46 protein-coding genes and 1 pseudogene (1 of these 47 running past the window's edge) are annotated in these 57671 nt (G+C 63.8%); 24 read left to right on the plus strand and 23 right to left on the minus strand.

The annotated features are described in order from the left end of the window. Window positions 1–183: hypothetical protein (locus tag OS914_RS12285; RefSeq protein WP_267546352.1), on the plus strand; the 183-nt coding region annotated here is incomplete at its 5' end. Window positions 184–550: 367 nt separating this feature from the next. On the opposite strand, the gene OS914_RS12290 is transcribed toward OS914_RS12285, so the two are convergent. Genes OS914_RS12290 through OS914_RS12300 form a run of 3 tightly spaced genes read right to left on the minus strand, consistent with a single transcriptional unit; the run spans window position 551 to window position 3382 of the window. Next, on the minus strand, window positions 551–1765 hold the full coding sequence (locus OS914_RS12290; RefSeq protein WP_267546353.1) for an adenylate/guanylate cyclase domain-containing protein: 1215 nt from the start codon (window positions 1763–1765) through the stop codon (window positions 551–553). Between the two features lie 26 nt (window positions 1766–1791). Then, window positions 1792–2349: a PH domain-containing protein gene (locus tag OS914_RS12295; protein WP_267546354.1), complete on the minus strand. Its 558-nt coding sequence runs from the start codon at window positions 2347–2349 to the stop codon at window positions 1792–1794. Then, complete coding sequence (locus OS914_RS12300) at window positions 2342–3382, minus strand: biotin--[acetyl-CoA-carboxylase] ligase (protein WP_267546355.1); 1041 nt, start codon at window positions 3380–3382, stop codon at window positions 2342–2344. The genes OS914_RS12295 and OS914_RS12300 overlap by 8 nt, the downstream gene beginning before the upstream one ends. Window positions 3383–3510: 128 nt before the next feature. Between OS914_RS12300 and OS914_RS12305 the strand changes: the two genes are divergently transcribed. Further along, window positions 3511–6024 (plus strand): excinuclease ABC subunit UvrA, encoded by a 2514-nt coding sequence (locus tag OS914_RS12305; protein ID WP_267546356.1) that lies wholly within the window; start codon window positions 3511–3513, stop codon window positions 6022–6024. A 2-nt stretch (window positions 6025–6026) separates the two neighbouring features. Here the strand turns inward: OS914_RS12305 and OS914_RS18250 are convergent, their stop codons facing one another. Beyond that, window positions 6027–6686 (minus strand): S-layer homology domain-containing protein, encoded by a 660-nt coding sequence (locus tag OS914_RS18250; protein ID WP_420713950.1) that lies wholly within the window; start codon window positions 6684–6686, stop codon window positions 6027–6029. Between the two features lie 6 nt (window positions 6687–6692). Further along, window positions 6693–7262: pseudogene (locus OS914_RS18255) on the minus strand (CAP domain-containing protein); the annotation flags it as partial. Window positions 7263–7761: 499 nt separating this feature from the next. On the opposite strand from OS914_RS18255, the gene OS914_RS12320 reads away from it, so the two are divergent. The 13 genes from OS914_RS12320 (at window position 7762) to OS914_RS12380 (ending at window position 25504) form a co-directional block, all read left to right on the plus strand. Beyond that, window positions 7762–9345 (plus strand): acyl-CoA carboxylase subunit beta, encoded by a 1584-nt coding sequence (locus tag OS914_RS12320; protein ID WP_267546357.1) that lies wholly within the window; start codon window positions 7762–7764, stop codon window positions 9343–9345. Continuing rightward, window positions 9342–9602 (plus strand): acyl-CoA carboxylase epsilon subunit, encoded by a 261-nt coding sequence (locus OS914_RS12325; RefSeq protein WP_324290656.1) that lies wholly within the window; start codon window positions 9342–9344, stop codon window positions 9600–9602. The genes OS914_RS12320 and OS914_RS12325 overlap by 4 nt, the downstream gene beginning before the upstream one ends. A gap of 80 nt (window positions 9603–9682) precedes the next feature. Continuing rightward, window positions 9683–11395, plus strand: coding sequence for a DUF885 domain-containing protein (locus OS914_RS12330; protein ID WP_267546358.1), 1713 nt, complete (start codon window positions 9683–9685; stop codon window positions 11393–11395). Window positions 11396–11495: 100 nt separating this feature from the next. Next, window positions 11496–12941 carry a dicarboxylate/amino acid:cation symporter gene (locus tag OS914_RS12335; RefSeq protein WP_267546359.1) on the plus strand — a complete coding sequence of 482 codons (1446 nt, stop codon included), beginning with the start codon at window positions 11496–11498 and terminating at the stop codon, window positions 12939–12941. Window positions 12942–13158: 217 nt separating this feature from the next. Further along, a complete protein-coding gene (locus tag OS914_RS12340; protein ID WP_267546360.1) occupies window positions 13159–13812 on the plus strand; it encodes a TetR/AcrR family transcriptional regulator in 654 nt (217 codons plus the stop codon). Window positions 13813–13877: 65 nt separating this feature from the next. Beyond that, window positions 13878–16589, plus strand: a complete 2712-nt coding sequence (locus OS914_RS12345; protein ID WP_267546361.1) for an MMPL family transporter — start codon at window positions 13878–13880, stop codon at window positions 16587–16589. Between the two features lie 71 nt (window positions 16590–16660). Then, entirely contained in the window at window positions 16661–17104 is a 444-nt protein-coding gene (locus tag OS914_RS12350; protein ID WP_267546362.1) for a VOC family protein, read from the plus strand. Window positions 17105–17112: 8 nt separating this feature from the next. Next, a complete protein-coding gene (locus OS914_RS12355; protein ID WP_267546363.1) occupies window positions 17113–18513 on the plus strand; it encodes a helix-turn-helix domain-containing protein in 1401 nt (466 codons plus the stop codon). Between the two features lie 159 nt (window positions 18514–18672). Beyond that, window positions 18673–20196: an acetaldehyde dehydrogenase ExaC gene (gene exaC, locus OS914_RS12360; RefSeq protein ID WP_267546364.1), complete on the plus strand. Its 1524-nt coding sequence runs from the start codon at window positions 18673–18675 to the stop codon at window positions 20194–20196. Between the two features lie 56 nt (window positions 20197–20252). Continuing rightward, the gene (locus OS914_RS12365; protein WP_267546365.1) at window positions 20253–20651 is read left to right on the plus strand and encodes a DUF779 domain-containing protein; all 399 of its coding nucleotides are present in this window, start codon (window positions 20253–20255) and stop codon (window positions 20649–20651) included. A 190-nt stretch (window positions 20652–20841) separates the two neighbouring features. Continuing rightward, entirely contained in the window at window positions 20842–22590 is a 1749-nt protein-coding gene (locus OS914_RS12370; RefSeq protein ID WP_267546366.1) for a PKD domain-containing protein, read from the plus strand. Between the two features lie 37 nt (window positions 22591–22627). Further along, on the plus strand, window positions 22628–23272 hold the full coding sequence (locus OS914_RS12375) for a Maf family protein (RefSeq protein ID WP_267546367.1): 645 nt from the start codon (window positions 22628–22630) through the stop codon (window positions 23270–23272). 429 nt (window positions 23273–23701) lie between these two features. Next, the gene (locus tag OS914_RS12380) at window positions 23702–25504 is read left to right on the plus strand and encodes an acetyl/propionyl/methylcrotonyl-CoA carboxylase subunit alpha (RefSeq protein ID WP_267546368.1); all 1803 of its coding nucleotides are present in this window, start codon (window positions 23702–23704) and stop codon (window positions 25502–25504) included. 78 nt (window positions 25505–25582) lie between these two features. On the opposite strand, the gene OS914_RS12385 is transcribed toward OS914_RS12380, so the two are convergent. From OS914_RS12385 to OS914_RS12395, 3 genes are all read right to left on the minus strand, one after another. Beyond that, complete coding sequence (locus OS914_RS12385; protein ID WP_267546369.1) at window positions 25583–26992, minus strand: MFS transporter; 1410 nt, start codon at window positions 26990–26992, stop codon at window positions 25583–25585. A gap of 166 nt (window positions 26993–27158) precedes the next feature. Next, entirely contained in the window at window positions 27159–27353 is a 195-nt protein-coding gene (locus tag OS914_RS12390) for a hypothetical protein (RefSeq protein ID WP_267546370.1), read from the minus strand. Window positions 27354–27550: 197 nt separating this feature from the next. Next, window positions 27551–28999, minus strand: coding sequence for an NAD(P)H-quinone dehydrogenase (locus tag OS914_RS12395; protein WP_267546371.1), 1449 nt, complete (start codon window positions 28997–28999; stop codon window positions 27551–27553). A gap of 50 nt (window positions 29000–29049) precedes the next feature. On the opposite strand from OS914_RS12395, the gene OS914_RS12400 reads away from it, so the two are divergent. The 4 genes from OS914_RS12400 to OS914_RS12415 all read left to right on the plus strand — a co-directional run bounded on the left by OS914_RS12400 (window position 29050) and on the right by OS914_RS12415 (window position 33331). Then, complete coding sequence (locus OS914_RS12400) at window positions 29050–29907, plus strand: purine-nucleoside phosphorylase (RefSeq protein ID WP_267546372.1); 858 nt, start codon at window positions 29050–29052, stop codon at window positions 29905–29907. 203 nt (window positions 29908–30110) lie between these two features. Then, a complete protein-coding gene (locus tag OS914_RS12405) occupies window positions 30111–32108 on the plus strand; it encodes a phospho-sugar mutase (RefSeq protein ID WP_267546373.1) in 1998 nt (665 codons plus the stop codon). 187 nt (window positions 32109–32295) lie between these two features. Continuing rightward, window positions 32296–33045, plus strand: a complete 750-nt coding sequence (gene deoC, locus OS914_RS12410) for a deoxyribose-phosphate aldolase (RefSeq protein ID WP_267546374.1) — start codon at window positions 32296–32298, stop codon at window positions 33043–33045. 73 nt (window positions 33046–33118) lie between these two features. Continuing rightward, a complete protein-coding gene (locus OS914_RS12415; RefSeq protein ID WP_267546375.1) occupies window positions 33119–33331 on the plus strand; it encodes a hypothetical protein in 213 nt (70 codons plus the stop codon). An 85-nt stretch (window positions 33332–33416) separates the two neighbouring features. On the opposite strand, the gene mfd is transcribed toward OS914_RS12415, so the two are convergent. Then, window positions 33417–37025, minus strand: coding sequence for a transcription-repair coupling factor (gene mfd / locus OS914_RS12420; RefSeq protein WP_267546376.1), 3609 nt, complete (start codon window positions 37023–37025; stop codon window positions 33417–33419). 225 nt (window positions 37026–37250) lie between these two features. Here mfd and OS914_RS12425 point away from each other — a divergent pair, with 225 nt between their 5' ends. Beyond that, on the plus strand, window positions 37251–37766 hold the full coding sequence (locus OS914_RS12425) for a DUF2505 domain-containing protein (protein ID WP_267546377.1): 516 nt from the start codon (window positions 37251–37253) through the stop codon (window positions 37764–37766). 48 nt (window positions 37767–37814) lie between these two features. Continuing rightward, window positions 37815–38045 (plus strand): SCO4848 family membrane protein, encoded by a 231-nt coding sequence (locus OS914_RS12430; RefSeq protein ID WP_267546378.1) that lies wholly within the window; start codon window positions 37815–37817, stop codon window positions 38043–38045. Between the two features lie 40 nt (window positions 38046–38085). On the opposite strand, the gene OS914_RS12435 is transcribed toward OS914_RS12430, so the two are convergent. After that, the gene (locus OS914_RS12435) at window positions 38086–39813 is read right to left on the minus strand and encodes an ATP-binding protein (RefSeq protein ID WP_267546379.1); all 1728 of its coding nucleotides are present in this window, start codon (window positions 39811–39813) and stop codon (window positions 38086–38088) included. Between the two features lie 184 nt (window positions 39814–39997). Here OS914_RS12435 and nhaA point away from each other — a divergent pair, with 184 nt between their 5' ends. Together nhaA and OS914_RS12445 are read left to right on the plus strand one after the other, a co-directional pair. After that, window positions 39998–41329 carry a Na+/H+ antiporter NhaA gene (gene nhaA, locus OS914_RS12440; protein ID WP_267546380.1) on the plus strand — a complete coding sequence of 444 codons (1332 nt, stop codon included), beginning with the start codon at window positions 39998–40000 and terminating at the stop codon, window positions 41327–41329. A 135-nt stretch (window positions 41330–41464) separates the two neighbouring features. Next, the gene (locus OS914_RS12445; protein ID WP_267546381.1) at window positions 41465–43165 is read left to right on the plus strand and encodes a sensor histidine kinase; all 1701 of its coding nucleotides are present in this window, start codon (window positions 41465–41467) and stop codon (window positions 43163–43165) included. 64 nt (window positions 43166–43229) lie between these two features. On the opposite strand, the gene OS914_RS12450 is transcribed toward OS914_RS12445, so the two are convergent. After that, entirely contained in the window at window positions 43230–43601 is a 372-nt protein-coding gene (locus OS914_RS12450; RefSeq protein ID WP_267546382.1) for a response regulator transcription factor, read from the minus strand. A 38-nt stretch (window positions 43602–43639) separates the two neighbouring features. Further along, a complete protein-coding gene (locus tag OS914_RS12455; protein ID WP_267546383.1) occupies window positions 43640–44035 on the minus strand; it encodes a hypothetical protein in 396 nt (131 codons plus the stop codon). Between the two features lie 383 nt (window positions 44036–44418). On the opposite strand from OS914_RS12455, the gene OS914_RS12460 reads away from it, so the two are divergent. After that, entirely contained in the window at window positions 44419–46128 is a 1710-nt protein-coding gene (locus OS914_RS12460) for a sensor histidine kinase (protein ID WP_267546384.1), read from the plus strand. Between the two features lie 65 nt (window positions 46129–46193). Here OS914_RS12460 and OS914_RS12465 read toward each other — a convergent pair whose 3' ends face one another. The 11 genes from OS914_RS12465 to OS914_RS12515 all read right to left on the minus strand — a co-directional run. Then, complete coding sequence (locus OS914_RS12465; RefSeq protein WP_267546385.1) at window positions 46194–47066, minus strand: response regulator transcription factor; 873 nt, start codon at window positions 47064–47066, stop codon at window positions 46194–46196. 207 nt (window positions 47067–47273) lie between these two features. After that, entirely contained in the window at window positions 47274–47846 is a 573-nt protein-coding gene (locus OS914_RS12470; RefSeq protein ID WP_267546386.1) for an alternate-type signal peptide domain-containing protein, read from the minus strand. Window positions 47847–48582: 736 nt separating this feature from the next. Beyond that, the gene (locus tag OS914_RS12475; protein WP_267546387.1) at window positions 48583–49506 is read right to left on the minus strand and encodes a hypothetical protein; all 924 of its coding nucleotides are present in this window, start codon (window positions 49504–49506) and stop codon (window positions 48583–48585) included. Continuing rightward, a complete protein-coding gene (locus OS914_RS12480) occupies window positions 49503–50153 on the minus strand; it encodes a signal peptidase I (RefSeq protein WP_267546388.1) in 651 nt (216 codons plus the stop codon). The genes OS914_RS12475 and OS914_RS12480 overlap by 4 nt, the downstream gene beginning before the upstream one ends. 11 nt (window positions 50154–50164) lie before the next feature. Next, window positions 50165–50749, minus strand: a complete 585-nt coding sequence (locus OS914_RS12485) for a SipW-dependent-type signal peptide-containing protein (RefSeq protein ID WP_267546389.1) — start codon at window positions 50747–50749, stop codon at window positions 50165–50167. Window positions 50750–50848: 99 nt separating this feature from the next. Then, a complete protein-coding gene (locus OS914_RS12490) occupies window positions 50849–51406 on the minus strand; it encodes an alternate-type signal peptide domain-containing protein (protein ID WP_267546390.1) in 558 nt (185 codons plus the stop codon). Window positions 51407–51877: 471 nt separating this feature from the next. After that, complete coding sequence (gene sufU / locus OS914_RS12495) at window positions 51878–52348, minus strand: Fe-S cluster assembly sulfur transfer protein SufU (protein WP_267546391.1); 471 nt, start codon at window positions 52346–52348, stop codon at window positions 51878–51880. Further along, window positions 52345–53736 carry a cysteine desulfurase gene (locus tag OS914_RS12500; RefSeq protein ID WP_267546392.1) on the minus strand — a complete coding sequence of 464 codons (1392 nt, stop codon included), beginning with the start codon at window positions 53734–53736 and terminating at the stop codon, window positions 52345–52347. The genes sufU and OS914_RS12500 overlap by 4 nt, the downstream gene beginning before the upstream one ends. A 70-nt stretch (window positions 53737–53806) precedes the next feature. Next, complete coding sequence (locus OS914_RS12505) at window positions 53807–55192, minus strand: fibronectin type III domain-containing protein (RefSeq protein ID WP_267546393.1); 1386 nt, start codon at window positions 55190–55192, stop codon at window positions 53807–53809. Window positions 55193–55222: 30 nt separating this feature from the next. Next, a complete protein-coding gene (locus OS914_RS12510) occupies window positions 55223–56002 on the minus strand; it encodes a hypothetical protein (protein ID WP_267546394.1) in 780 nt (259 codons plus the stop codon). A gap of 35 nt (window positions 56003–56037) precedes the next feature. Then, window positions 56038–57671, minus strand: the end of a protein-coding gene (locus OS914_RS12515; RefSeq protein WP_267546395.1) for a PKD domain-containing protein. It continues 5350 nt past the right edge of the window; only the last 1634 of its 6984 coding nucleotides appear in the window; its start codon lies off the right edge, out of view; it ends in the stop codon at window positions 56038–56040.

Below are 57671 nucleotides of genomic sequence, written 5' to 3' on the forward strand. Positions count from 1 at the left end.
GAAACAGCGCCCGCCAGATACGGGACCAACGCCGTCGACGGTGCCGGTACAGCGGAGGGTAACGGTACGAGGGTAGAGATCCCGGCCGCGATGGGGACCGAGACGCCAGAGGGTGCGAGGACAGCAGACCTAGCGGGCGAAGCGTCGGTCGTTTCGCTGGTTCCGGTACCCGTCCTCCCGTGATCGAACATATGTCCATTCTAGACCTGTCAACTAGAACAAACAATAGTATACTGGTCTGTGGACAAAGAATTTCCCCGAGTCTAAGGGGCGGGTTAGGGGCGGGTCCCTGGACCGGGTCGCGGGGCCCTCAACCCGGCCGCGACCCGCCGCGACAGGCCGTCCCCGACCACCGAACATGCGAAGACCGGCTTCGGTCAGCCACCGAAACTAATCGGCTGGCCTCAGTCGACATTCAAACTCGCGTGACCTCTTCCGGAGGTCTCCATCGAAACGGCGCTAAGTTCCGCCGATGTCCCGAGAAACAGCAGCCCGAAATTACGGCACTTGGCGACGTTTCGCTAACACTTCCCGCCGTCCACACACCAAATCAGTCGACGACAAGTCCCATTCCCTGACCTCGGGCCAGGATTACCGGGTGGATGGCTCCGAAACCGCGGACCTCCTGAACTTCCTGAGGTATCAGGACAAAGCGCTCATCGGAGTTCAGCGCAGCAGCGGTAGTGGAATCGATCAGCACGGTGCCGGGCTCCGCCAGAGCCGTCAGCCGGGCAGCCAGATTCACCGTGGGTCCGTAGATGTCCCCCAGCCGGGAAAGGACACGGCCCCAGACCATGGACACACGGGCCTCCGGCAGGAAGTCATCCGCTGCCATGGCTTCCGCCAGAGCCAAGGAAATCTCCGCTCCGGCCACCGGCGTTTCGCAGTTGAAAAGGACTTCGTCGCCGATGGTCTTGACCAATCGCCCGCCCCCTACGGAAATGATTTCCGCACACTTGTTTTCGAAGCGCTGAACCAGTTTGGCGAGCGTCTTTTCGTTCATCCGGCGCGACAGGCTCGTATAACTGACCAGATCGGCGAAACCGACGGCACGGGCCAGCGGCAGCGGCGCGTCGTCCTCAGCCCCATGCCGGCCCTCCGCACTCGAATCCAGACCGGCTTGGGCCCGGACTGCAAGGCGCTGCACGCCCGCATTTAGTTGACGGCGCCAAGAATAGAGGAGCATTTTTTCCATTGGGTCAATCAAGTCCGGCAGCTCGGATACCAGCACCCGCCGCGCCTGGGCGTCGCTGACCCCGCGCTCCTCCGCGATGTCCTCCACCAGAGCCTCGATCTGCCACACCACCATTCGGTCCGTCATCTGGCCAATGGCCCGGGTGACTGAAATGGCCGCATCTTCGGTCAGGAGCCCGGCGCGCACCACATCGATGACAGTGGTCAGTGCGTCCTGATCGCGCTCACTGAACGCGACGTCGTCGTCGCCTATGTTCGGAAAGCCCATGGCACGCCACAGTTTTCGCGCAGAAAGCAGCGACACCCCCGCGCCATGGGCCACCTCCCGACGACGGAATTTGCGCTCTCCGCCGAGCAATCGCGCCTCCAGCGCCTGCAGTGCACCGCGTTCCGGGCCGGGGTCCGTTGTCTCGGCTGTATCCGGGGTCTGAACAGGATCCTCAGTCTCAACAAGCCCATCCAAATCCACGGCGGCAGCACGCGCGTCGGCCAGCGTCGAAGTCCCGGGAGCTGCAGGAAGTACTGGCGCCAGTGGCCCATCAACGTCCGGCATTGCGCTTGCGTCCTCCATGGTCCAGTTCCTCCCGTCCGTCTCTATCAAGCATCCTGCGCATAGTTCCAGTCATCCTCTGGTCCCATCAGCGCCGTGTGCGGCAATTCATTAATAGCGTCCAGCACCAAATCCCGGAATCGCGCCACTTCGGGTATATCCGAGATAGCGGCGGACCCGTCGAACCCCATGTCCAAGGTTATATTCCCGGAGCGCAGTATCCGTTGCAGTGCCGATTGCCGCGTGCCCAGATTACGGACAGAGGCAAGCGCAATGTCCTGCCGTTCCCGGTGCAACCAGCCGCGCCGCACCACCATTCGACGGCTGGTCAGCGTGTACCGTGTTCCGGCCCACCGTAGAAACCTGCGCAGCGGATACAAGACAAGCGCGGCGATACCGAGGACGACGACGGCAATCGCCAGCGGTTCTTGCCAGGCCGCCGTCTGGCTGGGCAACCGCGCCAATCCGCCATGGCTCAGCCAGGCCAGAGCGAACCCGCCGGCCGCGGGGATAAGGATGAAAGCCACGGCCGGCCCCGTCAGCGCACGGGCCTGCGGCCTGCTCTGCACAATGACCTGCTCCCCTGGCGCCAGCCAGCTACGCATAACGGCTGGAAATACCGGAACAGTGCAACTTGGCGGAATTTCCTGGGCCGCTGGCGTCGCGTGCACCGTCGGCATCACCAGCGCCGCTGGCGTCGCGTGCACCGTCGGCGTCATGGCGGCGCAGATGCACCACATCGCCGGCCGAAACCGTGTGCGTGGTTCCCAAAGCATCGGTCAGCAGCAGCGAGCCCGTGGCATCCAGCCCGGCGGCCAGCCCAAAAATGCTCCTATTCCCGGGGAGGTCGGCGCGCACCTGCGTGCCCAAGGTGACCATCTGCGCCGTCGCCCGCTCTATGAGACTATCCCCGCCGTCCAAGGGGCGGCGAGCGTCTCCGTCCACAGCGCAAAAAGCCCGGTAAAGCGCAGCAAAACGGGATAGATAGGCCGGCAGCAATACATTCCTGTCCAGCGTGCGCGAACCCTCCATGGCCAGTGAAGTAGCGGTCGTCACCGGAAGTTCAGCCGGGGTCTGCGAGACGTTGACGCCCGTACCCACGATGACAACTGGACCTGCAGCGACAACTGGACCTGCCGTCGACGAAACGGACGCCGACGCGGCGGTCATGGACGGCAGCGGCGCGAGCTGCGCCAGAATTCCGGCCAGCTTACGACCGTTGACCAGAACGTCGTTGGGCCACTTCAGCTCAGCTCTGACACCGGCCTCATCCGCCACCGCCTCGATCAGCGCAATCGCGGCCAGCAACGACAGCCATGAATAGGCCGTCATCGGCAACGGCTTCCCGGCATTTTCCGGTCGGAGCAGCACGCTGACAATCATTGACCGGCCGGCTTGGGAAACCCACGTTCGATCCAACCGACCCCTCCCGGCACACTGCTCCTCAGCGGTCAGCGCACTGAGGTCAGGCCATTGCGTTGCTTCCAGGAAGCCGCTCCCCACGCCTGCGGCCGCCAGCAGATCGGCATTCGTGGAACCGGTTGAAGCGCTCAGATCCACCCGGCCGTAACGCCCTGCAGGGGGCATCAGCGCACGGCGCAGCCGTTGCAGGTTGAGGGGAACTGGCTCCGGAGTCATACCTGAGATCCTATCCGGCGTCTCTGACATCGCTCTGCAGGGAGCGAGGTGGAAGCCATCATCCCGCAGGCGCAAGCGCGGGTCTGCTGGCTGGGTGGCTGTCGGTGACGGTTGTTACGGTGGAATGCATGGCACCAATTGATGAAACAGATACCCCAGCCGCCCTCCCCGCAGGTTCCTCCGGCTGGGTACGGGTTCGCGGCGCCAGCGAACACAACCTGCGCAGCGTGGACGTGGACATCCCGCGCGACTCCTTCGTCGTCTTCACCGGCGTCTCCGGGTCAGGCAAATCCTCGCTGGCCTTTGGCACTATTTTCGCCGAGGCGCAGCGGCGCTATTTCGAATCAGTCGCCCCCTACGCGCGCCGCCTGATCGATCAGGCTGGGGCACCGGAGGTGGGGTTGCTGGACGGGTTGCCGCCCGCCGTCGCACTGAAGCAGGCCCGCGGGGCCACGAGTTCGCGTTCTTCCCTGGGTACCATCAGCTCGACGTCGGACGTACTCCGGCTATTGTTCAGCCGCGCCGGGACGTACCCCGATGGCGCCGGGCACCTGCCGGCAGCCGCCTTTTCCCCCAACACCGTTGCCGGCGCCTGCCCCACCTGCCATGGCGGTGGCGTTGCCAGAAGCACCACGGAGCAGCTGTTGGTTCCGGACCCGTCACTGTCAATTGACGACGGCGCCATCGCGGCTTGGGCGAACAGAGGCTGGCAGGGCGTGAACTACCGCAGAATCGCCGACGAACTCGGCTACAACATCCACGTTCCGTGGCGCGAACTTCCCGCCAGGGACCGCCGGGAGATCCTATTCGGCGACGATGAGCCAACGGTCGTGGTCCATGCCCGGGAAGGCGGGAATAAGCGGCCCTACAACGGAACGTGGCAGTCCGCGGAAAAGTACCTGCTGCGCACATACGCCAAGACCGAAGCCGCATCCCAGCGCGCCCGGCTGGAGCCGTACATGCTCACCGGCCCGTGCCCCACTTGCCACGGCAAGCGGCTGCATCCGCAGGCTTTGGCAGTGAACTTTGGCGGCTTCGACATTTCGGAGCTGGCAGCGATGCCGCTGTCCAGCCTGAGCGAGGTGCTCAATGTCGGCTTAACGGCCCAGGCCCTCGGCTCGGACAGGCACGGCGCGCCCGCCGCGTCCGCTGCCCGGTCGCTGGTCAAAGATCTCGGCAGCCGGGTCGAGGCCATCATCCGGCTCGGTTTGGGCTACCTGTCGATGAACCGCTCCAGCGTGGACCTTTCACCGGGGGAACTGCAGCGGGTCCGGCTCGCCGGCGCGCTGCGTTCAGGACTTTTCGGAGTTCTCTATGTACTCGACGAACCGTCTTCGGGCCTGCACCCGGCAGATGCCGCTGCCCTCTATGCCTCGCTGCGCGAACTCATCGGCGCAGGAAATTCATTGTTCGCCGTCGAGCACGACCTTCGGATCGCGCGGCGCGCGGACTGGATTGTCGACGTCGGACCGGCCGCCGGAAGCGCGGGCGGGACGGTCCTCTACAGCGGGCCACCTGCCGGTCTCGAGCAGGTAGAAGGATCGGCGACGGCGGCATTCATGTTTCCGTCCGGCGGCACCCCCGCTCACACAGTGCGGACGCCCTCGTCGTGGCGGACATTCGGGCCCTTGACCCGCAATAATCTGCAGGACGTCACAGTCCGGATACCTATGGGCGTCATGACGGCCATTACGGGCGTCTCCGGCTCCGGCAAGACATCCCTGCTGAACGAGCTAATCAACTCTGTTGAGTCCGGCACTATAGGATCCGGCTCTGTTGAATCCGGCTCTGTTGAATCCGGAGACGGGGAGACCCGTGTCATTTCCATCGACCAGAAGCCGATCGGCCGTTCGCCGCGTTCCAACCCCGCCACCTACACCGGACTGTTCGATGGCGTCCGGCACCTCTTCGCCCAGACGCCGGAAGCGGCAGCCAGGGGCTTCACGGCCAGCCGATTCTCCTTCAATGTTGACGCCGGACGCTGCCCCACCTGCCGCGGCGAAGGATTCATCAGCGTGGAACTGATCTTCATGCCCGACGACTATTCGCCCTGCCCCACCTGCTCCGGCTCGCGGTACAACCCGCCAACCCTGGAAGTTACATACCGTGGCGCGAACATCGCTGAGGTGCTGGACATGACCATCACACAGGCCCAGGAATTTTTCTCCGATTCGCCCTCAGTGGCCCGATCGCTGAAGGCTCTGGCCGACGTCGGGCTGTCCTACCTGCGCCTTGGACAGCCCGCGACCGAACTTTCCGGCGGCGAAGCCCAACGCGTCAAACTGGCCACTGAGCTTCAGCGGCCGGGGAAGACCGGCACCATTTTTGTCCTCGATGAACCGACCGGCGGCCTGCACCCGGCAAATGTCCGTGACCTCATCGCCGTGTTCGGCAGACTCACGGCCGCGGGCAATACGGTGATCACCGTAGAACACAATATGGACGTTGTCGCGGCGTCCGATTGGGTCATCGAGCTCGGTCCTGGCGGTGGTGACAAGGGCGGCCGGGTCATTGCGGCAACCACTCCGCCGGAACTGCTCGCCCGCAAAGAAAGCATCACGGCACCCTACCTGTCCGCTGTCATGGCGGCACCGGCCGGAGCGCTGGCGCGAGGCGGAGCTGAACGTGGAATCCGTCCTTGAGGCTAGTTGGCCCAGCGGTACATAAAGGCTGCCATCGCGTCCCGATTGACCTGCTGCAGGGAGCGAAAGGATTTAGTCCCGCGCCCTTCCTCCCAGCCGGTTGAAATGCCTTTAGCAGCAAGCCAGGAAATTTCCTTGTAGTACTGCTGGGTGTTCTTAACGTCGGCGAACGGCGAGGCCTTCGGCGGCGTGTAAGAAGGAGAACCTGCCAGCCGGTACATGAAGGCGGCCATCGCGTCACGGTTGACGGGTTCGAGGGGGCGATACGTTGCCGTTCCGCCAGGGCCGGGATAGCCGGTGGAAATATTTCTGCTGGCCAGCCAGCAGATTTCTTTGTAGAACTGCTGCCCCGCATTGACGTCCTTGAAGGGGGAAGTCTTTGGTGGCGTGTAAGAGGGCGAACCCGCCAACCGGTACATGAAGGCGGCCATCGCATCACGATTCACCTGTTCCAGCGGACGGTAGGTTTTGGTCCCGTTCGCCGCAACGTAACCGGTCGAGATTTTCCGGCTGTCCATCCAGTTCATTTCTTTGAGAAACGCCTGATTGGCCACCAAATCATTGAACGGCGACACCGGGGCAGGCTTGGCTGGTGGCGCAGGCTTGGCTGGCGGCGCAGGCTTCGCGGCGGCCGGATAGGCGGCGAGGTTGGCGACAACCAAGTGCCAGCCTGTGTAAGGTCCACTGGTGGGAACCACCACCCCAACGCCGGTGTCGGTCTCTCTCCAGTCCAGCATGGCAGCCTTGTGGGGCGGTGAGCCCATCCACCAATTTACGATGTTAGCCGCGGTGAAGTTGAACGCGATGATCTCCCCGTACCAGCTGGCTCCGGCCGGAATCAAGGAAAATCCGCCGTCGGCTCTGTGGATCCTCCCCCAATCGAAGCTAGCGCTCTTGGTGGCTTCGCCAAGATGGCTGGCCCAGCCCTGTGCCACGTTGGCGATGCCCGGATTCCACCGCAGCAATGGCACGCCGGCATTGCGCCGTTGTACGTTCATCAGGTCGAAGACCTGGCCTGCGTACGTGGCGTCCGATGATGCGTTCACTGAGGCAGGCGAGGGGTCCATAGGGACGTTGTCCGTCGGCGAAGTCGTTCCGCCAGGCAGCGTGAGGCCAGGCAGCGTGAGGCCAGGTGAGGGCTTGGGCGTGAGAGGTAACACCGGCGCGGTCTCGGCCCCGGAAACGGGAGGCAGTTCGTCAGCGGCTCCGGCTCCGGCGGAAAAGGAGACCAGTGCCATCGCGAGGGCAACAGTGGCAGACAGGCTGGAAGCCCTGAGGGCAAGTTTTTTCAAGAGACCACCAAACCAAATCGTTTCGGGGATGCCGCGCGGTTCGCAGCGCTGGTGAAGGCTTTCATACGGCAATCGAGCAAGGCACGTCCCGTGGAGGTCATCGACGGATGGCCCAACGTCGCAGGAGCACGCAACTGTTCCTATCGGCAGAAACGCCGGCCCGGTCAGTCTTTGCGGCTAAAATTCTTAGCCGCGGCTTTCCGAAGTGCTTCGCCTGAGAGTTATGTGTGGGGAGATCCCGGCGGCAGCGTCGGTCACGAGCGCGACACGCCATGAGGGCCTTAGCCCAGGACCGTTGGACCTGCACGGCTAGGCCATCGCCTCGAAATTGTAGGATTGCTACACAGATACCTGCCCGCCCCCTGATTAGACTGGAGAGGACGTCCCCTGTTTTGTGCGTTTCCTACTTAACGCCAACCCACCAGCGAAGCGAGCCGGAGAGCATATGAGCCACGATCTGACCACAACCGCGGGTAAGATCGCGGATTTCCGTGACCGGCTAACTGCCGCCGAGCAGCCTTCGGGCCCTGCCGCCGTCGAAAAGCAGCACGCCCGGGGTAAGCACACCGCCCGCGAGCGCATCGCTATGTTGGTCGATCCAGGCTCCTTCACCGAGTTCGACGCGTTGGCCACGCACCGGTCCACGGCATTTGGCATGGAGAAGAAGAAACCCCTGGGTGACGGCTTGGTATCCGGTTACGGCACGGTGGACGGGCGTCCGGTTGCGGTCTATAGCCAGGACTTCACCGTGTATGGCGGTTCGCTCAGCCAGGTTAACGGAGAAAAAATCGTCAAGGTGCAGGAGTTCGCGCTGCGCAATGGTTGCCCAGTCGTCGGCATCCTGGATGGCGGCGGAGCCCGGATCCAGGAGGGTGTCGCCTCGCTGGCCATGTTCGCGGACATCTTCCGCAACAACGTCCATGCCTCCGGCGTGGTCCCGCAGATTTCCCTGATCATGGGACCGTCCGCGGGCGGTGCCGCCTACTCGCCCGCGCTGACCGATTACGTGATCATGGTGGACAAGACCAGCCACATGTTCATCACCGGTCCCGATGTGATCAAAACCGTGACCGGCGAGGACGTGGACATGGAGACCCTGGGAGGCGCCCGCCAGCACAACACCACCACAGGCACCTCCACTTACCTGGCCACGGATGAGACCGACGCTATTGAATTCGTCCGCGAGCTGCTGGATTTACTGCCCTCCAACAACCTGGCGGAGGGACCAGTCACGGAACACGAGCAGGAGCTGGAGGTCGACGACGGCGATCTGAGCCTGGATGCGCTGGTCCCGGACTCCGCGAACCAACCCTACGACATGCGTGCGGTGATCGAACAGATCGTCGACGACGGCCATTTCCTGGAAATGCAGGCTCTGTACGCACCGAACATCATCATCGGTTATGGCCGGGCGGAGGGGCACACCGTCGGCATTGTGGCAAACCAGCCGATGCAGTTCGCCGGGACGCTGGACATCAATGCCTCAGAGAAGGGCGCGCGCTTTGTCCGGCATTGCGACGCGTTCAATATCCCGATCATCACCCTCGTGGATGTGCCGGGCTTCCTGCCCGGCAAAGACCAGGAGTTCCAAGGCATCATCCGCCGCGGGGCCAAACTGCTGTACGCCTATGCCGAGGCCACCGTGCCCAAGCTGACGGTCATCACCCGCAAGGCCTACGGCGGAGCCTATATTGTGATGGGCTCCAAAAAGCTCGGCGCGGACCTGAACCTCGCGTGGCCAACTGCGCAGATCGGCGTAATGGGGGCCCAGGGTGCGGTCAACATTCTGTACCGCCGCGAACTTGCCGCCGTTGCCGCCGAGGGCGGAGACGTGGAGCAAAAGCGCCAGGATGTGGTCCGCCAGTATGAGGAGGAGCTGCTCAATCCTTATCAGGCGGCTCAATTGGGATACGTCGACGCGGTAATTGCCCCGTCCGACACTCGAATTGCCCTGCTCCGCGGGCTCCGTGCCCTGCGCGACAAACGCTCGAGCCTGCCCGCGAAAAAACACGGAAACATCCCGCTGTGAGCACCGAAACCACACCGGTGGTGGAGCAGGTCTGCATGCAGCCGCCGGGAGACATCCCAACGGACGCGGCGCCTTTCCTGCAAATCGTCAAGGGCAGTCCCACAGCCGAGGAGCTTGCTGCCCTGGCCGCCGTTGTGCTCTGTCTGCAGCCGGCCAGCGACGGTATTCCAGCTCGACCGTCGCAGCGGCCTTGGGCGCGCCGCGCCGCCCTCAAGCTTGCCCCGAAGCCTGGACCAGGAGCCTGGCGCCGCGGCTGAGTAACCGCAGTCGACTCGGCGGCAGCGCAGTAAGTCCTGTCTATCACCGATGTTCCTTCCCCGGTAGGCTCGGTTGGGTGATGACCAACGCACCTACTCCCTCCCGCAAATCCACCGCCATCGACGCCGTGGCGGACGCCTACACGGAGCGCCTGCTGGAGCTGGACCCCGGCTTCGCCACCGAACTGGGGCTTCCCGGCCATGAGAGAGAGTATCGGGACTACTCCCCTGACGGCCTGGATGCTTTCGCCGCTGCTGCTGCGCAGGCGCTGGAACAACTGCGGGAGCTGGAGCCCGAAGACGCTGTGGACAACATCACCCTGCACGCGATGCGCGAGCGGCTCGGCCTGGATCTTGAGCTGCATGCCACCGGCTGGGACCTCGCGGACTTAAACAATATTGCCTGTCCGGCGCAGGACATCCGGGCCATTTTCGATCTGATGCCTACCGCGACGGTGGAGCATTGGGAGCACATTGCCGGCCGGATGAGCAATGTTCCCGCCGCAATCGACGGTTATATCGGATCCCTGCGGGCCGGCCGGCAGCGCGGCCTTATTGCCGCCCGTCGCCAGGTGAACAACGTGATCGAGCAGGCCGAACGGCACGCGGCGGAGGACGGTTTTTTCGTTACCATGGCATCCGGTGCCCGTCTTGAGAAGCAGGGCACCCAGAGCGACGACGGCGCTGTGTTGCCGCCGTCGGCACTGGCAAGCCTGCAGGAAGCAGCACAGGCAGCCCGCGGAGCGTACGGCGTCCTGACCCGTTTCCTGCGCGAGGAGCTGCTGCCGGCGGCGCCGGATAAGGACGCTGTCGGCCGCACCCGCTACGCGCTGGCCTCCCGCGCGTTCCTCGGCTCCGCCGTCGACCTGGACGAAACTTATGCCTGGGGGGTCCAGGAGCTGGACCGGATCATTGCCGAGCAGGAGCAGGTGGCCGATCAGATCAAACCCGGTGCCGGCATCGCGGAGGCCAAGAAACTGCTCAACGAGGACCCGGCCCGTAAGCTGCAGGGCACCGCGGCGCTGCAGAGTTGGATGCAGGACCTTGCTGACAAGGCCGTCACGGAGCTTGCCGGCGTGCACTTCGACATCCCGGACGTCATGCGCACCCTCGAATGCCGCATCGCACCAACCCAGGAAGGCGGCATCTACTACACCGGCCCCAGTGAGGATTTCTCCCGCCCGGGACGGATGTGGTGGTCCGTGCCGGCCGGTGAGGATTCGTTCACCACATGGTCGGAGACCACAACGGTCTACCACGAGGGCGTGCCCGGACACCATCTGCAGGTAGCAACGGCCACGTATCAGAGCGGCCTACTGAATAAGTGGCGGCGCAACGCCTGCTGGGTCTCCGGACACGGCGAAGGCTGGGCGCTTTACGCCGAACGACTGATGGACCAGCTTGGATACCTTGCTGATCCTGGCGACAAGTTGGGCATGCTCGATGGACAGCGGATGCGGGCCGCCCGGGTCGTCTTCGATATTGGAGTCCATCTGGAGCTTCAGATTCCAGCCCGTTGGGGCACCGGAACGTGGACGCCGGAATCGGGCTATGACTTTCTGCAGAAGAACCTGGATATCAGCACCGGACAGCTGGACTTCGAGTTCAATCGGTATCTGGGCTGGCCCGGTCAGGCGCCGTCCTACAAAATCGGTCAGCGGCTGTGGGAGCAGATCCGCGATGAGCGCCGACTGCTGGACGGGGCGGACTTCGATCTGAAAGCCTTCCACACCCAAGCCCTCAACGTCGGCTCCGTCGGCCTGGACACGCTCAAAGCCGCACTCCTGGGCTGAGAGTTTCCGGCGGAATGGAGAACTTGGGGAATAAATTGGACGCGTCATAATTCGCAACCTGGACTGGAATATGGTACTGGGCTGCTATTAGCGTGTGGGAGTGACTTCAACCGCCCAGAATTCCACCGTCCGCAAGCCCGTCCGTAAACTTCCCAAGTGGGCTACGTCCTTCGGCGTCCAGATCATTGCCGCGCTCATCGTCGGCCTGATCCTGGGCTTGATCGCCAAATCGATCGGCACCGGTCCTAAGGCCGCTCCCAATGGCCTGGACACGACGCTGACCACCATCGGCAGCAGCTACGTCTCGCTGCTGCAGGCTGCCGTGGTCCCGCTCATTTTTACCGCCGTCGTCAGCTCCATCGCGAATCTCAGCCAAGTCGCCAATGCGGCCAGACTCGCCTGGAACACGCTGCTCTGGTTCGCCATCACCGCGCTGATTGCCGTGAGCATCGGCATCGGGCTGGGTCTGCTGTTCAAGCCCGGCGCCGGCACAGACAAGACCGCCCCGGCCAGCTATACCGGCAAGACCGGCGACTGGTGGTCCTTTTTGACCGGGCTCTTCCCCAAAAACTTCCTCGGCTTGGGTGCCAACTCAACCGTGGCCCAAGGGGCGGTCACCACCTCCATCAGCTTCAACGTGCTGCAGATCCTGGTGATCGCCATCGTCGTCGGCGTTGCGGCCTTAAAGGTCGGCAAGGCAGCCGAGCCGTTCCTGAAGCTCAACGCTTCCGCCCTCGCCGTCATCCAGAAGTTGCTCTGGTGGGTCATCCGCGTCGCCCCGATCGGTACCGTCGGTCTGATCGGCCACGCCGTCTCCACCTATGGCTGGGACACCATCGGTTCACTGGGTAAATTCACCGTCGCCATCTACGCCGGGCTCGTCCTGGTGCTGTTCGTGGTCTATCCGATCCTGATCCGCAGCCACGGCTTGTCCATCAGGGCCTACTTCTCCGGTGTCTGGCCCGCCGTTCAGCTCGGATTCGTCTCCCGGTCTTCGATCGGCACGCTTCCCCTCACCCAGCGCGTCACGGAGCGCAATCTCGGCGTACCCCGCGGTTACGCATCCTTCGCTGTCCCGCTCGGTGCCACCACCAAGATGGACGGGTGTGCGGCCATCTACCCGGCCGTCGCCGCCATCTTCGTGGCCCAGTTCTTCGGAATCCATCTCGATCTGACGCAGTACCTGTTGATCGTTCTGGTCTCCGTCCTGGGATCCGCCGCAACGGCCGGAACCACCGGTGCCGTCGTCATGCTCACGCTGACGCTCTCCACCCTGGGCCTGCCGCTGGCCGGCGTGGGCCTGCTCCTGGCGATCGATCCGATCATGGACATGGGTCGCACCGCTGTCAACGTTGCCGGCCAGGCACTGGTTCCGACCATCGTGGCCAAGCGCCAGGGCATCCTGGACCTGGCCCTCTACAACGCTCCGCGGAACGGCGATCCGTTCGCCGATGACACTCCGGCAGAAGACGCCGCAGCTGTGGCCGGCGCAGCGGACGCCGCCGACGCGACGAGTGCCCGCGACGGGGAACTTACCCGAGTTTAGAAGAGCCGGCGGAGGCGAAGCCGGTGCCGCCGCCGGTCCCCTGAATCCCGTGCCGCCTCCTGTCCCGTGAAATCCGTCCCGCCGGTCCCCGACCGGCGGGATTTTTCGCGCTGAACCGGTGGCATCAGCCACACTGGCTGCCCGCGCTGCACTCACCGCAGAAAATGCACTGTCTGCACAAGTTGCACCGAGTGCAACGGCCGCCTATCGTTGGATCATGACAACGACGGCCGCGGAACCTATCGCCCTATCGCGGCGCGAGCTGAACAAGGTCGCCACGCGTGAAGCCATAGCAACAGCGGCGCTGGAGCTGCTGCGGACCAACGGCATGAACGGTTTCACCGCCGACGACATCGCCGTGGCGGCGGGCGTTTCGCGCCGGACGTTCTTCAATTACTTCTCCAGCCCGGAAGCAGCCGTTGCCAGTTTCACGCAGAAATACCTGGACAAGGTCATCGAGCAACTCCTCCTGCGCCCGCAGGACGAGCCGTTACTGGAATCCACACAGCACGCGCTGACCGCCGTCGCCCCCACGGACCTGGCCACCCTGGCGGAAACCTTCGCACTCACCCAGGGCGACGCCCAGCTCTCTCGCTTCCAGCTCGAGGCATGGGATAACTGCAGCAGCAAGATCATCGCCGCCATTGGACGCCGCCTGGCCTTACCCGAAGGGGAGGCCGCCGGCGGCTCGGATGCCAATGGAGAGCTCTACCTGCATGCCCTCGTCCAGTCGGTGATTGCCTGCGGACGCGCGGCCGTCGAGGTTTGGTTCCGCCGCCACGGTGCGGACATCAGCGCCGCATCGCTCGCACAGCTTCGGGAGCTTCTCATCAGCGCCATCGGCCACCTGCGGACCGGCTTCCACAGCTGACTTCTGCTTTACTGCAGCCACTATCCATCGCAGCTAAAAATCACCCCTCAAGAAACGGACCCATCATGGCCTTGCTGCTCTACCGCCTCGGCAAATTCTCGGCCCGACGCCACTGGTGGGTGATATCCGCATGGGCGCTGATTGTGGTGCTGGTGGGCGGTTCCGCACTGCTTTTCCACGGCCAGACGTCCAACAGCTTCAAGATCCCCGGCACCGAAACCCAGCAGGTGGCCGACAAGCTTAAGGCCGATCTGCCCCGGTCCTCCGGGGGAAGCGGCAGCGTTGTCTTCGCCAGTGCCGACGGAACTCCCTTCACGCCGGCCCAGAAGGACGCCATCAGCGCCGCGCTGAAAAAGGCTGCGACGGTCCAGGACATCCGCGGCGTCACGGATCCCTTCAACACGCAGGCCACCCTCGACGGCGCCGCTGGCCAGATTGCCGACGGCGAAGCGAAGCTCACCGCTGCCCAAGCCAAGCTCGATGCCGGCAAACCGCAGCTGGACGCCGCCGCGGCCCAGCTGACGTCAGCGGCGCAGAACCTGGACGCGAGCCAGCGGCAGTTGGACCAGCAGAAGGCTGCCGCAGCAGCAGCGGGCAGCGCCAGCACTGCCACCCAGCAGTTCCAACTGGCCGCTGCGCAGGCCCGGATTGACGTGGGCCGGCAGCAGCTGGCGGCGGGGCAGTCCAGCTACGACCAGAACAAAAAAACGTACGACGACGGCGTGGCCGAAGTTGCGCGCCAGCGCTCCACCCTCGATCTGAGCAAGCAGCAGGCCACGGCCTCGCAGGCCATTCGTTTCGTCTCCGCCAACGGCCAGGCCGCGATCGCCCAGATCCAGTTCACCGGTTCGATCGACGGCATCAGCCCCGAGGTCCGCACCCAAGTCCAGGCAGCCGTACAGCAGGCCGCGGCATCCGGCGTGCGGGTTTATCCGAGCAAGGAAATCACCCAGGACGTCTCGGAAATCTTCGGCACCGCCGAAGTCCTTGGCATCGCCGTGGCCGCCGCGGTGCTGATCCTCATGCTGGGCACCATGGTCGCCGCCGGGCTGCCGCTGATCATGGCCATCATCGGTGTCGCCGTCGGGGTGGGCGGCGGCTTTGCCCTCAGCGGCGTGGTCGAGATGTCCTCAATCTCGCCCATCCTCGCGCTGATGCTCGGCTTGGCCGTCGGAATCGATTATTCGCTGTTTATCGTCAACCGGCACCGGCAACAACTGCTGGCCGGAATGGCTCTTGAGGAATCGGTGGCCACGGCCACCGGCACCTCGGGTAACGCCGTGCTGTTTGCCGGACTAACAGTGGTCATTGCCCTCTCCGCCCTGACTGTCTCCGGGCTGCCGTTCCTGGGCGTAATGGGCGTCGCAGCCGCGGCCACCGTCGCCGTCGCGGTCATCGTCGCCTTGACCCTTACCCCGGCGCTGTTGGGCCTGATCGGGACCAAACTGATCTCCAAAAGCGCCTGGGCCAAAGCCACGCCAAGGCATGGAAAACACGTCGCGGTGGAGGACCCCTCTGCGGAGACGGCCAAGAGCGGCAAGGGCTGGGGCGGGTTCGTTACCCGGCACCCCGTGCTCACCCTCGTCACGGCCGTCGTCGGGCTCGGCATTGTCGCCCTCCCGGCAGCGGGCCTGCGGCTGGCCCTGCCGGATGGCGGCTCTGAGCCGGTAAATTCCAGCGCCTATCAGGCCTACCAGCTGATCGGAAAGAACTTCGGCGAGGGCGTCAACGGGCCCATCATCGCCGTCGGCTCCCTGCCGGCCGGGTTAAGCGCCACCGACGCCCAGGCCTTGGAGCTGAAGGTGGCCAGTGAACTGCGGACGGTCCCGAATGTCGTCGCGGCGGTACCGGCTGCCCTGAGCGAGAACCGCCGGACCGCGGTATTCCAGGTCGTCCCGACCGAGGGCCCGGCCAGCGCCAGCACCGTCCAGGTCATCGCTGATCTGCGGGCCAAGGGCGCTCAGATCACAAAAGATACGTCCGTCACGCTCGGCCTGACCGGACAAACCGCTGCCAACGTGGACGTCTCCAACAAGCTCGGTGCCGCCCTGCCGCTGTACCTGGTCGTCGTCGTCGGGCTCTCGCTGGTGCTGCTGCTCCTGGTCTTCCGCTCCCTCCTGGTGCCGATCCTGGCCACCGCAGGCTTCCTGCTGTCCCTTGCGGCGGCGTTCGGAGGCGTGGTGGCGGTCTATCAGTGGGGCTGGCTCAGCGCCATTTTCGACGTTCCGAACCCGGGGGCGGTGCTCAGCTTCCTGCCGATCATTTTGATCGGGGTGCTCTTCGGCCTGGCGATGGATTACCAAGTGTTCATTGTCTCCGGCATGCGTGAGGCCCACGTGCACGGCCAGAGCGCCAAGCAGGCGGTGCGGACCGGTTTCAGCCACGCCGCCCGGGTGGTGGTGGCGGCGGCCATCATCATGACGAGTGTCTTTGCCGGCTTCATCTTCAGCCATCTGACCATGGTCCGGCCGCTGGGCTTCGCGATGGCCTTCGGGGTACTGCTGGACGCCTTCGTCGTCCGGATGACCATCATCCCGGCGGCCATGCACCTGCTTGGCAGCAGTGCCTGGTGGCTCCCGCGCTGGTTGGACAGGATTCTGCCGGATGTGGATGTTGAGGGCGCCAAGCTGGAGAAATCCGCGCTGGGAAGCAACCTCGCCTCCTCCCCTGCGGACACGGGCCCGGGCGCGACCCGGGGCCGGACCACGATCCGGACCACGGGCGGGGCTACGGGCGATGCCTCAGCCGATTTGGTGGACGTGGACGGGCATTCCTGACGCCCTCGGCTGCGCAACGGGTGCCGCACGCGGCCCTAGCCAACCGGGTGGCCGCGGCGGATACTGGGGACATGTCTGAAACCCAGATGGGTGGGGATCCGTCCGTGGCTGTCCCTGCCCCGACCGTATGGCCGGCGCTGCAGGCGCGCGACGCCGTCGCCCTGATTGACTATTTGGTGGACTGTTTTGGGTTCCTCAAGACGGCCGTTTACATGGACGGCGAGGAGGTGGCCCATGCGCAATTGGATTGGCCCGAGGGTGGCGGCATCATGCTCGGCAGTCATAAGCCGGAAGGCCCTTTCACCTTGAAACCGGGTACCTTCGCTGCCTACGTGGTCTCTTCGGATGTCCCAGCGCTGCACCGGCGGGTCCTGGAGAAGGGCGGCCTGACGGTGACGGAGCTGGTTCAGACGGACTACGGCAGCATGGATTTCTCGGCCAGCGACACCGAAGGAAACAACTGGACCTTTGGAACGTACCGCGGAGAACCCCGAACACCGCCGCAGGGCTCATGAAGCCGTAGATGGAACCACACCGCCGCCCATTGAGCCCGGCCGCCATCCAACACGGAGCGTTCGCCGCGCATGAAAATCTTCGCCAGTCTGCCTCCGGAGTTCTTTCCGGCAGCAGTTTGCGGCCGGAAGTGCGCGAATCGTGGGAACGGTCATTGCGTTACCTCGCCCGCCCCGCTGCCGTCCGACCAGCGCTGCTATGGGGAGAAGACGAGCTCGATGACTACCGGCGAGGTCACCCGCTGGCCGCTATCCTCCCCGTCATTGCCCAGCTTCTGGTCCAGCCAAGCCGCGATACCGGTCTGCTGGTTGCCGTGGGCGATCAGTACGGCAGGTTGCTGTGGGTCCAGGGGGACGCCACTGCCCGGGTCAAGGCTTCCCGGATCAACTTCGTCGCTGGGGCCGACTGGTCCGAGGCTGCGGTCGGGACCAACGCTCCCGGCGCCGCCGTGGCAACGAACCGGAGTATCCAGATCGCCGGCGCCGAGCACTTTAATCCGGGCGTGCATCCTTGGAGCTGCACCGCCGTCCCCTTACGCGACCCGGACACGGGCTCTATTCTGGGGATCCTGGACATCACCGGCGGCGCCGAGGCCGTGGCATGGCACACGCTCGCACTGATGAACGCAACGGTGGCAGCCGCACAGGCACAGCTGCAGGTCCTGCGGCTGGAACAACGCATGACTGCGCCGCAAGCCACCGAACCGCAAGCCACCGAACCGCAAGCCACCGAACCGCGGGCCAACACGGCACGGGCCGCCGCGGCGCGGACCCCCGTGGCGCGGGCCGCCGCACCCGCGACCACTGCCGAAGCGCCGCAGTTGACCAGTCTGCAGATCCTTGGCCGCGATCACGGGCTGCTGCACGTGGCCGGCCGCACCCTCACGCTGAGCGAACGCCATACCGAAATCCTTACCCTGCTGGCCCTACATCCGCGCGGCCTCTCCGCTGAGGAACTCGCCTCCATGGTCTATCCGGAGCGTGCCGCGGTACCCACCGTCCGTGCTGAAATGGTCCGGCTGCGGCGCTTACTGCGGGGATATTGCCAGGCCCTGATCCCGACGTCACGCCCGTACCGGCTGCCCGCCGAGGTGGCCGTCGATGCCCAGCAGGTGCTGACCCATCTGGGCCGGGGAGCGCACCGCCTGGCCTTGAGCAGTTACCGCGGGGAGGTCCTGCCGCGCTCCGAGGCGCCGGCCATTGTCGATCTGCGCCGCTCCGTAGGCGCCCTGCTCCGGGAGGCGATCCTCACCGATGCCGGCCCGGACGTGCTCCTGCAGTACCTTCAGCTGCCCGAAGCCAAGGACGACGGCGATGCGTGGCACATTGCGCTGCGCCTCCTGCCGCTCCGCTCACCCAGGAGGGCCGCCGTCGTCGCCCATTTGGAACGGCTGCGCGCCGATTCCGACTGAGTGCCACGCTCCGCAACCGCACCGCAACCTTAGTGCAACCTGTGCTGGCCTACGCTGTGCAGCAAGGACGACGCCGTCCGCGTGACTGCACCATTATGACTGCACAGCATGACCACACCAACATGACTGCACCAACATGACCGCACAAGGGAGCACACCATGACCGTTTACGCCCAGCCCGGACAGCCCGATGCGAAGGTCACCTTTAAGGACCGGTACGAGAATTGGATCGGCGGCGAATGGGTTGCCCCGGTGAAGGGCCAGTACTTCGAAAACATCTCCCCCGTCACCGGCAAGGCATTCTGCGAGGTGGCCCGCGGCACCGCCGAAGACATCGAGCTGGCTCTGGATGCCGCACACAAGATCGCCCCGTCCTGGGGAAAAACGCCGGTGGCGGAACGGGCCGCGGTGCTGAACAAAATCGCGGACCGGATTGACGAAAATTTGGAATCCCTCGCGGTCGCGGAGACCTGGGACAACGGCAAACCGATCCGCGAATGCCTCGCCGCGGACATTCCGCTGGCCGCGGACCACTTCCGCTATTTTGCCAGCGCCGTCCGAGCGCAGGAAGGCCGGCTTTCCCAGCTCGACGACGACACGACCGCCTACCACTATCACGAACCCCTCGGCGTGGTCGGGCAAATCATTCCCTGGAACTTCCCGATTCTAATGGCTGTCTGGAAGCTGGCCCCCGCGCTGGCGGCGGGTAACGCCGTCGTGCTTAAACCGGCCGAACAGACGCCGACGTCGATTCTGCTGCTGATGGAACTGATCGGCGATCTGCTGCCCGCCGGGGTGCTGAACGTTGTCAACGGCTTCGGCGTGGAAGCCGGGAAACCTCTGGCCTCCAGCCCGCGGGTCCGCAAGATCGCGTTCACCGGCGAGACCACCACCGGCCGGCTGATCAGCCAGTACGCCAGCCAGAATCTGATTCCGGTCACGCTGGAGCTTGGCGGCAAGAGCCCAAATATTTTCTTCGCCGATGTCGCTGCGGCCCATGATGCGTTTTACGATAAGGCGCTGGAAGGCTTCACCCTCTTTGCCTTCAACCAGGGGGAAGTCTGCACCTGCCCTTCCCGTGCCTTGGTCCAAGGGTCCATCTACGATTCCTTCATGGCGGATGCGGTCGCCCGGACGGAGAAAATCATCCAGGGCAATCCCCTGGACACAAACACGCAGCTCGGCGCTCAGGCTTCCAACGATCAATTGGAGAAAATTCTTTCCTATCTGGACATCGGCAGGCAGGAGGGCGCCAAACTGCTCACCGGCGGTGCACGGGCGGAGCTCGACGGCGACCTGGCCGGCGGTTACTACGTCCAGCCCACAATCTTCGAGGGCACCAATGATATGCGCATCTTCCAGGAGGAGATCTTCGGTCCGGTGGTCTCTGTGGCGCGGTTCACCGACTACGCCGATGCCCTGCACATGGCCAATGACACCCTCTACGGGCTCGGCGCCGGTGTCTGGTCCCGCAATGGCAACGTGGCGTACCGGGCGGGTCGGGAGATCCAGGCCGGACGGGTCTGGGTGAACAACTACCACGCTTACCCGGCCGGTGCGGCCTTCGGCGGATACAAGTCCTCCGGCATCGGACGCGAAAACCACGCCATGATGCTCGATCACTACCAGCAGACCAAGAACCTGCTGGTGAGCTACTCGGAGGACAAGCTCGGCTTCTTCTAGGCCGTTCTTCCCGCCAGATCTGATTCGCTGCAGTTCCAGAAGGAAGGACGACGACGATGGCCGCTGCGCTGCTCGACGCCAGTATTACGGTCCCCGAGGAGACCCAATCCCGCGTGGCGCTGACGGCCGCCGCCGTCGACCTTCTGCTGCTTTTATGGCAACGGCACGGGCCGCTGATGTTCCATCAGTCGGGTGGTTGCTGCGACGGCTCCTCGCCGATGTGCTTCCCTGCCGGCGAATTCCTGACCGGGGATCAGGACGTGCTGCTGGGCCGCTTTGAGCTGGCGGATCCCGCAGGCAGCAAACCCCTGGAGTTCTGGATGTCCGGCGAGCAGTTCACGCACTGGCGCCACACCCATCTGACCGTGGACGTGGTGCCGGGGCGAGGCAGCGGCTTCTCGGTCGAGGCACCCGAGGGGGTCCGCTTCCTGATCAGGTCCCGCCTGATCGACTAACCCCGACGATCAGCAGCACCGCCGCCTCAAAGGAGAAATGCTCTGGACGCTGGGCTGCGGCGGAGATATCATCCCACTAAGGTGTGCTGGGGACCCGCTGCGGCGCTGAGATGGCTTGGGCAACGCAGAGGACATATATTCGTTGCTTTCTTTGTGAAGCCGGGTTCTAGCGAGGTACACCGTGGCCTACTTGGGTGCAGTAAAACGACTTCTGGCAGTCCTCGCGACCGTTTCGGCCGTCGTCGGCCTGGGCCTTGCCACAGCCATCACCGCAACCGCAGGAAGCTTTTCTTTACTGTATTCGTACACCTTCGGGGACTCGTTGACGACGGTTGCGAATGCGGCACCCGTGAACGCCAGCGCGACACTATCCTTGAAGGGCTCTGTTTCCGTCCCGGCCGGCGGAGCCGCCGTCCATTTCGACGGCGATACCGTAGCCAAGGCGTCAGTCGGCATCGCCCGACCAACATCCGGACCGACGATGAGCGCTACCGCCCGGGAGGCCTATGGCGCGGTCGTTAAGTTCACTCACCAGCTCGTCGGCACGCAGAAGTGTTTTCTGGACTCGCATAACTACACGCAGATCGGTCGCTTTGGGACTCAGTTATCCCAGATGAAGATCCAGGCAAGCAAGTGCAGCACGAATTCCGGCGCGGTCTTTCCGGAATGCCGGGTCGCAGGGTCACTGAGCGCTACAACGATTCCCGTAGTCCGCGGGACCCAAGCCCTCCTCAATGGGATGACGTACCTCGTCAGCTGCATCAAGGATCCGGACGGTCTTACCGGCAAATCGACGATAACCCTGGAAACGAGCAGACTGGAGCCTGGTGGCCCTGTAACCACTAGAAACGTTGTTACCGTGGCATCAACTGGAGCCTTCACCTCCTACGAATGGCTCAGCGTTGCCAATAAGTACCCGCTTCCGGTGGCCAGCGAAAATACCGATCAGGTTGTCGGCGACGTCTATCGAGTTGCATTCTGCAAAGCGGGCTCCACTCCGGACGTCCAAAGCTGTCTTGCGCAACCGGCACCGGCGAATCGGGCCCCAGTCGCAGCGTTTACGTCTCGCACTACCGGCCTCTCAGTGGCTGTTGATGCCAGCAGCTCTACTGACAGCGATGGTACGGTCGTTTCGTCCAGCTGGACCTTCGGAGATGGAAGCAGTGCGGGCGGATCCACGGCCGCGCACGCCTACGCGGCGGCGGGCACGTATACGATCACGCTGACCGTGACAGACGATCAGGGGGCCACCGGAACGGCGACAAAAACCGTTTCCGTTACCACCGGTGTACCCGCGCAGGGTGCAGTGACGTTCCGGGGCGCCAGCCAGACGAACGTCAACAGCACCGCGCCAAGCCTAACCGCCCCCACGCAGATCAAGTCCGGCGATGGTCTGCTGCTGTTCGCCACGGTGAACAGCACGGCTCCGGCGGCCGGGCCGCCCTCCGGCAGTAGCTGGCGGCTGATCGGTTCCCGGGCCGACGGTAGCGTACAGACGTTTCTTTGGGCGAAAACCGCCAACGCCAGCGATGCCGGATCCACGATCACCGTCCCGCTTGGTCTAATGGCCAAGGCCGCGGTGCAGCTGGTCGCTTACTCAGGAGTCACTGGCCCCAACTGGATCGACTCAGCAGTATCAGATATCCGTCTGACCAGCGAAAATACGCGGACGACCCCGAAGGTGGCCGTCAGCAGCCCCGGCAGCACGCTGGTCTCCTACTGGGCGAATAAGTCCAGCGTGGACAACGGTTGGGCCGCGGACCCCACAGTGATCCCCCGATCCCAGACCACCGGCATCGGCGGCGGCCGGATCACGTCCCTGCTCGGGGACAGCGCCGTTCTGGCCCCCGGGGACAGCGGTCAAATTGTCGCGACACCACTGGCCTCACCAGATACTAAATGTGCAATGTGGTCGGTGGTTCTTCGAGCCGGGGCGTAGACCAAGTGGGCTTCGCACACGGGCTAGGCTTGGACCCGTGACTGATTTGCGACTCATTCTGGCCTCCGCCTCCCCCGCCCGCACCAAACTGTTGACCGATGCCGGCATCGCCCATGACGTGCTGGTCTCTGACGTGGACGAAGACGCGACCACGGCCCGCTACGGGATCACCGATCCGCACGATACTGCCCTCCTGTTGGCGCGGGCAAAGGCCGAAGCGGTGGCTTCTGAATACTCCGCGGATGGCGCCCTGGTGCTTGGCTGCGATTCCGTCTTCGAATTCGATGGCCGGTCCTTCGGGAAACCGTACGAGGCGGACGTCGCGCGCGAGCGGCTGCTCCGGATGAACGGGCGCTGCGGCATATTGCACACCGGGCATTGGCTGGTGGACAACCGCGCAATGGGCCACGATGAAGCCGACGGCACCGGTTCCGGCGCCACGGTTGGCGCCGTTGCCTCGGCAGAGGTCCATTTCGCCACCATGAGCAGTGCGGAGATCGATGCCTATATCGCCACCGGCGAACCGCTTCAGGTGGCGGGCTCATTCACCATCGACTCCCTGGGCGGCGCATTCATCGAACGCGTCGACGGTGACCCGCATGCCGTCGTCGGCCTCTCCATTTCCACGCTTCGGACACTACTGGCGCAGGCGAACGTGAACATAACCGACCTATGGAAGTGACGTGTAGCAACACCTGATAATTTGACGCCGGCCCGGTACTGGCCTTTTCCGCCATGGTCTGGGCAATATTCACCACCTCCGTATGGCCGATGTTTCAACGGTCAACAAAGAACGGCTACAGCTAGCGCTTCCTGACCTCCCTCTTTGGCTACTTCGCCGCGTACACCGCAGCACTGATCGTCGGGGCGGTCTATTTTCGCGACGGTAACTTCTGGTTCTACATCCCGGCCGCCAGCCGGCAACCCTCGGTCAGCAACGCACCCGGCAGTGATCGGCGTACGCCCTGGACCGCAACGGCAGAATCCGGAGCCGGGGCGATTTTGTAGGATCCCTACAAAGAATGCAGTCCAGTCCCACAGAAACGGCATGGTGCGTGGGGTAAAACCTCAAAACCGCGCTAGGCTCCCAAGGGAATAGAAGGAGTCCCGTGTGAGAATTTCACCACCAGCCGCGGTCATCACCAAGGTGCTTATTGCTAACCGCGGGGAGATTGCCGTCCGCATCATCCGCGCTGCCCGCGATGAAGGGATCGTTTCGGTCGCTGTCTATGCGGAGCCGGACCGCGACGCACTGCACGTACGGCTGGCCGACGAGGCCTATGCCTTGGGCGGCAGCAGCGCCGCGGAGTCTTACCTGGTCATGGAAAAGATTCTTGACGCCGCAGCCTCCTCCGGCGCCGACGCGATCCACCCAGGCTACGGTTTCCTGTCCGAAAACGCCGATTTTGCCCGGCAGGTGATCGATGCAGGACTCATCTGGATCGGTCCGTCCCCGGAGGCCATTGCTTCTCTAGGCGATAAGGTACGGGCCAGACATATCGCTGAAAAGGTCGGCGCCCCGCTGGCCCCCGGCACAAAAAACCCCGTCGGCTCGGCCCAGGAAGTGCTGGATTTCGCGGACGAGGTCGGTCTACCGCTGGCCATCAAGGCGGCCTACGGCGGCGGCGGGCGCGGCATAAAGGTTGTCCGCGACCGCAACGAAATTCCCGATGCCTACGAATCCGCCGTCCGCGAGGCCGTTTCCGCATTCGGCCGCGGCGAGTGCTTCGTGGAGCGTTATCTTGACTCTCCCCGTCACGTTGAGACACAGTGCCTCGCCGATGCCGCGGGCAACGTCGTCGTCATTTCAACCCGCGACTGCTCACTACAGCGCCGGAACCAGAAGCTGGTCGAAGAGGCGCCCGCGCCGTTCCTGAGCGCCGAGCAGAACGCGCGCCTGTACGAGGCCTCCAAGGCGATCCTGAAGGAGGTCCACTATCAGGGTGCCGGAACATGTGAGTTCCTGGTTGGCATGGACGGCACCATTTCCTTTCTGGAAGTCAACACCCGCCTGCAGGTGGAGCATCCGGTGTCCGAGGAAGTATCCGGCCTGGACCTGGTCCGCGAGCAGTTCCGATTGGCCCGCGGCGAGGATCTGGGCTACTCGGATCCTCAAATCCGCGGCCACGCCTTCGAATTCCGGATCAATGGCGAGGACCCGGGCAGGAATTTCATGCCTGCGCCGGGCACGGTCGAAACTCTGAAGCTGCCCAGCGGCCCCGGCGTGCGCGTCGATTCGGGCATCGAGGCGGGCGAGGTGATCGGCGGGAACTTCGATTCCCTGCTGGCCAAGTTGATCGTCACGGGCGCCACCCGCGCGCAGGCCCTGCAGCGCGCCGCCCGAGCCCTGGCCGAGATGGAAATAACGGGCATGCCCACCGCCCTGCCGTTCCACCGGGCCGTCGTCGCTGACCCGGCCTTTGCGCCGTCGGACGGCTTGCCGTTCACCGTGCACACGCGGTGGATCGAAACCGAATTCAACAACACCATCCCGGCATTTGTCCCGGCCGGGACCGGTTCGGGAACCGGCGACGACGACGGCACCCGGCAGCGCGTCACCGTTGAGGTGGGTGGGAAGCGCCTGGAGGTGGTCCTCCCCGCATTCCTGGCGTCCCGGCCATCTGCGGGGTCCAAGGATGCCAACGGCAAGTCGAAGAAGAAGTCCGCGCGGCGCAGCTCAACCCCGGCGGCCGCCAACGGTAATTCGTTGACCTCACCGATGCAGGGAACCATTGTCAAGGTGGCCGTAGCGGACGGTGATGTTGTTGCCGAGGGAGACCTAATGGTAGTGCTGGAGGCCATGAAGATGGAGCAGCCCCTCACCGCGCACCGCTCCGGCACTGTCACCGGTCTCGCTGCTCTCCCGGGCGACACGGTCTCCGCCGGGGCCGTCCTGGCCACCATCGAGGACTGACCGACCACTGACAGGTGCGCGTGCTGGGCTGAATCGACCTTCAGCCCAACACGCGCACCTGTTGGTTCCTAAGCGACGCTAGCTGACGTTGGCGGTGTAATCCAGGTCCTTGGTTTCCTTCATCAGGACTAACGCGACCAAGGTCAGAGCCGCCATCGCGCTGAGGTAAAGGCCTACCAGGAAGGTGCTGCCGTGCGCCGCCTGCCAGAGGGCGACGGCGATGAACGGCGCCACCGCCGCGCCCAGGACGCTGGAGAGGTTGTAACTAACAGCGGAACCCGTGTAGCGGACGTTGGTCGGGAATAGTTCCGGCAGCAGCGCTCCCATCGGACCGAAGGTCAGTCCCATCAGGATGAATCCGATGATCAACAGGGCTTGGGCACCGGCAAACCCGGCGCTGAACAGCGGCACAAAAGTGAACCCGAAGACCAGGATCGCCGATGTGATCACGATCAACGACTTCCGGCGTCCGTACTTTTCCGCCAGCGGTCCCGCCACAAGTGTGAAGATGCCGAAGAAGACGACACCCACAATCAGCATCAGCAGGAAATCATTACGCGTGTAGCCAAGGCCCGGAACCCAGGCATTGACAGCAGTCTGCGTCATCGGTTTCCCGGCCTTGACAGCCGCGCCCTTGGCGGAATCCAGCGTCGCAGCGGCAGTGCCATAAGTCAGCGTGAACGTCGTCATCAGGTAGAACAGCACGTAGGTGGCCAGCATGACGAAGGTGCCAAGGACCAGCGGGCGCCAGCTGGTGCGGAAGACTCGGCCCACCGGCAGCTTGGACACCTCGCCCTCGTCCAACACCTTTTGGAATGCCGGAGTTTCCACCAGTTTAAGCCGGACGTACAGCCCGATGATCACCATGATGGCGCTGAGCAGGAACGGAATCCGCCAGCCCCAGGCCGCAAACTGTGCGGTGGTCAGCGTCAGGTTAAGGATCAGGAACAGACCGTTGGCAATGATGAAGCCGACGGGCGCACCCATCTGCGGGAACGTGCCCCAGATGGCGCGTTTTCCGGCCGGCGCGTTCTCAGTCGCCAGTAGGGCCGCACCGCTCCACTCCCCGCCCAGGGCCAGGCCCTGCGCGAAGCGCAGCAGCACCAGCAGCGCCGGTGCCAGGAATGTCCAGCCGGGGACCAGCGCGGTCGGGAGGCAGCCGATGAGGAACGTTGCGATTCCCATCGTCAGCAGGGACGCCACCAAGGTGCCTTTTCGCCCGAATTTGTCTCCGAAATGCCCGAACAGTACAGAGCCGACAGGGCGCGCCACGAAGGCCACCCCGAAGATGGCGAAGGAACTCAGCAGCTGTGTGGTGCTGTCCGCATTGGGGAAGAACAGTTTCGGGAAGACGAGGACAGCAGCCGTGGCATAGACGTAAAAGTCGTAAAATTCGATGGTCGTGCCCACCAGGCTGGCGAGGATTACCCGTCCGCGGGTATTTACTGTGGGAATAACGGGTTCGGAAACCGTTTTGGTGCTGCTCATGGAACCGACTTTCATACGGCCGGTCACGCCAGTCGGCAGACCGGCGTTGGCGAGGATCAGAAGATCATATTAGATCCCCAAGTCCGCCCCGTGGATAAACGATCTCATTATTTGGACGCTGCAAAGCTGTGCCCGGTCCGGGCAGCTGCCTCGGTCCGCCCCGCCGTCAACTTTCCGGCGCGTCCGCTGCTGGTTCTCCGCCGTCGTCGGCCCCGTTGTCTTCGCCCTCCGCGGCCAGCTGCGCATGCCGGCGGTCGTCCCCTTCCGCGGTATTGCCGTCCTGCGCCTCCGGGTCCGCTCCCTCTGCCGGCGCCTCCCCGTGGGCTCTGTCCGCGTCTTTTCCTGCCTCGTGCCGGTCCATCTCATATCCTCTTTTTTGTGTGCCACTGGTCCCGCAAATTATCCAGCCGTCAACCCTCTCACAAGCATACTTAGTGCCAGCGTTGAAGGAGCGTTTCCGCCCGTAAATTTCAGCTCGACGGACCCTCTTAAGGAGGAGCGGATTTTCACGGCACCCGTCCATTTCCACGGCAATCGCGGCCGGGAAGGCGCGCAATCCTACATGTGCACGTGCAGGCGCCGCGCGGCCTCCGAAATGGAACCGCTGAGCGAGGGGTAAACCGTGAAGGTGCTGGCCACATCGTCCACGTGCAGCTTTTGCGTGACCGCCAGGGCGATCGGAAAGATCAGTTCGGACGCTCCCTGGGCCACCACCACACCGCCGATGACCGTCCCGGATCCCTTGCGCGCAATTATCTTCACGAAGCCGTCCTTGAAATTACGCATCTTGGCCCGGGCGTTGGTGCGCAGGGACAGCGTGAACACATCTCCCTGGAACTTGCCGGAGGCCAGATCCGCCTCGGACACGCCCACGGAGGCGATTTCCGGTGAGGTGAAGATATTGGAGGAAACCTGCAGCAGCTTCAGCGGCCGCACCCCATCGCCCAGCAAATGCGCCACGGCGATCCGGCCCTGCATGGCCGCGACTGATGCCAGCGCGAAAACTCCGGTGCAGTCGCCCGCCGCGTAGACGTTTGACGCCGTCGTCCGGGAGACGCCGTCGACCTTGATGTGCCCGCTCTCGGTGAGCGCGACGCCGGCCTGCTCAAGACCGATTCCCTCTGTGTTCGGGATGGAGCCCACGCACACCAGGCAGTGGCTGCCGGTGATTTCGCGGCCGTCGCTGAGCGTCACGACGACGCCGTCCTCGGTGCGGTCGACGGCGGCAGCCCGGGAACGCGACAGCACTGTCATGCCGCGGCGGGCGAAGACATCCTCCAGGACTTGCGCGGCATCCGAATCCTCCCCCGGGAGCACCTGGTCGCGGCTGGAAATCAGCGTCACCTTGGAGCCCAGTCCGTTGTAGGCGGAGGCGAATTCGGCGCCCGTCACCCCAGATCCCACGACGATCAGCTCCGGCGGCACCTCCTGAAGGTTGTACAGCTGAGTCCAGTTCAGGATCCGCTCGCCGTCCGGTTTGGCCGTCGGCAATTCGCGCGGATGAGCACCGACGGAGACCAGTATCGCGTCCGCCTCGACGATTTCAGTGCTGGCCTCGGCCCCCTCACCGACGGTTGCTTCGATTGTCTTGTTGTCCAGCAGCCGGCCCGTGCCCAGAATAATCCGCACACCCACACGTTCCAGGCCGGCACGAATATCGGCCGATTGGTCGCCGGCCAGGCGCATGACGCGCTCGTTAACCGCCTTGAGGTCGGCGCTCATCAGCGGAACGCAGTCACCCTCGCCCCCACCCAAATCGAACCGCACCCCAAGTGCGGCGGCGTCGGTCATGCGCGTCATCGCGTCGGCCGTCGCGATGAGTGTTTTGGACGGGACGACGTCGGTCAGCACCGCAGAGCCGCCAAGTCCGGCCCGCTCCACCACAGTTACCTGCGCGCCCAAGGAGGCGGCGACGATCGCGGCCTCGTACCCGCCCGGCCCGCCGCCCAGGATCGCGATGCTCGGAGCGGACTGAGTGGAAAAGAGATTATGGCTGGTCACAGTCATTCATTCTCGCCCATCGCGTCCATCGGCATCAAGTTCGGTAAGTTATTCCAATGTGTACATCTGATTCTTCCTTCACAGGCGAATCCGCCGCCGTTTCCACCGCCTCCCCCGGCACCGACCCGACGGAATTGGCGGCTGCGGCCGCTGCCTACATCGCAGAGCACACCGGCGTGGCCTGCCACGATATCGCCCTGGTGCTCGGCTCCGGTTGGGGCGAAGCGGCGGAACTGATCGGCAAAACCACGGCCACGCTCAACGCTGCGGACATTCCCGGCTTCTGGGCGCCTGCTGTCCAAGGCCACGTCGGAACCGTCCGCTCCGTGCTGACCACCGCGGGGAGACGCGCCCTGGTGCTCGGAGCCCGAACCCATTTCTACGAAGGAAAAGGCGTGCGTGCCGTGGTCCATGGTGTGCGGACTGCTGCCGCGTGCGGCGCGAAGACGTTGGTGCTGACCAACGGCTGCGGCGGCTTGAATGAGGCATGGACACCCGGCACACCGGTGCTGATCCGCGACCACATCAACCTCACGGCGGCTTCTCCTCTGGAGGGTGCCACGTTCGTGGACCTCACCGATCTGTATTCCGCCCGGCTGCGCGCCGTGGCCCATAAGGTTGATCCGGGGCTGGACGAGGGCGTCTACGCGCAATTCACCGGCCCACATTATGAGACCCCCGCCGAGGTGCAGTACGCCAAGCGGATCGGCGCGGATCTGGTGGGAATGTCCACCGCGCTAGAGGCGATCGCGGCCCGCCACGCAGGCATGGAGGTCTTCGGGATTTCACTGGTCACCAACCTGGCCGCCGGAATCAGCCCCGATCCGTTGAGCCACGCGGAAGTGCTCGCTGCAGGCCAGGCGGCCGGGCCGAGGATCTCCCGGCTGCTGGCGGACATCATCGCCCTGCTCTAGACGCGGTTCGTTCGGCGGTGTGGACCGTTCGGCGGCGCGGACCGTTCGGCGGCGCGGACCGTTTGGCGGGCGGACTGTTCTTCGGGTACGAAGCTTGCGCGGCGTGCACTCCTGCGAAAGCTTGGCACCCATACCTGCGCAGCTTCCGCCGGGTCACCTCAGGGTGCTCTGAGCCGTTCTCCGCGTCACGATAGGTTGGAGCCATGACGCTTTCGGACACCGAGCTCCAGCCCCTGCTGCACTCCGCCCGGAGCTGGGCGGATCAGGACCCGGACCCGGTGACCGCCACGCAATTGAGGGCCCTGATAGTTCGTGCCGGCGGCCCCGGGTCAGGCGGCGCCGTTCCGGAAGCCGGCGGCGCCGTTCCGGAAGCGGGCAGCGGCGGACCGGCTGGTGCGGCGATGACTGCGGACGCTGCCCAGCAGGAGCTCGCCGACAGCTTCAGCGGCAGCCTGCAGTTCGGCACGGCTGGCCTGCGCGCTGCCATGGGTCCGGGCCCGAACCGGATGAACCGGGTCGTCGTCCGCCGGGCTGCCGCAGGGCTCGCCGCATACCTGCTGAAGGCGAGCGCGAAGCACCCTACCGCCGTGCCCGCGGAGGAGACTTCCGGACAGGCCGCGCGCCGCACCGAACGCGGGCCCCACTACCGGCCGCGCGCCGTCGTCGGCTTCGACGCCCGCCACAATTCGCAGATTTTTGCCACCGAGAGCGCCGCAATCCTTACCGCCGCCGGCATCGAGACCTTTCTGCTGCCTGCCGCGCTGCCCACGCCCGTCCTCGCTTACGCCGTCCGGGAGCTCAATTGCGACGCCGGGGTCATGGTGACGGCCAGCCATAATCCTGCCCTGGACAATGGCTACAAGGTGTACCTTGGCGGCCGGACCGTGCCGGGCGCCGGGCAAGGCGCACAGATTGTCGCTCCGTTCGATGCCCTGATTGCCGCGGAAATTGCCGCCGTCGGTGCGCCGGCCAGCATAAAACTGGCCACTGCGGGCTGGACCGTGGTCGGGCCGGATTTCACCGCCGGGTACCAGGACGCAGTGCTCTCCCTCGCTGATCCGCTGGCTTTCCCTTCCCGCGATCTGTTGATTGTCTACACACCGATGCATGGCGTGGGTGCGGAAACTGCCGTCGGTGTGCTGCGCGGCGCGGGCTTCGAGAATATTGCCGTCGTGGCTGAGCAGGCGCGGCCGGATCCGGACTTCCCCACGGTCGCGTTCCCCAATCCGGAGGAGCCCGGCGCCCTGGAACTGGCCCTGGCGCTGGCCCGGGACAGGGGAGCTGACATCGTTCTGGCCAACGACCCCGATGCGGACCGGGCCGCCGTTGCCGCACTGGACCCATCCACCGGCAGTTGGCGGATGTTGCGCGGCGACGAGGTAGGAGCGCTGCTCGGCGACCACCTTGCGCGGCGGTTCTCCGGCCGGTCTGCCGGCAAGCCTGGGTCGTCCGGCGCAGTTCAGGCGGACGACGGCGGCGGCCCCGGTGCCGCCGTCGAACCCGGTGCCGCCGTCGAACCCGGTGCCGCCGTCGAACCCGGTGCCGTTCAGGACAGCCAACCCGCCGTGTTCGCCAACTCCATTGTCTCCTCGCGGCTGCTTGCGCGCATCGCGGCCTCGCACGGCCTCGAGCACACCGACACGCTGACCGGCTTCAAATGGATTTCCCGCGTGCCGGGGCTGAGCTACGGCTACGAAGAGGCCTTGGGCTACTGCATTGCACCGGAGCTGGTTCGGGACAAGGACGGCATCTCCGCGGCGCTCCTGATCGCCGAGCTGGCAGCCGAGGCGAAGGCCCGGGGCAGGACCATTTTCGACACTCTCGATGACCTTGCCCTGGACCACGGTCTGCACGCCGGTGACCAGCTCAGTCTTCGCGTTGCGGATCTGTCCCGGCTCACCACTATGATGACGTCCCTTCGGCAGGAGCCGCCAAGCAGCCTGGGCGGGTCCTGCGTCGAAACGTTCACTGATCTGGCTCAAGGCTCCGCCACCTTACCGCCCACGGACGGTCTACTGTTCCGCACCGCGGATAACAGCCGCGTGATCATCCGGCCCAGCGGAACCGAGCCCAAGCTCAAGTGCTACCTGGAAGTTATTGTTCCCGTCAGCGTAGCGGCGGATCTTCCGGACGCCCGGCTCCGTGCCCGTGCGGCCTTGGACGCTACGCTAGCCGATGTCCGTGTGGCCCTGGATCTGTGATCCCCTGAGATGACCGAAGCTCCACTGTGCTGGTGGCGGGCACGTCCCGGATCGGGATCCTGCTGGTTGGTTGACGGCGGCCGGAAATGGCAGTAACCGGTTGTCATCGGACAACGGCCGTGTCGGTGCGCTATGGGAGCATTGAGCTAACTGATTCTTCTTGTCTGACTCTTGGAAAGGCCTCCCCTTGACCTCTCTGCCCGGCACCTCAGCCAGCGCCGCCCCCAGCTCAGAGCTGGCCCGGTATATTGACCACACGCTGCTCAAACCTGATGCCGGCGAGGCGGACGTACTAAGGATCTGCGCCGAAGCCGTGGCCAACAACTTCAAATCCGTCTGCGTGAATCCGATCTGGGTCAAGACCGTGCACAACGCGCTCAAGGGCAGCGGGGTGCTGACCTGTTCGGTGGTTGGTTTCCCGCTCGGCGCCACCCCAACGGATGTCAAGACGTATGAGGCCCGGGGCGCCGTCCTTGATGGCGCGGACGAGATTGATATGGTGATCAACATTGCCGCGGCGCGTGCGCTGGACCGCGGCGCACTGGTGGAGGATATCTCTGCCGTCGCCGAAGAGGTGCACGGCGGCGACTCAATTCTGAAGGTGATAATCGAAACGTCTCTTCTCACCGACGACGAAAAGCGGCTGGCCTGTCAGGCTGCCGTCGAAGCCGGGGCGGACTTTGTTAAGACGTCAACCGGGTTCAACGGCGGCGGAGCAACGGTGCAGGACGTATCGCTGATGCGTGCCGCCGTCGGCCCCGAAATAGGTGTTAAGGCCTCCGGCGGAATCCGCACGCTGGCCGATGCCCGTGCCATGATCGACGCGGGTGCAACCCGTATCGGTGCCAGCGCGGGCATCGCCATCCTGCGCGAGGAAGCCGGCCGCCCGACAGCGGATACCGTGGCCGATGACGGCCATCCAGCGGGATCGTACTAAGCTTTTAGCCAGAACCGCAAGGCGTGCAGTCCGCGCCCCACATCACACCCCTTTTTGGGGGCCAGGAGGAAACATGTCCAACCGTGCGCAAGAGCGTGAGAACAATCTCGGGCAGAGCGTTATACTCTTCGTCATTTTCTTCGTGCTCTTTCTCGGCGGCATCTTCGCCATGTCATTCCTGTCACTGTCCAATGCGTGGCCGATGGCAATCGCGCTCGGGCTGTGCTTCGTGGGCCTGGTCATCCCGTTGACCTGGTTGAACAAATCCGATTCGGGCGCCAAGTAGGTTTTTCACAGCGGCAACCTTCCGGCAGACGCACGACGGCGGCGCTCGTTTCGATCGGGCGGCCGCGGTCCGCGGCGCTTGGCCGCTAATCGGTGAAGATCGCCTCCAGCACACCCTGTGCCCAGGTCAGCACCTCGGCGTCCGCCAGGTCACGGCCGCCGATCCGTGCCGTTTTCGGCTTCGGAATCAGCACCGCATCGAGCGCATTCTTGACCATGGAACCCGGATACATCCGCTGCAGCCGCATCAGCTTGGACTCGGGGAGCCGGGCCGGCGCAAACTTGATGAAATTGCCCTGCAGCGCCACGTCCGTCAGCCCCGCGGCACGCGCAGCGACGCGGAAACGGGCGACGGCGATCAGGTTTAGTGCCGCTGCCGGTGGCTCCCCGTACCGGTCGGTGAGCTCTGCCAGTACTTCCGTGATCGCGTCCTCCGTCGCCGCTGCTGCCAATTTGCGGTAGGCCTCCAGCCGAAGCCGTTCCCCCGGAACATAATCGTGCGGCAGGTGCGCATTGACCGGCAGCTCAATCTTCATTTCCGCCGGACGTTCTTCCGACTCGCCGCGGTAGTCCGCTACAGCCTCGCCCACCAGACGAATGTAGAGGTCAAAGCCCACACCCTGAATGTGCCCCGACTGCTCCCCCCCGAGCAGATTTCCGGCACCACGGATTTCCAGGTCCTTGAGCGCCAGCGCCATTCCCGCACCCAGTTCATTGTGCGCGGCGACGGCCTTGAGCCGCTCCAGCGCCACCTCGCCCAGCGGCTTGTCGAACGGATAGAGGAAATAGGCGTACGCACGCTCGCGTCCCCGGCCCACCCGGCCGCGGAGCTGGTGCAGCTGTGAGAGCCCGAAGTTATCCGCCCGGTCCACGATGAGGGTATTGGCATTGGAAATGTCCAGTCCAGTCTCGATGATCGTGGTGCAGACCAGCACATCAAAGCGCTTTTCCCAGAAGTCCACAATGATCTGTTCCAGCCGGGATTCGCTCATCTGACCGTGCGCCACGGCCACCCGCGCCTCCGGGACCAGCTCCTTCAGATGCGCGGCCGTCCGTTCAATGGACGAAACCCGGTTATGCACAAAGAACACCTGCCCCTCGCGCATTAGCTCGCGCCGGATCGCCGCCGAGGCCTGCTTGTCCGTGTAGGCCCCCACGTAGGTCAGCACCGGATGCCGTTCCTCGGGAGGGGTGGCCAGTGTGGAGGTCTCCCGGATCCCCGTCAGGGACATTTCAAGGGTGCGGGGAATCGGCGTCGCGCTCATGGCCAACACATCCACGTTGGTGCGCATCTTCTTGAGCTCCTCTTTATGCTCCACCCCGAAGCGCTGTTCCTCATCCACAATCACCAGGCCCAGGTCCTTGAACTGCACCTCTTTGGAGAGCAACCGATGCGTGCCAATGACCACGTCCACGGCTCCGCTGCGCAGACCTTCGACGGTTTCCTTGCTTTCCTTCGCCGTCTGGAACCGCGACAGCGGCTTAATCCGCACCGGGAAGCCGGAGAACCGCTCACCGAAAGTCTCCAGGTGCTGCTGCGCCAGCAACGTCGTCGGCACCAGCATTGCCACCTGCTTGCCGTCCTGAACCGCCTTGAACGCCGCCCGGACCGCGATCTCGGTCTTCCCGTAGCCCACATCGCCGGAAACCAGCCGGTCCATCGGGATTTCCTTTTCCATATCCGCTTTGACCTCGTTGATCGTGGTCAGCTGGTCCGGGGTTTCCACATAGGGAAACGCCTCCTCCAGTTCGCGCTGCCACGGCGTATCCGGAGCGAAGGCATGCCCGCGGGTCGCCATCCGGGCCGAATACAGCCGGATCAGCTCGCCGGCGATCTCCTTAACCGCCTTGCGGGCCTTGGTCTTGGTACTGGCCCAGTCCGAGCCGCCCATTTTGCTCAGCGCCGGTGCATCGCCGCCCACATAGGCAGTGATCTGGTCCAGCTGATCGGTCGGAACGAAGAGCCTATCCCCTGGCGCACCGCGCTTGGCGGGCGCGTATTCGAGCACCAGGTATTCGCGCAGCCCGGCTCCCCCACTGGCGCTGGTGGAAACCTTCCGCTGCATCAGCTCGACGAATTTGCCCACGCCGTGCTGTTCATGCACCACAAAATCGCCCGCCCGCAGCTGCAGCGGATCCACGGCATTACGACGTCTGGACGGCAGCTTGCGCATATCGCGGGTTGAGCTGACCGAGTTTTTCCCGAGTAGGTCCGCCTCCGTCAGGAGCCCCAGCTTGAGCCCGTCGAAGACAAAACCACGGCCGACGACGGCGGTGGTGATCTCGATGATGCCTGGCTGTGGCGGCTCGTCCAGACTGCCCACCCGCGCTGCGGGAATATTGGCCTCATGAAACAGCTCGGCCAGCCGCTGCGCCGGCCCTGGGCCCCCGGTCGCTACGACCAGACGCCACTGATCGCGGACCCGTGAGCCAATGAACTCCATCATCTCGGCCACGTCCCCCTGGTATCCACGCGGTTCGCGGGCGGGCAGGTTCAACACATCGATGTCCGGAAGCAGGTCCTCATCGGTGCTGAAGGAGGTGATGGACCACCAACTCACGCCGGCGGCGAGCGCACTGGCGCGGGTAACGGCCAGGGATTTGAAACTTGCCGCCGTCAGGTCCAGGCCCTCCTGCGAGGCCAGATCCAGCGGGGCGACTCCGCCCTCGGAAGCGGTGGACCAGGCAGCCTCCAGGAATTCCTCGTTCGTGGACTCCAGATCATGGGCACGCGCACGGACCTTCTCCGGTTCCACCACCACGGCCACAGAGCCGGGCGGGAACAAGGACGTCAGCGGGACCATCCCGTCCACTAGTGCCGGAGCCAGGGATTCCATCCCTTCCACGGCAATGCCACCGGCAATCTTTTCCAGCATGGCTGCAGCAGCGGGCATCTTGTCCTTGAGCAGAGCGGCACGCGACATCACCGAGGGCGTGATCAGGATTTCCCGGCACGGCGGCGCATACAGCGTCCTCGGGTGCTTTACGCCTTCCGTCCCAAGCGAGCGCTGGTCGGCCACCGCAAACCAGCGCATCTGTTCCACCTCGTCGCCAAAGAATTCCACCCGGATCGGGTGGTCCTCGGTGGGCGGGAAAACGTCCAGGATCCCGCCCCGCACGGCGAACTCACCGCGGCGGGTCACCATGTCCACGCGCGCATAGGCAGCCGCTGACAGACGGGTAATCAAATCGGTGAAGGAGACCTCATCGCCTACCGAGACAGTGACCGGCACCAAGTCTCCAAGTCCTGCCACCAGCGGCTGCACCACCGCCCGGACCGGTGCTACAACTACGCGTAGTCCGTCATCAGGCTCCGGATGGCTGAGCCGGCGCAGCACAGCCAAGCGGCGGCCCACCGTGTCCGAGCGCGGCGACAGTCGTTCGTGCGGCAAAGTTTCCCAGCTGGGAAACTCCGCCACCGCGTCGCGGGGCAGAAACGCGCGAAGCGCCGCTGCGACATCTTCGGTTTCCCGTCCAGTCGCGGTCACTGCCAGAACGACTCCGCCCCGCCCCGCCGGACCGGAAACGGCGGCCAGGCCCTCGGCCACCTCGGCGAGCAGCGCGGCCCGCAGCCCCGACGGAGCCCCGAACTGGAGATCCTGGCTGCGCTCGGCATGCGGGGTCGCTGCGTAGCGACGGACCCGCGCGAAAGCAGGATCGTCCAGCAGGGCAGTTCGCAAACCATTCAGGCTCATGGATGTTTCTCCTCGGCAGAACAAAAGGCGCAACACAACAACCCGAAGTTCATAAGGAACGCCGGGGACGGACTAATCTTACGCGCCGAACGTCCCGGCCCCGAGGGGTCCCCTGGCGGCGGGGGCACACGGTTTGCCGGTTCGCCTCCGCCGTCGGGCGGGCCGCGGCGCTGACTGTATCCTAGGATCTGCCGGACGCCCGCTCAACAACTTATCGGAGGAACCATGGCGCTGCGCGCAACCACAACTCTTTCCCACCCCGTGCAGCGGGTCACGGCGGTTTTTACCGATGAGGACTTCATCCGCAGCAGCACCGAATCCATCGGCGGAAAACTGACCTCGTTCGAGCGCAAGGGGGCGCTGGACTCAGCTTTCACCACCAAGACGGTCCGCACGTTGCCCACAGACAAACTCCCGGATCTGGCCAGGAAATTCGTCGGTCCCTCAATCACCGTCACCGCGCTCGAAGACTGGTCCAGCCCAGCGGCGGATGGTTCCCGCGAGGTCGCTGTTACGTTCACTGTCGCCGGCGCACCGCTGACCGTGACCGCCGTCGAACGCGTTCTCCAGCAAGGCTCCGGCAGCCTGGTGGAGGTGGAGGGAACCGTCACCTCTGCCGTGCCGTTCCTCGGCCCAAAGATCGTTGAAGCCGCCGAGCCGATGATCGGCAAGGCCCTGAACCTGCAGGCCACGCATGCGCAAAAGTGGCTCGATGATCACCGGGCGTCCTACCCCGCCTGAGGCCACGGAACCGACCGACTACATACCCACAAAACTGGAGACCCCCTCGTGCAGCTCCCTCTTGCCCTGTCCATCGTGCTGATCATTTCCGGTCTCTGGTCTCTGCTGGTCTGGCCGCAGTTCATGCGCCGGATCCTCAAAGATCCCCGGGCGCGCGATCAGGACGGCCGGGCCACCCGGTTCCTCACCATTCACCTCATGCTCGTCTCCACCTCCATGGTGCTCGGGCTGGCGACCGCAGTGATCGGCATCCGCACCCTGGTCAGCCCCACTGGGTAGCAGCACCTGCAGCCGAAACGCGTTTTGCGTGACGTAGCTGCTACCCAGTCGGGACCGTGGCGGGCAAAGTGACAGACATCGTCGTACCGCTGCCCACCGTGGATCTCACGCTGACGTCTCCACCGTGGCGGACCACGATGCCGCGGGCAATCGCCAGGCCCAGTCCCGTCCCGGGAATGGCGGCGGCTGAGGCATTTGTGGCCCGGAAAAAACGGCCGAATAGCTTGGGCAGGTCCGATTCCGGGATGCCGATTCCGGTGTCGGAGACATCGACGGTGACCGCGGCGGTTCCGTCTGCGGCCGCTGCTTGCCGTCCGACGAGGACCACCCGGCCGAGCGCGGGCGTAAACTTCACGGCGTTGGAGACGATGTTGGTAAAGACCTGTTCCAAGGCCGCTGCATCGCCGCCGACGAGCAGGGACCCTTCGGGATAGTCACACTCAAGGCGCACGTGCTTGGCCGTCGCGATCGGCTGCAGAGCTGCGACGACGGCGGTGAGCAACATACCGAGGTTAACTTCGGCAGTTTGCACCTCGTCAGCAACGGATTCGATCCGGGAAATCGTGAGCATATCCTCGATCAGTTGCCGCAGGCGATTGGCATTGCGGTCGACGATATCCAGCATGGCCAGTGCGGTCGGCGGAACCGGACCGCCGGCACCGTCGCGGACCATATCCAGATATCCGGTGATGGAGGTCAGCGGGGTGCGCAACTCGTGATTCACGGTGGCCACGAAGTCACTTTTCGCCTTGTCCAGTTCCAGCAGGCGCTCCATGACGATCTGCTGCGCAGTGATCAGATGACCCTGCACCAAAGCATGCTCGAGGTATCCGCAGACCTGCTGGACCAGCGTGACCTCCGCCGTGGTCCAGATCCGCGGACCGTCGGTCATCAGCAGCCAAACAATGCCGAAAGCGGCCTTGCCTTCACCAAGCGGGATGGCCAGGGAAGCCAAGACCTCCGGCGCACATACACCCTCGGCCAGGTCCGCACCATCGGGCAGCCCCTGGCGATCCGCGTGGTTATCCACGGCCAAGGCCCTGGTCGAGGACCAGAGCCGGTCCGCCAGATGCTGCGTTGGTCCGCCCGCATCCTCCCATGGCAGCTCCACGGCGCGGAGCCCCGGCCTGTTCCATTCCGCGGTGAGGTACGGGACCCGCGAATCTTCAAAGACGTGCAGCCAGACGCGATCGGCCGCAAAAGTCTCCCCCAGACCGGCGACCACGTGGGCGGCCATGGAAGCGGGATCATTGGTGCTGCGGACCTTCACCAAAATGGCGCGGGCATGCTCCCGCAGCCGTTCAGCCCCCTGCCGGGCAATCCGCAGCTGGCCGAACCGGGCCAGCACGGTGGTGATCCGGTGCACGAAGGCCGGCCCGAAGAACGGCGCTATGGCGTAGTCGGCTATCCCCGCGGCGAAACCCATGGACATGTCCGGCATCCCGGAAATAGTCGTCAGTCCGACAACCGGTGTGCCGGCGGCGTATTGGTCCCCGTGCAGCAGGCGCAGGGTGTCGATGGCGGACGAATCGGGCCCGTCTACGTCCAGAAGAATGATGTCCGGTTTCAGTTCTTCCGGTCCTGTCAGTTCGTCCGGCCCCAATAATCCGTTCGACCGGGACACGACCGCAAGTCCGGCCGCCTCAAGTTCGGCGGTCACGCCCCGCCGGGTTTTCGCGTCCGGATGGATGACCAGGGCCGTCAGCGCCGCCGTCCGCCGGGATGGAACAACCACAGCCCGCTCTGCTGCGATTGTGTCTGCTGCCACCGGATCTACCGTCACCGTGTCTATCGTCGCCGCCCCCTTGCAGTCGAAAAGACATATATTAGGGCTACCCTACCCGGCAGGCGAGGCATCGACGCACCGCGCTCCGGTACACTAAGGACCGGTGCGCCGGGAAGTCTGGTCGGCAATTGCTTTGCCGCACCCTCCACCGAATGTGAGACTCCCGATGCCAACGTCAAATTCCCCGTCAGATCCACGCCGGAATCGGCCGGTGACACGTATCTTCAGCCGTTCCAGCTACCCCGAGAATCTGCGCGTAGCCGCTATTTTGCGAAAGGAGACCGTAGGCGGGGCTCTGCTGCTGATCGCGACCATCGTCGCCCTGATCTGGGCGAACTCCCCCGCATCGGAGAGCTATTTCGCCCTTCGCGACGCCACCGTTGGGGTGGATTTTCTGCACCTGATGCTGCCGCTGGGCCATTGGGCGTCCGACGGCCTGCTGGCAATTTTCTTCTTTGTCGCCGGGTTGGAACTCAAACGTGAATTTGTCGCCGGAGATTTGCGCAACCCCAGCCGGGCGGCGGTGCCGGTGGCAGCCGCTTTGGGCGGCGTGGCTCTGCCCGCGGTTTTCTACACACTGCTGAACCTCACCGCCGGCCCCGAGGCATTGCGCGGCTGGGCCATCCCCACCGCCACGGATATCGCCTTTGCCCTCGCCGTGCTGGCAGTGATCAGCACGCATCTTCCCTCGGCCCTGCGCACCTTTCTGCTGACCCTGGCCGTGGTCGATGACCTCATCGCCATCGCCATTATCGCCGTGTTTTACCCCGGTGAGTTGCACCCGTCGATGCTGGCGTTCGCGCTCATTCCCCTCGCGGCGTTCACCTATCTGGTGCAGAAGCGGGTCAGGAACTGGTACCTGCTGCTGCCGCTTGCCTTGGCTGTCTGGGTCTTGATCCACGCCTCGGGCATACACTCGACCGTCGCCGGCGTCCTGCTGGGCTTCGCCGTCCCGGTGCTGCGCTCGGGCAAAAATGGCGGACCAGAAGCCGGCCCGGGGCTTGCGGAGCATTTCGAGCACCATATCCGCCCGCTGTCCGCCGGCGTGGCCGTGCCGCTTTTCGCCTTCTTCTCAGCCGGCGTCGCCATCGGCGGCACCAGCGGCCTCACGTCTGCGCTGACCGATTCGGTAGCTGTTGGCATCGTGGTCGCCTTGGTCGCAGGAAAGGCGTTGGGCGTATTGGGCGCTACTTGGCTGGTCACCAAAACCAGCAAAGCCGAGCTCGACGACGGCCTGGCCTGGATCGACGTCGCCGGCCTTGCGCTCCTGGCCGGAATGGGTTTCACCGTTTCGCTGCTGATCAGCGAGCTGAGCTTTGGCATGGATTCTGCGCATAATGACCATGCGAAGGTCGCAATTCTGGCAGGATCCCTCATCGCGGCACTGCTGGCAGCCATCGTGCTGCGGCTGCGCAACAGACGCTATCGCGCTCTTGCCGAACTCGAGGCGGCAGACCAGGACGGCGACGGGATCCCGGACATATTCGGTAAAGTGTGAGGTGCGACTGCGGCCGACGGGTCAACGGTGGCCGCCCGCGGCCGTTATCGACGCCGAGGGCACGGGTAGTCACGGCCGACCCCGGCCCGGCCCGTCGTACTCCCTCTCACCGCTCCCTCTCTCAAAGGTTTCCGCATGAGCTCCATGGTCCGCTCGCCGGCAAGGGAAGTTCCGCTGGCCACGCTGCTCGTGGGCGGCGGCGGGCGCTATTCCGCGCTGATCCGCCTCCTGCCGCTGGCCGTCATCATGATTCTGACCGGCATCGTATTCAGCGCGGCGTATCCACAGCTCCTTGCCGAGGCATCATTTGTCGTCGGTTATCTGGTGCTCCTGGGAGCCATGGTCCTGGCCGTGCTGGTGCCATGGAACAGGCTCCCCCGCAAGGCGCCGCTGGGGCTGCCGTTACTGGGCCTGCTGGCCATCGGATTGGCACGGGTAGGGTCCCAATCCGTGCTGGACGTCCTCGGACTGCTGGCGGTTTTTCCGGCCATCTGGCTGGCCACATCGGATAAGTACCGCGGCGTCGCCGTCAGCACCGCCGGAACAGCCGCGATCGTCGTCGTTCCTTTGCTTCTGGCCGGTGCGCCGGTCACGTCGCAACACTGGGCCAGACTGGTGCTGCTGCCGCTGGTGGTAGGAACCGTGGGGCTGACAGTCAGCGTGATCACCAGCCGCCTTGAAGCGCAGACCCGGGGGCTGCGCGCCGCTACTTTTCGGCTCAAAGCGGCCTTGGCCCGTGCCGGGGAGCAGCGGCAGCTGCTGCAGTCCATTCTGGACGCCGTGGAGGTCGGTGTCGTCGCCGTGGATGCTGACGGCAACACGCTGCTGACCAATAATTCCGGGCTCGCAAGAGAAGATCGGGCGGCGAAAGGTGCGCAACTTCGTGGCGCCCCCAGAGTGGAATGGGAGGCGATGGGCGAGGGCACCAAGATCATGTATGAATCCGACCGGCTGACCCCCATCCCGGCCGAGCGCCGGCCGATCGCCAGGGCAAACCGGGGCGAAACCTACAGCAATTACCTGTTCTGGACCGAGGAGCGGGGGCGCCGACGTGCCTATTACGCCACCTCCCGCCCGGTCCTGGACGCCGAAGACCGGACCACCGGGTTTGTCATAGCGTTTTCCAACGTCACCACGCTCATGGAGGCTACCGCTGCTCAGACGGGGTTCGTGGCATCGGTCTCCCATGAGCTGCGGACCCCGCTGACGTCTATTCTCGGCTATACGGATCTGCTGCGCGAGCGGTTAGAGGATTCTGCCGTCAGCCCCGGGCCCGAGCTGGATGTTATTGAGCGCAATGCCGAAAGGCTCCGCACCCGCGTGCAGGATCTGATGTCCGCCGCCGAGTCCACACTGAGCATGACGCCGGTGCAGATGGATCTGACCGCAGTCGTACACAGTGCCGTGGAATCCATTGCACCGGCCGCCAGTACCCGCTCCATCAGCATCATCAACGAAACCCGCGGTCCGCTGGTGGCGCTGGTCGACCCGGAGCGCATCTGCCAGGTGCTGGACAACCTCTTCTCCAACGCCATCAAGTACAGCGGGTCCGAAACCACCGTGACGGTCCGGGGCCACCGGGACGACGCGGCCGGGCAGGCTGTCCTGGAGATCCAGGACCAAGGCATCGGGATCGCCGAAGAAGACCAGGACGATGTCTTTAACCAGTTCTTCCGGACGGAGACGGCGCGCAATTCCGAGGCAAAGGGTTTCGGTTTGGGTCTGAATGTGGTCAAATCCATCGTGGAGCGGCACGGCGGTTCCATCCGGTTGCTCAGTTCGCCGGGCAACGGGACGACGGCGGTCCTGCGGCTGCCGCTCGGAGCCTCCGGGTAGCTTCCGGGCCGGCGGGGCTACCAAGGACAGCCACCGGTGCAGGCGCTGGGGCTCCCTGCAGGGGCTAGGGCTTCCGGTGTTTGGCGACCGCAATCCTGTCCAGCAGTTCCTGTGGCCGGAACGGCTTAGTCAGGTAGTCATCTGCCCCTGATTCCTGCCCACGCAGCATGTCGATGGCTTCCGAGCGCGCAGTCAGGAGCACGATGAAGGCGTTGCTGAACTGCCGTATCTGCCACGTCACTTCCAGCCCGTCGATATCCGGCAGGCCGACATCGGCCGTAATCACCGACGGCCCGTAGGTCCGCACCGCGGCGACTCCCTCGATCCCGGTTGCGGCAGTGTGGACGTCAAAACCTGCTTGGGTCAGGATGAGCGAGATGAGTTGGCGGATATCCGCTTCATCCTCGATCACGACGGCAATTGGACGTGCGTTCACCGGGCTCCTTCTGTGGCTGCTTCATGGTGCGGGAAAAACTATACTGGCATGTTACTGAAGCGGCTGGGTCGGCGAGCGTCCAAGGCCAGAGCCAGTACGGTCGAGTGCCCAACAATACCCGCACCAGCGCCTTCCGCCGCCGCGTAATCACCGCGGGCCAATGCTGTTTCAATGCAACAGCACAGCTGCTCCATGCGAAGCGCCCCGATCATCGCTGAGGTGATCTTAAGACTTAAAACTGCGTCCATGGCCACCGCGGAATCCTGTTTTCGCAGGGCAAGGAGGATCCGGCTGACGCGACCGGGCAGCAGCGCCAGGAAGGTTGACATGAAACGTTGAACGGCGTCGTCATTCTGCGTCTCCTCGCACAGACGCGCCACGGAAGTCCATTCGACGACGGGTTGAGCCACACCAGCATCGGTCCCTTCAAGCATCTGTGGTCTCTAGCGTCCCGCACTGTGGAGAGACCGGCTTTCGCGGTGCGGTCACGGTGATCACTCCATTCCGGGAGGTTGGCGAAGGGGAGCAGCCGTGTTATGCCGGCCGGCACGAACCATACTGCCTGCCCAACCTCAAGTGCATGCCCTGAAGACGGACAAAAAATCCGCAAGATTACCGAAATACCTCTGGCTCGTTGGCTGGATCCGCAACGAGTTCGCCCGCAAAGCCGTCCCGGACGTCGCCTGCGGGTGCGGTGTGGTGCTTTATAATTGAGCTGCGCCACCGTTGTGGTGCTTTGACTTTTTGAAATGCTGTGCCGAAAGGGTCGGATGTATGTCGGATCAGTGTGGAAAAGAGCCCGTTGTGAGTGAAGTTCGTGAGTAGAAGCGGACCCAATGCGCTGATTAACCGCTACTTCTACCAGCAAAGCCTGCGCGTCCGCGTCGTACTCACGCAGCTCCCGGTGACCATCACCGTGGCACTGATTGTGGGTCTTGCGGCAGTATTCCATCCCGACGCCCTGGAGAATCCGCTCTTCCAGATCGGCCTCTGGGGACAGGTCGTGCTACTGCTGGCCTGCGCACTCATTCCGTGGGGTCGGCTGCCGTACCCAAGTTTCCTTGTCATTCCTTACCTGGACTTTGTCGCGGTGGGATTCTGTCGTGAGGGCAGTATAAATTCCCTGATGGGAGTAGGCCTGCTGGCGCTGTTTCCGGTCTTCTGGTTGGCTGCCTCCGGCGTCGCCCGCAGGATCGCCATCATCGGTGGCACTCTGGCGACGCTGCTGATGGTCTGGATTCCCGTTTTTCTTGCGCCCGGTCCCACCACCGCGGAGCAGTTGGGCCGACCGCTGATTCTGCCGATGATGATGCTGGCCTTCGCCATTACCGTCGCTGTCATGACCGCCAGCATGGACGCCCAACGTGAGCAGCTGGAGGAAAAAGACTCGGCGCTGCGGGAGGCATTGGCCGCCAGTCACGACCGGGAGCGCCTTCTCGACGCCATCGTCAACACCGTCAGCGTGGGCCTGGTGGCCGTGGACGCAGACGGGCACGACGTGCTGATGAACCGCAAGCAACGTTTGTTCCATCAGCTGGCGGCTCCGAAGGATAATGCCGACCCGGCAGAGGCAGACCTACTCATTTTCGCAGCCGATCGCTGCACCCGGTTGGCACCCCCCGAACGCCCGGTGGCACGTGCCCTTCAGGGGGAGAGCTTCTCCCAGGTCCTCATCTGGGCGGGGCAGGGCAACGAAGCCCGCGCACTCTCCGTCACTGCTCGTCCCATTCACGGTTCCGACGGCCGAGCGGGAGGGTCAGTGGTGGCTTTCTACGACGTAACGGAGCTCGTCTCGGCGCTCACGGCCAAGGATGACTTCGTTTCCAACATCTCCCATGAGCTGCGCACCCCACTGACGTCTATCCTGGGCTATTTAGGGCTGGCGCTGGATGATCGCACCGTTCTCACCGAAGAAGTCTTCCAGTACCTCAAGGTGGCAGAGCGCAACGCGGACCGGCTCCTGACTCTGGTCGCTGACCTGCTCTCCACCGCGTCGCGGACGATGGCAATTAAACCGCGCCTAACCAATCTGGCGGAGATCATCGAGGATAGCCTCGATTCGGCCGGACCGCCCGCCGCAGAGAACGGCGTCATCCTGGTCAACCACGGCCGGGAACTGCTCTACGCCACGCTGGATGTCGGCCGGATCGGCCAAGTGCTGGATAATCTCATTTCCAATGCCATCAAGTACTCGCCGGACGGCGGCACCGTCACCGTTCGGACGAGTACCGAGAATGGTTCGGTGGTCTGCGAAGTTCAGGACCAGGGTATCGGCATGGACGCAGAGGAGCAATCCGCGGCATTCGACAGGTTTTTCCGCGCCGGACCTGCACTTAGCCGGGCCATTCCCGGCGTCGGTCTGGGGTTGCTGATCACCAAGACAATCGTCGAAAACCACGGTGGCACCATGCATTTACGCAGCGAACCAGGCGTGGGCACCACCATCGGTTTCACTATTCCCCTGCAGGCAACGGCCGAACAGACAACGCCAACCGGCAGTGGTCGAGCAGTTCCGGTGCCGCGGTAATTCCCACGACGGGATCTTGTCAACCGTGCGGCCAGACGCTGTTCTACCGTGACTGGTCCTCTGGTCTAGGGCGCCAAACGGTAACCCACACCACGGATAGTTTTAACCCATCGCGGTGCTTTAGGATCATCCCCCAACTTGCGGCGAAGATTGCCCATGTGAACTTCTATGGTGCGTTCATCCGCATCGCTGATGTATCCACCCGTATCGTAGTCATCGTCCCGGAGCCGGCGCACCAGATCCGCTTTCGTCCGCACCATCTTGCCGCTTTCCATTAGCGCGTGCAAAAGGTCGAACTCGGTGCGTGTCAGCTCCAGTTCGGCTCCATCGACTTCGGCCGATCGAGTTGCCCCGTTGAGCAGCAGTCCGTTGTGCAGCAGGTTGCCCGCATCCCTGGTGAGGGTGCCTGTTGACGCTGATCCCCCGTTGGATGTCATCACGGCGGATTCTGCCATGGCTGTTGTCCCGAAAGCGACGGCATTTACGGACAGAGCTGGGGCATCGACGGTGCCGTCGGACGGAACCTCGGCCGTCCTGCTGTCGGCCGCAGAGGTCGGTTCGTGCCCGCGCCGCGGGCGGCGGAGCATGGCGCTGACGCGGGCGCGCAATTCACGGGGGCGGAAGGGCTTCGTCAGATAATCGTCTGCCCCAGACTCCAGCCCCATAAGCGTGTCCAGCTCCTCGGCCCGGGCCGTCAGCATAATAATATAGCTGTCGCTGAACAGCCGGATCTGGCGCGCCACCTCAAAGCCATCAATATCCGGCAGTCCCAGATCCAGGGTGACGATCGTCGGCGAGAATTCCCGCACGGCTTCCACCCCTGCAGCGCCACGATTTACTGCATGGACTTCAAATCCGGACTGGTTCAAAACCACTTCAATCAGTTCACGGATGTCCTGATCGTCCTCGATAATAACGGCAACCCGAGGACTATCCATCCCCTACCCCCACGATTCTGTTAATACCGGCAAGACTTTTGAGACCGGCAAGCTATGCGTACGTGCACTGCATCGTAGTATAACGGGTTCGTAGGTGTTCCGGGTTTTACCGTGCCTGCTGGCAGGACTCATGGTGCTGCTTTCGCATCCCTGCCGAATTTTAATCCCAGGTCTTTGACTGGCTCCGTATGGTGGCGAGGAAAAGGCTTACTGTGCGTTCGCGGACACCGGAGCCTGCTGCTCCAGCTTGTAGCCAACCGACTTGAAGTCATACGTCTGATTGATACTGTCGCGGTTGCTGGTGGACGCCAGGAACGTAAAGGTTGTGGACGCAGTCACGAGGTGCCCGTTGACTGCAGGCGTCAGAACCGTGCTGGCGGAAATCGGGCTGGGTGCGGATGCGGTAACTGATTTGTCGTTGAGTGCCGTTGCCGACACAACGACGCTGGCGGGTGTGAAGCCGGTATTCGCACCGGCTCCGGTCAGGGACAGCTTAGCGGCCATCAGGTCACCGGTCAGGGTCATCTTCAGGTCCTGCGTGTAGGTCAGCGTATCCCCGGGAACGACTCTGTAAGCCTTGACGTCAACAACAGTGCCGGCGGCATTCGTCCATTTCCCGCTGTTGGTTGCAGTATTCACCTCGAGGTTCAAGTCACCGGAAACAACCGAACCCATGGAGGCGCTCTGCGCCTGGTTCCAGGTAGCGAGCGTTCCGCCACCGCCAACCAGCAGAACGACGCCGACACCGGTTGCGATTGCGCCTTTGACCATCTTGTTCATTGTGAAGCCCCTCGGTTCCTGATCTTTATCAGCAGGCCTTCCCGCTAATAAAGACAACCATCCGGCAGGCCGCTCAAGAACGTCATCTGGAAAACTGGAAGATCCCCGGAAGAACTTCTCAATCTTTGCGCAAGTTCTACAACTACCTCAAGGAAGCATCAAGACACTATGAATCAGGGAGAGCAACTGTAAGACCATACCGAACCAGATTTGTCGATGCGAAATGAAAACTCGGTCACCTCGCCCGCTGTTGCTCCGTTTAGCGGCTGCAGCGTTATCCTGAACGGGCCATGACCCTGACCCTGTGCGCCTGGTTTCACCCCAAACCTTGCCTCGGTGGCCGGAGGTGTGGCACCGGAGTGGCTCACGGTCTGTAGATAGGTTTGAGAACCAGAGTTATCCTGCTTCGGCTCCACTATGTAACTGGTTGCGTTGGCGGAAGCAGGCCAAGTGATGATGAGGTCAGAAAGGGGCTTACCTGAGTTAGCGTCCGCTACGCATCGAATGTCGGCGGCGCGGACAGCTGCCGGGGCCAACGCACCAACTGTTACGGCGATCGTCGCGGTTGCGCTCTGCTGCCACTTTGCAACTGCCACCGCTGCGCCGGCTCCCATGAAGGCCACCAGAACGAAAGCCACCGCGGCGGCTGTGAAGCCCGGTAGCGCGCGCATCCTCGCCATCGCACCGGTCGCTGCAGGCAGTTGACCGGACAGGCCCGTACGTGGGGTATGCTCGCTCATGCGTTCTTCCTCCGTCTCCGTACGGCGCTGATCAGATAGAAAGCCGGCGTCGCCAGCACCACCAATACGGCCCAGAACGGGTTGTTGACGATCACGTTGCTGTGCGCGCTGGCACTTTCGAACGTCGGTGCCGATAATTCTCCACGCGGTACACCATCCTTCGGCTCAGCCACGCGATCCATGGCTGCGCCCGCTGCCGCCGCGCCAACGCCGCCGGTGCCCTGGGTTTTTACTACTGCAGCCACGCCCCGGCCCACTGCAGTCCCTGTGCCCGCGGCGCCTGCCGACCGAAGGCCTGGGACCCTGGTCCCGGCGCCGGTGCAGGCATTCAACGCCGGCCCGCCGGCAGTGGCGTCCTGCAGCATAAATACCACATCGAAATTTGCTTTTTGCGAGCGCGTGTCATTGGTGGCCGCCAGCTGCAAAGCCAAGACCATATCCAGCTCAATGGCATGCCCCGGCAGCAGACGCCAACCGGACATGACCTGCCGACACTCACCGGGCGCAGCGAGCGCCATGTTGGCCGATTTCAACGAACCGGACTGCATCTGCAGGCCCAAATTCCGAGCCAACTCAGCATCTCCGGGGCCGCTCACTGCCGCAACGGATAGCGTGGTAGCGTCCGCGCTGTCGTTGCGTACCCAGATACGGGCCGTGCTGGACGCGCCGGGAACGTACCCACCAAGTGCGGAAAAGATGGGCCCGGTGATGTGTTCGGAATAATGCAGTCCGTCACTGCTCAGCAGCAAATTGTTTGCCGCTGCCCGGGCCGGTGCCGGGGACAGAACCACCACGAACACGGTCAGCATCGCCAGGGCGAGGACCGATGCTGCACCGTGGACACCCAGGACGGGATGGCGACGACGGCGCTGGCGGAACGTCGTCGCTGCCGCCGCCTTCGTCGGATTCTCGTGGCTCATGCTGCGGCCCGGTTGGCTTTCTTCAGGAACGCCCCGCGGATGGTGGTGAAGACACCGAATGCAATCAGCGCAACCCCGCCAATCGGCACCAGCGCGCCGCGGTTCACCTGGCCGGCCGCATTTGCCACGAAACCTACATAGGGCACCGCGTAAAGCAGCTTTCCGCGCACCTGAACCTCATGGACCGGGGCCTCGTCCTCCAGGGAATTATTGTCACCCTTGGTGGTGAAGACCCGCTCGCCATTTTGCGTGGAACTGACCGATACGATCCGGTGGCTGATCACCGCAGGCTTACCTGATTCGATTTGGTACGTAATGATGTCCCCGACCCGCAAGTCCGCGAAAGGCTTCGGCTTGACCACCATGAACGTGCCGGGCGCGTACTTCGGGGCCATGGAATTGGTCAGCACAGTGTACGTCTGGGAACCAGTGACCAGCGGAACGAGGATCAGCACTAACGCCGCAAGGGCTGCCAGCACCAGGACGACCAGCGAAATCGAGCGGCCAACGAATCGTACCGCTTTCCCTGCGGGGCTTCGAACCACTTCGCCGCGACGACGGCCGGAACGATCGGCCAGGACAGCACTGGCACTAAGAACAGCACTGCCCTTCGGAACGGCGGCATCGGTCCGCGTGGTCTTGGACATAGCGTTCCTTCTCAAAGCTGGTCGACGGTGAGCGGAATGGAGATGCCGGCGCTCTTACCTTGCAGCCTTCCGGGCGCACTGGCGTCAAGCGTGACTTGAAAGCAAAGAACACCAGTCATGTTTTTGGCAATATCCACAGAGGCCATGTTTTTTGCGCCGGCATACAGGGCTGCACTCTGGCACTGCGCCAAAGTGTCCGCAGCAACGGCCTTAACACTCAGAACGGAAGCGAAGCCGCTTCCCGAGCTGTCAGTTATACCCGGTGTACCTGCAGTGGCCCTGATCTTAAAATCTCCTCCAGCGTTGGTGACATTTCCCAGTTGCACTCCCGCATAGACGGACTGCCCCGGGATGACCACACCGATGGGCGTCGTGCTGAGGGCAACGGTCGCTGGTAGGCCGTTCACCGTCATATCCGTGGTGGTATTCGTGGGGCCATCCGTGAGGCTGACGCGGAAATCCGCTGCCTGCACGGTGCCGGCATTGGAGTTCACGGCTGAGTTCCACAAAGCGTAGGTTCCCTGCACCGTCAAAAGACCCAGCACGACGGCGGCGAGGACCAAGCCGGCCGCCTTCAGTGCTCGTGGGGTATGCATAAACTCTCCGGAAGGGGTGGCGGTGTGCCGGCATTAAGCCGCACACCGCCGGGGTTTCAGTTCAACAGATCCGCTCGGCGGCCCTGTTGGCCGGTCGTGCTAGGAGGCGTTAGCGGCAGGCGGTGCCTGCTGCACCAGCTTATAGCCCACGCCGGCGAACTCGTACGCCTTCGTGGCGGCGCTGTCACGGGCGTCCGTGCTGCTCTTGAAGGTGAAGGTAGTGGAGGCGGTTACCACGTGACCGTTGACCGAAGGCGTCAGAACGTCGTCAGCAGCAATGGCTTTCACGCCATCCTTGATGGTGGTGGGAGCAACCACGACGTTCTTATCCAGAAAGCTGGTGTTGGCCCCGGTACCGGTCACGGCCAGCTTGGCGGCCATCAGGTCACCGGTCAGGGTCACCTTCAGGTCCTGCGTGTAGGTCAGTACATCTCCGGGAACCACCCTGTAAGCCTTGATGTCAACAACAGTGCCGGCGGCGTTCGTCCATTTGCCGATGTTGGTTGCCGTGTTCACCTCAAGGTTCAGGTCACCGGAAACAACCGAACCCATCGCGGCGGTCTGTGCCTGGTTCCAGGTAGCGAGCGTCCCGCCACCACCGACCAGCAGAATTACGCCAACACCGGTTGCAATTGCGCCTTTGGCCATCTTGTTCATGCTGAAACCCCTTGATCTGAAAGTCTTGCTCAGCAGGCCTTCCCGCTGGTGAGTACAACTATCCAGCGGAAACCATAAGAACAAGCGCCGCAAATCCGGAAGATCCGCGGAAGAAAAACGCAACCTTCCGGCAAGAGCGGCGAAGCCTCAAGACGATGACAAGGAAACCTCAAGAAAGGCACAAAGTCCCGGGCCTATGGCGGATTGACAGCAGGGTCCTACGCTGCCCAAGGACTTCCCGTCAGCAAAAGCCTTGCCTCCTCTGTCACCCTAGGCAAGACCGGCACCGGCGCTCCGGCTGGTCCGACCGGCGTACGCGGTATCGGCTGCCGCTTAGGTTACGGGATCGGCCGGCAAGGCTTGCGCTGACGGTCACTGCTGTAGCGCAAAGACGATGCGTCAAAGCATCCCCAAGCTAAGGCAGTTCGGCACGAAGATCTGGATATCGGTAACCTTCGGTGGCAGCCGGGCCTAGTGTACCGCCACCGCTTGGTGAAGGGCCTGTTCCGCGGCTACCCAGGCGAGCATCGCGCATTTGACCCGGGCCGGGTAGCGGGAAACGCCGGAAAAGGCCGCAGCGTCACCCAGCATTTCCTCATCGCCGGCTAATTTGCCGCGGGAGCGCATCACCTCACGGAAATTACCGATCAGCCCCAGCAGCTCCTCCGGCCCGACCCCTTCCGCCAGTTCGCTGAGTACCGAGGCCGATGCCATCGAGATGGCGCAACCGGCGCCGTTCCAGCGCACCGAGGCGACCTTGCCGCCGTCGACCGTCACCCGCAATGTGATTTCATCCCCGCACACCGGATTGAGCTGATGGGACTGCCCGATGCCCGGGAACACGGGAGCAGCGGCCGTCTGGCTTTCAGGCAAGTCTCCCCCGGTCCGCACTTTGGCGTGATCCAAAATGATCTGCTGGTACAGCACGTCCAGGTCGCTCATCTGCGCTCCCCTGAACCATCGGCGCCAAAGTAGCCGCGGACATGAGCCACCGCGTCGAGCAGCTGGTCGATTTCATCCGTCGTGTTGTACAGGTACGTGCTCGCGCGGGTGCTCGCCGTCAGACCGAGCCGGCGGTGCAGCGGCTGCGCGCAATGATGACCGACGCGAACGGCAATGCCGCGTGCGTCCAAAAACTGGCCGACGTCGTGCGCGTGCACGCCGGCAACGTCGAAGGCAGCCAACCCGGTGCGTTCCCGGCCCGCCACCGGACCGAGCACCCGGACGCCGTCGATCCCCTGCAGGCCAACCACCAGGCGCTGGCCCAACTCCATCTCCCACCGGTGGATCCGCTCCATGCCCGTCTCCCCCAAGTAATTCACCGCCGCAGCTAGCCCCACCGCCTGCGACACCGGCTGCGTTCCCGCCTCGAAGCGCTGCGGCGCCGGCAGATACTGCGCCCCGGACATATTGACGCTGGTGATCATGGAGCCGCCGGTCAAAAACGGCGGCATCGCGTCCAGCAGTCCGGCGCGCCCGTACAGCGCCCCAATCCCGGTAGGACCGAGCATTTTATGGCCGGAAAAGACGGCGAAATCCACGTCCAGCGCGGTCAAATCCAGCGGCAGATGCGGCGCGCTCTGGCACGCGTCCAGCACCACCAGCGCGCCCACCCGATGCGCCATCGCCGTCAGCTCCTGCACCGGGTTAATGCTGCCCAGCACATTGGAGACATGGGTAAAGGCCAGTACCTTGGTCCTGCCGGTAATCAGACGCTCCGCTTCCTCCAACCGCAGCGCGCCGTTGTCGTCAATTGGAATGAAGGTGAGCTTGGCCCCGGTGCGGCGGCACAGCTCCTGCCACGGAATTAGATTCGCGTGGTGCTCCATTTCGGTCACCAGCACCTCATCTCCCGGCTTCAGGAGGAACCGCTGCGCCGCAGACCCCGCATGACCCACGCTGGCGTTGGAGAACGAATAAGCCAGCAGATTCAGCCCCGCTGTGGCGTTGGCCGTCCAGACAAGCTCACTGTCCGTGACGCCGACAAACTCCGCCACCGTTGCGCGGGCGTCTTCGAAAGCATCCGTCGCCTCGACCGCCAGCTGATGCGCGCCCCGGTGCACAGCTGCATTGCGTTGCTCATAAAATTCCTGCTCCGCCTCCAGCACACTGACGGGATTCTGCGATGTGGCGCCGGAATCCAGGTAGACCAACGGCCGAGCGTTGACTTCCTTGTTTAGGATGGGGAAGTCGTTACGGATCCGGCGCACCTCGGCGTCGGTGAGCGCGGTGGGGCCGTGTTCCTGCCATTTGGAATCCGACTGCTTCGTTTTCTGTTGCTCTGCGGCGGAGTTCAGGGCCAAAACAGTGCTCCTCGTCGAAAAGGTCATGTTAATGATTCCTAATTGTCCCACGCCGGGCTGGTTTGGACTACGACTCCGGCTCCTGGCCTCGCCTGCCCTATTTTCCAGGTACTGCAGGCAAATCCAGGTTCAGTGAATACATCACGTCACCTGGCGTGCAGGCGTCAGCGTTGGGGTTTCTTCCGAAGACGGGCCCGCAGATGTACTGGAGCGTCATTGTGTTACCGCTGACGGTTCCCAGTAAATGCGAAGGGTGCGAGGAATGGAACAGCGATCCGGCTGTCTCGTAGGCCTTCGCGGATGCAGGGAATTTCACTTCCTCCACTCCCCCTCCGCCGTCCATGAGGTAGGTGACCCCGTTCCGCGGCGCCATCACTTCCGCACCGTGCAGATGGTGGCCGATGTACAGCCGCAGCTTCGAGTACTTGCCGTGGAGGGTATCCATTGCCTTGTTCAGTTCTGCACGCAGCGGAAGCTCGGCGGTAATACTGCTCACGACCGGCCGATGGGCCACAATGACGATCATGCGGATATTCGGATCATCCTGCGCAGCATGCATGATCGGGTCACTGCCAGCTTCGGCATCGACCACAGACTTGGGCTCGCCCCCTTCAGGCCAGAGGAAAAAGCGGATGCCGCCGGCGTCAAACCAGCCCCAGTCATTTCCCTGGCACGAGTTCCCGGTGCCGGGGGCCACCGCCGGGCATCCCGGGTGGGTGAGGCGGGTTGCCGTGTCGCTGCTCAGCACCTGTGCATTGGGCATAGTCAGCCGGCCTTTGTAGTTGGCCAACCTGTCCGGCGGTGTCCCCTTGGGAGCCGGCGGACTGGTTGTCCCACCGTACTCATGATTTCCCCAGGCAAATTCCATCGCGGCGGTAGTGGAGAGGGGTTTGATGTCCTGGAAGAACTGGTGAACCGAACCCACTCCGCATTTATTCGCATAACTGATATCACCTCCGTGCGTGACGAAATCCGGATGCTCGTCAGCTATTTGCTGCCAATGGTCGGCCAACCACGGGGTGGCACATTCGGGTCCAGCGGCGGGGTCCTTAAAGGTTGTGCCGGTATCACCGATGTCAGCCCAGGTGAAGTCCCCCGTGGGAGCTGTTTTAAAGGTGTGGTCCGCGCCCTGACCGATCTTGTAGTGGTAAAGCGTGCCGGCGGTGAGTGAGTCAAGTTTGACTTCCCAGAAGGGTCCGGTGATATCAACGGGCGTGATAGCCGGTGGAGACGCCGTGGCTGAACTGCCGTATGAAGAGTCGGTTCCATAGGAAATCGTAGTATCGGGCCCCCGCCAGTGGACATACATGGAACTTGCCTGGTCGCCGAAATTCACCACAATTTCATCGTCGGTATCCGTGGCCGCGGCGGACGGTCGCACCACGCTGACCGCCACCATGATCACGGCGATCAGCATGGCGATCGACACAAACAACAAGAGCTTTCGAGAGAGTTTTATCCGAGGGAGCTTAAGAGCAAACATGAGACCTGCTTCTTTGTACTGATTATGATCCTACTGATGGCACAGGAGCGAAGCTCCCGTCGCCTGCAGAGTATCCATGCCCGACTGCGAGGCCTTCGCCGCGTCGGCAGCAGCCCCCGATTCAAAGGCCGCATAAGAGGTGCTCCACTGCCGACGGACCACGCTGATATTTTCAACCACGGGCTGGTAGGCATCGTCCGTCGCTGCCAGGATTTCGACGCTTCCGGACAGTTCATCCAAGCCCATGAGAAGCATCTCCAACCCCGACGGACCGGATTTCAGCCCAGCCTGCTGATAGGCGGCCAAAGTGTTCTTGAGCTCTACACAGCTGCTGACCGACCGTGCAGGCAGGACCTGGACGTCGGTGCCGGCCGGTGCAGCGGTCGGGTCAGCCGGATCAGCCGAGGCGGCCGGATCAGCCGAAGCGGCCGGGTCAGCCGAAGCGGCCTGGTCAGCCGAAGCGGCCGGATCAACCGGAGCGGCCGGATCAGCCAAGGCGGCCTGGTCAGCCGAAGCGGCCGGGTCAGCCGGAGCGGCCGGATCAGCTGAGGGAGCTGGATCAGCCGAAGCAGCCGGATCAGCCGAGGGATCGGCCACACCGCTGCCCGTGCCCGTTGCCTCAGGCGCGGGCACGGATGACGAAGCGGTTACCCCTGCTGTTGCCTGTGCGGCTGAGCTTGAGCCACCGGCTTTTGCGAGCCGGTCTTCTGTCCCGGCCCTGCTCCCTGCCCACACTGCCGCTCCGATCACCATAGCGATGACGATAGCAATGGCCGGAATCAAGTACTGACGTTTCACCTGTCGTTTCATGACGGCTCTCCCATTTGATGTTTCATGACCCACCCCTACGATCCGGGGCGGAGGACGACGGACCAGATAGCGGCCTTTGCAGACGCCGTTCGGGTCGTGCCAGTGATCCCGCCGGCCGTTCCGGCAGCCAGTGGGCCACTATCGCCCACGGCCGAAGTGATCTGGCCGGAGCCGGCGCCTCCCGTCGTGGACCGGAGGACCACGCCATCGGCAACCGCCCAGCTATCGTCGACGTTGCCCTTATTCGCCCAGTAGGAAACCAAGATGCTTCCCTCCGTGGCCACCGGCACCTGAGGTGTCCGATGTGCTGTCCCCAGAGTGGTATCGATCGAGGAGGCGGACGCGGCAATCCAGTCCGGCCCTGTCACCCCCTGATAGGCAACCAGGTGCAGCGACGACTTCACGATCATGCCCATCGGCACCGTAACCTGCTTGCCCGCATCTGCGGTTTGGGCGACCTTGGACCACATTACGGTCCGGATGGTCCCGCCGGACTTCGAATCGATCAACTGCCAGCCGGTCACCCCCGATGGCGCACCGACCATCGCCTCCGCAACGTTCGCCGTTGCGACCAGCAGCAGACCGTCACCAGCACGCACAGCCGCAGGGATCGTGAGACCTACAGACGCGCCGTTGACGTTGGTCTGTGCGGCGGCCCGGAAGGACACCTGTGCGGCAACGGGCGCCGGGACCGTCACCGTTTTAGACACTGTTCCCTTCCCGCCCTGGTTATCGGTCACCGTCAGCGTCACCGAGTAGGTTCCCGCTTCACTGTAGGTGTGCGAGGGGGTTGCACCGGTGGCCGTGCCGCCGTCGTTGAAAGTCCAGTCGAAGGAGGCGATGGTGCCGTCAGTGTCAGCGGAGGCTGAACCATCAACCTTCACGGTCAAGCCCGACACCGTGGCTGTGAACGATGCGGTCGGGAGCAGGTTCACCGGCGCCGTGGCAACGGTGACCTGAACTGTCACAGCGCCCGTGGCACCCTTGTTGTCGGTCACCGTCAGCGTCACCGGGTATGTCCCCGGGCTTGTGTAGGTGTGCGAGGCTGCGGCACCCGTTGCCTTCCCTCCGTCGCCAAACGTCCAAGCGAAGGAATCCACCGTGCCGTCCGAATCCGAGGAAGCGGATCCATCTACTGCAACGGTCAGGTCGGTCACCTTGGGCGTAAACGACGCCACCGGCGGAGCATTGCCCGCCGGAGCCGATCCGGCGCTGAGGACAATAGACCAGAGCGCGGATTTAGCGGACGCGGTCAAAGCCGTTCCGGTGAGCTGCCCGGCCGATCCCACCGGCAGCGGGCCGCTGTCTCCCATGGCGGACGTGATCCGGCCGTTACCGCTGCCGGTGGTGGTGGACCGGATGGTCACCCCGTTGCCGACGGTCCAGCCATCATCGGCATTGGACTTATCCGCCCAGTAGGAAACCAGAGTGCTGCCCGCCGTTGTCACCGGCACCTGCGGGGTCACATGTGCGGTACCCAGCGTCGTATCAATGGCAGAGGCGGAGGCGGCGATCCACTTCGGGCCTGCCACTCCCTGATAAGCCGCAAGCTGCAGCGATGTCTTGGCAACCATCCCCAGTGGCACCGTCACCGTCTTGCCGGCATCCCCGGCCTGGGCAAGCTTTGACCACATCAGGGTCTGGATGGACGCGCCCGCCTTCGAATCGA

Source organism: Arthrobacter endolithicus (genome assembly GCF_026627425.1).
In the GTDB taxonomy this organism is placed as follows: Bacteria; Actinomycetota; Actinomycetes; order Actinomycetales; family Micrococcaceae; genus Arthrobacter_M.

Excerpts from the sequence above, each read along its gene's own strand:
- OS914_RS12415 (WP_267546375.1), top strand. The coding sequence starts at position 33,119 with ATGTCCAACCGTGCGCAAGAGCGTGAGAACAATCTCGGGCAGAGCGTT.
- OS914_RS12455 (WP_267546383.1), bottom strand. The coding sequence starts at position 44,035 with ATGCTTGAAGGGACCGATGCTGGTGTGGCTCAACCCGTCGTCGAATGG.
- OS914_RS12475 (WP_267546387.1), bottom strand. The coding sequence starts at position 49,506 with ATGAGCCACGAGAATCCGACGAAGGCGGCGGCAGCGACGACGTTCCGC.
- OS914_RS12355 (WP_267546363.1), top strand. The coding sequence starts at position 17,113 with ATGGAACCACACCGCCGCCCATTGAGCCCGGCCGCCATCCAACACGGA.
- OS914_RS12425 (WP_267546377.1), top strand. The coding sequence starts at position 37,251 with ATGGCGCTGCGCGCAACCACAACTCTTTCCCACCCCGTGCAGCGGGTC.
- OS914_RS12500 (WP_267546392.1), bottom strand. The coding sequence starts at position 53,736 with ATGACCTTTTCGACGAGGAGCACTGTTTTGGCCCTGAACTCCGCCGCA.
- OS914_RS12395 (WP_267546371.1), bottom strand. The coding sequence starts at position 28,999 with ATGACTGTGACCAGCCATAATCTCTTTTCCACTCAGTCCGCTCCGAGC.
- OS914_RS12385 (WP_267546369.1), bottom strand. The coding sequence starts at position 26,992 with ATGAGCAGCACCAAAACGGTTTCCGAACCCGTTATTCCCACAGTAAAT.
- OS914_RS12445 (WP_267546381.1), top strand. The coding sequence starts at position 41,465 with ATGAGCTCCATGGTCCGCTCGCCGGCAAGGGAAGTTCCGCTGGCCACG.
- OS914_RS12300 (WP_267546355.1), bottom strand. The coding sequence starts at position 3,382 with ATGACTCCGGAGCCAGTTCCCCTCAACCTGCAACGGCTGCGCCGTGCG.
- OS914_RS12330 (WP_267546358.1), top strand. The coding sequence starts at position 9,683 with ATGACCAACGCACCTACTCCCTCCCGCAAATCCACCGCCATCGACGCC.
- nhaA (WP_267546380.1), top strand. The coding sequence starts at position 39,998 with ATGCCAACGTCAAATTCCCCGTCAGATCCACGCCGGAATCGGCCGGTG.
- OS914_RS12390 (WP_267546370.1), bottom strand. The coding sequence starts at position 27,353 with ATGGACCGGCACGAGGCAGGAAAAGACGCGGACAGAGCCCACGGGGAG.
- OS914_RS12465 (WP_267546385.1), bottom strand. The coding sequence starts at position 47,066 with ATGGATAGTCCTCGGGTTGCCGTTATTATCGAGGACGATCAGGACATC.
- OS914_RS12510 (WP_267546394.1), bottom strand. The coding sequence starts at position 56,002 with ATGAAACGACAGGTGAAACGTCAGTACTTGATTCCGGCCATTGCTATC.
- OS914_RS12470 (WP_267546386.1), bottom strand. The coding sequence starts at position 47,846 with ATGAACAAGATGGTCAAAGGCGCAATCGCAACCGGTGTCGGCGTCGTT.
- OS914_RS12290 (WP_267546353.1), bottom strand. The coding sequence starts at position 1,765 with ATGGAGGACGCAAGCGCAATGCCGGACGTTGATGGGCCACTGGCGCCA.
- OS914_RS12365 (WP_267546365.1), top strand. The coding sequence starts at position 20,253 with ATGGCCGCTGCGCTGCTCGACGCCAGTATTACGGTCCCCGAGGAGACC.
- sufU (WP_267546391.1), bottom strand. The coding sequence starts at position 52,348 with ATGAGCGACCTGGACGTGCTGTACCAGCAGATCATTTTGGATCACGCC.
- OS914_RS12305 (WP_267546356.1), top strand. The coding sequence starts at position 3,511 with ATGGCACCAATTGATGAAACAGATACCCCAGCCGCCCTCCCCGCAGGT.
- mfd (WP_267546376.1), bottom strand. The coding sequence starts at position 37,025 with ATGAGCCTGAATGGTTTGCGAACTGCCCTGCTGGACGATCCTGCTTTC.
- exaC (WP_267546364.1), top strand. The coding sequence starts at position 18,673 with ATGACCGTTTACGCCCAGCCCGGACAGCCCGATGCGAAGGTCACCTTT.
- OS914_RS12485 (WP_267546389.1), bottom strand. The coding sequence starts at position 50,749 with ATGCATACCCCACGAGCACTGAAGGCGGCCGGCTTGGTCCTCGCCGCC.
- OS914_RS12490 (WP_267546390.1), bottom strand. The coding sequence starts at position 51,406 with ATGAACAAGATGGCCAAAGGCGCAATTGCAACCGGTGTTGGCGTAATT.
- OS914_RS12480 (WP_267546388.1), bottom strand. The coding sequence starts at position 50,153 with ATGTCCAAGACCACGCGGACCGATGCCGCCGTTCCGAAGGGCAGTGCT.
- OS914_RS12295 (WP_267546354.1), bottom strand. The coding sequence starts at position 2,349 with ATGCGTAGCTGGCTGGCGCCAGGGGAGCAGGTCATTGTGCAGAGCAGG.
- OS914_RS12320 (WP_267546357.1), top strand. The coding sequence starts at position 7,762 with ATGAGCCACGATCTGACCACAACCGCGGGTAAGATCGCGGATTTCCGT.
- OS914_RS12505 (WP_267546393.1), bottom strand. The coding sequence starts at position 55,192 with ATGTTTGCTCTTAAGCTCCCTCGGATAAAACTCTCTCGAAAGCTCTTG.
- OS914_RS12405 (WP_267546373.1), top strand. The coding sequence starts at position 30,111 with ATGACGCTTTCGGACACCGAGCTCCAGCCCCTGCTGCACTCCGCCCGG.
- OS914_RS12400 (WP_267546372.1), top strand. The coding sequence starts at position 29,050 with ATGTGTACATCTGATTCTTCCTTCACAGGCGAATCCGCCGCCGTTTCC.
- OS914_RS12350 (WP_267546362.1), top strand. The coding sequence starts at position 16,661 with ATGTCTGAAACCCAGATGGGTGGGGATCCGTCCGTGGCTGTCCCTGCC.
- OS914_RS12345 (WP_267546361.1), top strand. The coding sequence starts at position 13,878 with ATGGCCTTGCTGCTCTACCGCCTCGGCAAATTCTCGGCCCGACGCCAC.
- OS914_RS12340 (WP_267546360.1), top strand. The coding sequence starts at position 13,159 with ATGACAACGACGGCCGCGGAACCTATCGCCCTATCGCGGCGCGAGCTG.